The 57,671-nt window shown below is 39.4% G+C and carries 32 protein-coding genes (1 of these 32 running past the window's edge); 4 read left to right on the top strand and 28 right to left on the bottom strand.

Annotation, left to right across the window (positions count from 1 at the left end; all coding sequences use genetic code 11):
* The 7 genes from PT287_RS07990 to PT287_RS07960 form a co-directional block, all read right to left on the bottom strand.
* Positions 1 to 338 carry the 5' portion of a lysophospholipid acyltransferase family protein gene (locus PT287_RS07990; RefSeq protein ID WP_277134035.1) on the bottom strand. The gene continues 523 nt to the left of window position 1, outside the view, so the window shows 338 of its 861 coding nt (coding positions 1-338); the start codon lies at positions 336 to 338; the stop codon falls past the left edge of the window.
* On the bottom strand, positions 335 to 1,282 hold the full coding sequence (locus PT287_RS07985) for a glycosyltransferase family 8 protein (protein ID WP_277134033.1): 948 nt from the start codon (positions 1,280 to 1,282) through the stop codon (positions 335 to 337). Before PT287_RS07985 ends, PT287_RS07990 begins: the two co-directional genes overlap by 4 nt.
* Before the next feature lie 20 nt (positions 1,283 to 1,302).
* Entirely contained in the window at positions 1,303 to 2,142 is an 840-nt protein-coding gene (locus tag PT287_RS07980) for a glycosyltransferase (RefSeq protein WP_277134031.1), read from the bottom strand.
* A gap of 12 nt (positions 2,143 to 2,154) precedes the next feature.
* A complete protein-coding gene (locus PT287_RS07975; RefSeq protein WP_277134176.1) occupies positions 2,155 to 2,919 on the bottom strand; it encodes a 1-acyl-sn-glycerol-3-phosphate acyltransferase in 765 nt (254 codons plus the stop codon).
* A 597-nt stretch (positions 2,920 to 3,516) separates the two neighbouring features.
* Positions 3,517 to 5,421, bottom strand: a complete 1,905-nt coding sequence (locus PT287_RS07970) for a copper-translocating P-type ATPase (RefSeq protein ID WP_277134029.1) — start codon at positions 5,419 to 5,421, stop codon at positions 3,517 to 3,519.
* Between the two features lie 10 nt (positions 5,422 to 5,431).
* Entirely contained in the window at positions 5,432 to 5,803 is a 372-nt protein-coding gene (locus PT287_RS07965) for a cupredoxin domain-containing protein (protein WP_277134027.1), read from the bottom strand.
* A gap of 138 nt (positions 5,804 to 5,941) precedes the next feature.
* Positions 5,942 to 6,178 (bottom strand): hypothetical protein, encoded by a 237-nt coding sequence (locus tag PT287_RS07960; protein ID WP_277134026.1) that lies wholly within the window; start codon positions 6,176 to 6,178, stop codon positions 5,942 to 5,944.
* Between the two features lie 234 nt (positions 6,179 to 6,412).
* Between PT287_RS07960 and PT287_RS07955 the strand changes: the two genes are divergently transcribed.
* Positions 6,413 to 6,811, top strand: a complete 399-nt coding sequence (locus tag PT287_RS07955) for a YjdF family protein (protein WP_348635296.1) — start codon at positions 6,413 to 6,415, stop codon at positions 6,809 to 6,811.
* A 427-nt stretch (positions 6,812 to 7,238) separates the two neighbouring features.
* Positions 7,239 to 7,892, top strand: coding sequence for an NAD(P)H-binding protein (locus PT287_RS07950; protein WP_277134024.1), 654 nt, complete (start codon positions 7,239 to 7,241; stop codon positions 7,890 to 7,892).
* Positions 7,893 to 8,226: 334 nt separating this feature from the next.
* On the opposite strand, the gene PT287_RS07945 is transcribed toward PT287_RS07950, so the two are convergent.
* From PT287_RS07945 to PT287_RS07930, 4 genes are all read right to left on the bottom strand, one after another.
* Positions 8,227 to 15,843 (bottom strand): Rib/alpha-like domain-containing protein, encoded by a 7,617-nt coding sequence (locus PT287_RS07945; RefSeq protein WP_277134022.1) that lies wholly within the window; start codon positions 15,841 to 15,843, stop codon positions 8,227 to 8,229.
* A 350-nt stretch (positions 15,844 to 16,193) separates the two neighbouring features.
* The gene (locus tag PT287_RS07940) at positions 16,194 to 16,631 is read right to left on the bottom strand and encodes a threonine/serine exporter family protein (protein ID WP_277134021.1); all 438 of its coding nucleotides are present in this window, start codon (positions 16,629 to 16,631) and stop codon (positions 16,194 to 16,196) included.
* 18 nt (positions 16,632 to 16,649) lie between these two features.
* Positions 16,650 to 17,393, bottom strand: a complete 744-nt coding sequence (locus PT287_RS07935) for a threonine/serine exporter family protein (RefSeq protein WP_277134019.1) — start codon at positions 17,391 to 17,393, stop codon at positions 16,650 to 16,652.
* Positions 17,394 to 17,523: 130 nt separating this feature from the next.
* Positions 17,524 to 18,750: an ArgE/DapE family deacylase gene (locus tag PT287_RS07930; RefSeq protein ID WP_277134017.1), complete on the bottom strand. Its 1,227-nt coding sequence runs from the start codon at positions 18,748 to 18,750 to the stop codon at positions 17,524 to 17,526.
* 147 nt (positions 18,751 to 18,897) lie between these two features.
* On the opposite strand from PT287_RS07930, the gene PT287_RS07925 reads away from it, so the two are divergent.
* Both PT287_RS07925 and PT287_RS07920 read left to right on the top strand, forming a co-directional pair.
* The gene (locus PT287_RS07925; protein ID WP_277134015.1) at positions 18,898 to 20,223 is read left to right on the top strand and encodes an ABC transporter permease; all 1,326 of its coding nucleotides are present in this window, start codon (positions 18,898 to 18,900) and stop codon (positions 20,221 to 20,223) included.
* 11 nt (positions 20,224 to 20,234) lie between these two features.
* Positions 20,235 to 20,816, top strand: a complete 582-nt coding sequence (locus tag PT287_RS07920; RefSeq protein WP_277134014.1) for a TetR/AcrR family transcriptional regulator — start codon at positions 20,235 to 20,237, stop codon at positions 20,814 to 20,816.
* A gap of 48 nt (positions 20,817 to 20,864) precedes the next feature.
* Here the strand turns inward: PT287_RS07920 and PT287_RS07915 are convergent, their stop codons facing one another.
* From PT287_RS07915 to PT287_RS07835, 17 genes are all read right to left on the bottom strand, one after another.
* Positions 20,865 to 21,284 carry a MarR family winged helix-turn-helix transcriptional regulator gene (locus PT287_RS07915; protein ID WP_277134012.1) on the bottom strand — a complete coding sequence of 140 codons (420 nt, stop codon included), beginning with the start codon at positions 21,282 to 21,284 and terminating at the stop codon, positions 20,865 to 20,867.
* Between the two features lie 19 nt (positions 21,285 to 21,303).
* Positions 21,304 to 22,698, bottom strand: a complete 1,395-nt coding sequence (locus PT287_RS07910; protein ID WP_277134010.1) for a DHA2 family efflux MFS transporter permease subunit — start codon at positions 22,696 to 22,698, stop codon at positions 21,304 to 21,306.
* A gap of 195 nt (positions 22,699 to 22,893) precedes the next feature.
* Positions 22,894 to 24,078: an amidohydrolase family protein gene (locus PT287_RS07905; RefSeq protein ID WP_277134008.1), complete on the bottom strand. Its 1,185-nt coding sequence runs from the start codon at positions 24,076 to 24,078 to the stop codon at positions 22,894 to 22,896.
* Positions 24,079 to 24,128: 50 nt separating this feature from the next.
* Positions 24,129 to 25,892, bottom strand: coding sequence for an oligopeptide ABC transporter substrate-binding protein (locus PT287_RS07900; RefSeq protein ID WP_277134007.1), 1,764 nt, complete (start codon positions 25,890 to 25,892; stop codon positions 24,129 to 24,131).
* Between the two features lie 372 nt (positions 25,893 to 26,264).
* A complete protein-coding gene (locus tag PT287_RS07895; protein ID WP_277134005.1) occupies positions 26,265 to 38,300 on the bottom strand; it encodes an SLAP domain-containing protein in 12,036 nt (4,011 codons plus the stop codon).
* A 625-nt stretch (positions 38,301 to 38,925) separates the two neighbouring features.
* Complete coding sequence (locus tag PT287_RS07890; protein ID WP_277134003.1) at positions 38,926 to 42,552, bottom strand: pectate lyase-like adhesive domain-containing protein; 3,627 nt, start codon at positions 42,550 to 42,552, stop codon at positions 38,926 to 38,928.
* 654 nt (positions 42,553 to 43,206) lie between these two features.
* Positions 43,207 to 44,754, bottom strand: coding sequence for an accessory Sec system protein Asp2 (gene asp2 / locus PT287_RS07885; RefSeq protein ID WP_277134001.1), 1,548 nt, complete (start codon positions 44,752 to 44,754; stop codon positions 43,207 to 43,209).
* Complete coding sequence (asp1, locus tag PT287_RS07880) at positions 44,747 to 46,249, bottom strand: accessory Sec system glycosyltransferase Asp1 (protein ID WP_277133999.1); 1,503 nt, start codon at positions 46,247 to 46,249, stop codon at positions 44,747 to 44,749. The genes asp2 and asp1 overlap by 8 nt, the downstream gene beginning before the upstream one ends.
* A 15-nt stretch (positions 46,250 to 46,264) precedes the next feature.
* The gene (locus PT287_RS07875) at positions 46,265 to 47,476 is read right to left on the bottom strand and encodes a hypothetical protein (RefSeq protein ID WP_277133997.1); all 1,212 of its coding nucleotides are present in this window, start codon (positions 47,474 to 47,476) and stop codon (positions 46,265 to 46,267) included.
* A 23-nt stretch (positions 47,477 to 47,499) separates the two neighbouring features.
* Positions 47,500 to 49,842: a preprotein translocase subunit SecA gene (gene secA / locus PT287_RS07870; RefSeq protein WP_277133995.1), complete on the bottom strand. Its 2,343-nt coding sequence runs from the start codon at positions 49,840 to 49,842 to the stop codon at positions 47,500 to 47,502.
* A gap of 2 nt (positions 49,843 to 49,844) precedes the next feature.
* On the bottom strand, positions 49,845 to 50,021 hold the full coding sequence (locus PT287_RS07865) for a hypothetical protein (protein WP_277133993.1): 177 nt from the start codon (positions 50,019 to 50,021) through the stop codon (positions 49,845 to 49,847).
* Positions 50,022 to 50,041: 20 nt separating this feature from the next.
* Positions 50,042 to 50,893, bottom strand: coding sequence for a hypothetical protein (locus tag PT287_RS07860; RefSeq protein WP_277133991.1), 852 nt, complete (start codon positions 50,891 to 50,893; stop codon positions 50,042 to 50,044).
* Positions 50,874 to 52,328, bottom strand: coding sequence for a glycosyltransferase (locus PT287_RS07855; RefSeq protein ID WP_277133989.1), 1,455 nt, complete (start codon positions 52,326 to 52,328; stop codon positions 50,874 to 50,876). The genes PT287_RS07860 and PT287_RS07855 overlap by 20 nt, the downstream gene beginning before the upstream one ends.
* A 9-nt stretch (positions 52,329 to 52,337) precedes the next feature.
* Positions 52,338 to 53,102 carry an accessory Sec system protein Asp3 gene (locus tag PT287_RS07850; protein WP_277133987.1) on the bottom strand — a complete coding sequence of 255 codons (765 nt, stop codon included), beginning with the start codon at positions 53,100 to 53,102 and terminating at the stop codon, positions 52,338 to 52,340.
* Positions 53,102 to 53,863 (bottom strand): hypothetical protein, encoded by a 762-nt coding sequence (locus tag PT287_RS07845; RefSeq protein WP_277133985.1) that lies wholly within the window; start codon positions 53,861 to 53,863, stop codon positions 53,102 to 53,104. The genes PT287_RS07850 and PT287_RS07845 overlap by 1 nt, the downstream gene beginning before the upstream one ends.
* Positions 53,864 to 53,874: 11 nt before the next feature.
* Positions 53,875 to 54,582 carry a hypothetical protein gene (locus PT287_RS07840; RefSeq protein WP_277133983.1) on the bottom strand — a complete coding sequence of 236 codons (708 nt, stop codon included), beginning with the start codon at positions 54,580 to 54,582 and terminating at the stop codon, positions 53,875 to 53,877.
* 119 nt (positions 54,583 to 54,701) lie between these two features.
* Positions 54,702 to 57,671, bottom strand: a 2,970-nt coding sequence (locus PT287_RS07835; RefSeq protein WP_277133981.1) for an SLAP domain-containing protein, incomplete at its 5' end; no start/stop codon positions are given.

Genomic DNA, 57,671 nt, shown 5'->3' with positions numbered 1-57,671 from the left:
TTATTAGCCAGGTGCTTAATTGGTAGCGAATCAATCTGGTTAAAATGATTAGTGGTGATAATAGCACCACCGCGTGGCAAATTTAAGTTTTCAAGCCCAGTAAAGGTAGTTGAAGCGGTTAGAATACTGGTTAAAATATAAAAAAAGAGGTGCCCGACTTTATTATATAGTTTGCCTTTAAAGGTCTGTTGTGTTTGCCAAAAAGAATTAACCAATGTAGTCCGTTCTTGCAGGGATAAAACAGGATCACCAACTTCAACTTTGGCGTTAAAGTCACCTCGTTCTGTTGCCTGTTTGATATTAGCAATTACACGTTCACGATTGTCTCCAATAATCATAAAGTAACTGATCCTTGTTTTTTCACTTGTGCCCAATTTTGTGGGTCGTTAATGGTTTTATCTTCTTTGGCAAGCATGAAGTCAAGTTTATGACTATCACGCTCGCGTTCACGTTCGGTGTAGTTAGCAAATTCTGCTTTTAGTTCAGAATAAAACTTAGTCTCTTGCGCACTATCCCAAAAGTATTGTTCATATTGAATATTGGTAAAATGCCATGGCTTAAAGAAAAGGTTATAGTGGATTAAACTGGGGTTCTTTAGTGGCTCAGTATTTTCATTAGGCATGGCATCCCATCTAGGATCAAGATAAAAAATACGTCCATCACAAATTTCATTCAGATAATCTTGATCTGGCGCAATACAGTCGAAATGATATTTAGTTAATAGCGCTGTAAAGTGCTTAGTGAACTTTTCGTCCCGAAATGCTTGGCTGTTGAGGACTAGGACACCAGAATTAATGTATTTCTTGGGGTCAAGTGCTAAAACTTCTTTAATATAAGTAATCATTTTGGGGACGTATTGGATTGAAGAATCCATGCAAGCCGCAAATAAATTATTACCTAGTTTGGTTTCATACAGTTTGGCGATGTCGTCATTTAGAATAGTATCGGCATCAATATAAATTGCCTTATCATATTGCGGAAACAGGTCAGAAATGAATAAACGATAAAAAATTGACATGGTGAAAAAATCAGCTTTAAGGTAGTTCTCCGGTCGATTTTGAATGGTGGCGACAACGTCATTATCAATTGTGAAAAACTCAATATGAACGTTACTTGTACCAATGTCTCGTAAGTCCTGCTGGTGTGTGGCAGATAGGTCTTGATTAAGAAAGTAAACAGTATAATCTTTGTCTGGATTAACGTGCTTAACTAACGAATTAAGCGAAACTGCCGCATATTTGGTGTAGTCATCGCTGATCGAATAAAAAACGGGAATAGTCATAAATTACTCTCCAATAAAAATTAATCTTGTACTAAATTATCTTTTAGCTGTAAATAACGGTTAAGAATGTCATCGTATTCGTGCAATTTTAGTACCTGATGCACGCGCTCAACCTCCCACGGCTTAACTGTCTGGGTATGAAATAGTGGTAAAAAGCGAAAGCTGGTAGTGAAATGCTGGATGACAGTGTCAGGTTTTAATTTATATTGCTCATTATAACGCCGTGGCGCAATTTTTTTGCTTTGAGCAAAGTGATTAAGTGCTGACTGATCTGGCATAAAAACATTTTTGGTCTGCAAGAGGTGCCGAACTCGTGCAAAAAGTCGTGTGCGCCTAATTTCTGGCATATTTAGCAGCAGTACTCCTGAGTTTAGATAGTCAAAAGCCTTATGCTGGTGTAGATTATGGAAGAAAAAACGCCCCCAGTAGTCAAGCACCCCAATTAATTCGGTAGCTGTTAAGTCTTGCTGATAAAAATTAGTAAGGCCGCGCCGCACAATAACATCTGCATCGAGGTAGAGAATTCTTGCTGGTAATTGAGGAATTTCGTCCGCAAATAGCCGAAGCATGGCATAGGGTGTAAAATGTGTTCCCATATTAGCTAGCGGCGGCTCTTTAACAAATAACCCAGTGCAATCAATTAACTTAAGTGTATTTCGGGGATTTTTCTTAGTTAATAATGAACTAAGATAATCGGCAGCATGCTTAGAAAAGGGGTGGAACTTTTTCTTATAACTTTGCGTATACATCGTCAAAATATAAAGGTGAAGTTCTTGGGCACCAGCATTTTTTAATAAAGATAGGGTAGCAATTAGTATCCCATCTTCCGCATTGTGGTCGCCGCAAAAAAGAATATTCATTAAAGAAACTCCTTAATTTATTTTATGGTAAGTACAGTAAGCATAATCACTAGTTGCCGCCCGCTGTTGCATGGCAGCAGTAATCTGTGTGTGTAATTTATGTTGTGCCTGCTTGTTAGTTAAACTAGTGTCAGGATAAAAGGGACCATCAAGGTAAACCACAATTCGTGGGCGCTTGCCCCGTTTAGGCTGATGATAAGTCGTGGTCATAACTAGACTCGGTGCTTGCAAAGCGACAGGAAAGTGCATACTAGTAGCCGGAAACGGGCGAATTTTGGTGTAATACGGCCAAACATGGGCTTCGGGATAAATAACGACTGCCTTCTTAGCACTGATTACCTTGGTAATTGCCTTAACTAAGTGGTCAAATTGCTTAAAATCACGGCCAACAGGTAAACCGAAGTAAGGTAGGATGAATTTCCCTAAAATAGGAATGCCCCAGTTAGCTTGTGCGCCGATAGCGTAATAATCCCCTGCAGGAATGATCCTTAGTGGTAAAACGACATCGCCAAATGCCTGAGTATGATTGCCAAAGATGAAATAACCTTGCTGGTTAACTGCCTTCAATTTTTCTTTGCCAACTATCTGCACTTTAAGGATAAGTCGCAGATAGATTAAGCTGACTAAATGAGCTAGTGGTCGAATACTTGCTGACCATATTTTGCCAGTCAGGGTAGTTGGGAAGATTTGATAATCATCAGATAAGTGGTAATCTTGCTGGCTGCTGGCAACGACATCGTCAGTTAAGTTATGATAATAATATTTACGTTTAACTATAAAAGCCTTCCTTCAAAAATGTTATTAAGTAATTTTATCATGAATTGCCTAATAATAAAAAGCTACACTTTCAGCTCCAATTTTACTCCAGCCCACTGGCCTTGAACTCAGTCTTTCTCTTGAGTATTTAGAATGGCTTGCCAATTATAATTACTTAAAAGATATGTTTTAGCTTGATCAAGCCAAAAGAAGATTTCCCTGCACCATTAATTCCCGCATACATGTACAAATCTAAGCTCATCTTATAAATTCTTTCGTATTAATTACTTTTTGTTATCGTAATTGTAATGCTCTGTTATAAATAGTATTCCCCCAAAATTTTTATCTTCTGGATTAGTTGATTCTGCCATACGTTCTATTATTTCATCTTCATTTAATTTGACAATCCTTTTCCAAATCATTAGTTTCTTTAAAACTTTCTTTCATTGAAATATCCCCAAATTATAAATCAGCGTTTACGAACTAATTCTATCACAAGGTTCCCTTAAACTTAGTTTTTAACCTTAATAATTCGGCATTTATAATTACCACAATTTATCTAAAAAACTCAATCAAAAAAGGCACTCAACTACTACGTTAAATGTCGTTTTCACATAATTAAATTTTGGCTTTTCCTAATAAAACCGAACTAATGACTACGGATAATGAGCTAAAGGCCATCGCCAGCCCCGCTAATTCTGGACTAAGCACTAATCCAACACCGGCAAACAATCCTGCTGCAATTGGAATGCCCAGAACATTGTAAATGAACGCCCAAAACAAATTGAGTTTAATGCGGTTAAAAGTCTTGCGACTCAATCTTAATGCGCGAACTACATCCATTAGGTCGTTTTTTACCAAAACAATGCCACCTGCATCAATTGCGACGTCCGTGCCGGAACCCATTGCAATCCCAACATCAGCTTGGGTTAATGCGGGCGCATCATTAATCCCGTCACCAACAAAGGCAACCTTGTCAGTTTGCTGCAATTTTTGAATTGCGGCGGCTTTGCCTGTTGGTAAAACACCGGCAATTACTTCATCAATTCCTACCTGCTGAGCGATTGCATGCGCCACTTGTGCATTATCACCCGTCAACATGACAGTCTTTAATCCTGCTGCCTTCAGTTGCGCAATTGCCTTGCTGCTATTCTTCTTAGGTACATCTTGAATAGCAACTAGGCCAATAATTTTGCCAGCTAAGCCAACGACTACAACTGTTTTTGCTTCTTGCTCAAATGTCGCAATCTGTTTTGTCAATTCATCCGAGATTGTGCCAGCAACCGCACTTGCTGGGCTACCAACAAATGCTTCTTTACCATCAATTGTGCCAGTTACACCCTGACCTTCAATTGCACGAAAGTTGCTGACTTTTTGCAAATGAACATGTGACTTTTTAGCAGCTTGCAAAACCGCTGAAGCTAGTGGGTGCTCTGATAACTTTTCCAAGCTAGCCGCAACTGCTAAAACCAGTTCATCACCAACAACATCAGTTACTTGAGGATGCCCTGCTGTAATTGTCCCCGTCTTATCAAAGACAATTGTATTCAAGCTATTTGCGGCTTCCAGCACCTCACCATTTTTAATTAAAATACCCTTTTTGGCACCTAAACCTGTCCCCACCATTAAAGCCGTTGGCGTAGCTAAGCCAAGCGCACACGGACAAGCAATGACTAATACTGACACCGCAAAAACTAAGGCCATTCCTGCACTTTTACCAAGCAAAAGAAACCAGACTAAAAAGGTAGCAATTGCGATAATTAAAACCGTGGGGACAAAAATATCGGCAACACGGTCAGTTAAGTTTTGGATTGGTGCATGACTATTTTGGGCCTTTTTCACGATTGCCACAATTTGCGCCAGCATCGTATCACGGCCAACTTTTTGTGCTTTAAATTCGAAAGTACCATTCTGGTTAATCGTCGCACCAACAACTTGATCGCCGGGCTTTTTACCCGCTGGCATACTTTCGCCCGTGACCATTGACTCATCAACACTTGAAATACCAGAAACAACGACACCATCAACCGGTATCTTTTGCCCCGGTTTAACTTGGATTAAATCGCCTGCCACCACTTCCGCGATTGGCACACTGACAAACTTGCCAGCACGTTTAACCAGTGCATCCTTTGCTTGCAAATTAGCTAGCTTACCAATGGCATCTGACGCATTGCTGCGCATTTTTGCTTCCAAAACTTGCCCGAGCAGTACAAAAGTAATTACAAACGCTGCACTTTCAAAGAAAACTGGCAAGTGCTTGAACATGGCATAAATGCTGTAAACATAAGCAGTTAATGTCCCCAATGAAACGAGCGTGTCCATGTTGGCGTGGTGCTTTTTAAATGATGCCCATGCGCTACTAATAAATGGTCCTGCCGAAATTAACATCACAAAGGTTGTCAAAATTAACATTGCCCATTCTCCGCCAGGGAGCATCCAGCCAGTAAATGGATGAAGCACCATTTCTGCTAGCATTGGCATCGATAAAACTAGTGCTGTCCAAAAACGCGTCGTAATCTTCATTTAGTAGCTCCTACTTAACAATCACTTGACCATGGAACATATTCATACTGCATGCCCAGTCATAAACCCCAGGCTTAGTTGTATCAATCTTTACTTCCTTAACCTGACCCTGAGGCAACTTTTGATCAATGCCCAAGTCAGAAAAAATAACATGATCAAGACAAGTTGATGCATCCGTGCGCTTGAACTTTAAAGTTGCAGGTATACCTTTTTTTAGGACAACACGTTCAGGAGAATAGCCTCCCTTAACCTCGATGTCCACATTTTGCTGATCATTGTTAACCACGGCTTGTTCCGCCTGCACTTGATGTTGACCAAAGAACCACCATGCAATAAACCCTATTAAAACAATACCAACTAGAAAAATAATAATTTTAGTCATGTTCTTTACCTCGTTAAGTTCATTTCAACGTCTACATTTGTAAACTATAATTAGTATATATCCTGGATTTACATTTGTAAACATTAACGCTTTTTGGGTAAAAAAATACTCGCTAAATTTAATTAGCGAGTTAAATCTTTAGTCTGCGTCAACGTGATTAAGCCACATTGCCAGCGAACGATCGGCTGGTTGACTGCCGACTTCAGCCAAAATATGCTTGAGCTGCGTGCGACTAGTAGGCACATTAGTCAAAACCAAATTCAAATATTCAGCAAGTGACAAGCCTAACTTATCAATTCCTAATTGCGCATTAGTAAGTGCACTGCTGTCCAAACTTATTGAAGTTAATTGCTCATTCATTTTAATTTCTTCCACCCTAATCCTTTCCCTCCAAGTTTATACTGCAAGTAGACATTCTAAGCAAAAAATGGTGTTAGTGCAAGGCTTTTGCGCTTCTCTGGAGCAGCTTATGCTATACTAATATCAGAAAGTAAAAACACAGTTCGGCTGGTAGTCCGGACGTGAGCGCACGCGATCATCAGTAACCTGCCTCCTTGGTTGTCCATCTTTCTTAAATTTTAAGGAGGATGACATTATAGTTCGTTAACTATCATCTTTGAAGCGCCATTTTATCAAGCTATCTTTGAGCGCCGTGTCGGCACAAGTTATGAAGCTGCTAAAGTCAATCTGGGGACTTCTGAACCCAAGACTACCCGAATCTATTCGCTGATTATTAATCATTGGAATGAAATCAAATTTTTTCGGCAAGATAGTCCTGAATTAGAGGTTAAAACTAAAAGAATTAATCCTAAAAGACGTCAACGCTTAGCTAAAAAAGCAATTAAAACCGATGGTCTTGGCACTAAAGCTCAAATTGCTTTACAAAAACAACTGGAGCAATTTAAACTATCTAAGAAAACAGCTCAGAGTCGGCAAAAAGCCCGAGTTGCTCAAGAGAAGTTTAAATTACGGCAAAAGAAGAAACGCGAAAAACATAAAGGTCATTAATTAGTTAAAAAGTTGCAAAACGGTTAATTTTGCAGCTTTTTTCTTACCATTATTAAATGTTATTTTTCTTGACCAGTTACTTAATCTCTAGTAAAGTATAGTCAATTATTAATAGTAAAAGGGCAAGAGTTTAATGGCAGACAATCAGTGTGGGATTTGTTGGCGAATCGAGTTCATTAATCAGCACCAGAACCCCTATTTTGTCAAGTAACTGTCAACAGGATATGTGGTCTTAGGCGATTAGTATGTTCACTAGCACCTGTTCCCAAGACACGCCCAAGCTTGAACCTGTTTGGTGGGTTGATCCTGAGGTGATGTATAGCTCAGAAGCGCAACCAAATTCTGAGCAATTACAGGTGTTAAAGAAATCATTACAAACCTCATTAGATGAAGTTTTAAGTAAATATTAACAAGATAGAGGAAAATTATGAAAGCATTTGTAATTGGAGCAACTGGTATGGCAGGCTCCGCTTTTGTCAAAGAAGCAGCTAAAAACAATTTCGAAATTATTGCTAATGGTCGTTCAACCGACAAATTGGCTAAGTTAAAGACGGAAGTGCCCAGCATCCAAACTGTCGCTCAAGATGCCTTCACGCTAACCAAAAATGATTTTGCTAGCTGTGATGTGATTGTTGATGCTTTTTCAACGGCTCCAGCACAAGCATATCGCCACATTGACTTAGCTGCTTACTTAATTTATTTATTCAGAGAAACTAATAGTCCGCGATTGGCCTTTATTCTTGGTGCCGGCAGCTTAATCACCGGTGCTGACCATCACCGCGTTTTACAAGATATTGAACAAGATAAGTCGACTAAACCTTGGCGCAACACCCCGAAGAACCAATACTTTGAGTACCAATTCCTGCAAAACGTCGATAATGTTAATTGGTTCGGTATTTCGCCAGCTAATCTATTTGTCCCTGGAGAAAAAGCCACTAAAATTCTTACTGGCAAAGATGAGCTGCTGTATAACGAGCAGGGCGAATCAGTTACTACTGCCGGAACAATGGCTACGGCTTTGGTTCAAGAGATTTTAACTCCGAAGTACCATCAGGATCGCTTCACTGTTGCTAATGGCTAGGCTAAGTTTATTTTAACCAAATTTAAAAGTGCTCCACAATTGTTAGACAATTAGGGGCACTTTTTGAATGTTTATAGTTATTTTTTTAAAAAGCAAAGAGCCCAACGTGTTCAATAACAGGTCATTAACAACAAGCTTAAAAACATTAATCCAAGATTGTTCCAAAGTTTGGCATATTTATCGTTAAACATCTCGTCACCTTTAACTTTCCTTCGTACCTTTTACTTAATATATTAGAAATGCCTATTCTCGTCCATATAAAATTAATATAAAAAATACAAACAAAAAACTGCTTGATTTTCATCAAACAGTTTTTTCATTTACACTAATTTATCTAAAAATTAGCGGTTTTAACATAAGTCTTGTTACCAACAATGTAGTATGAAGCACCGTGCAACTTGACCGGATTACCATAAACGGTAACCCTCTTGCCACGCTTCAAGATCTTCTTGTTAACGCGACTGCCATATCTGTTATAGACATACGCATTGTGCTTCAAGCTTACCTTGGTGCCCGTGATATTTTCAACTGCAATGTAGTAACCCTTATCAGTCTTATAGAAGTTTCTACCAGCAATACTTTGCACCGCCTGGTCAATCTTAACCCGCGTGCCAGCATTCAGAATAATGCCATTAGCTCGCTTGCCGTTTTCATCGTACAAGTAAGAGTTGTGCATTACCCGATCCTTAGTTGGATCAGCAGCAATTGCTTGGACTGATGTCAGATCACGCTTCGGCTTCTTAAAGTTTGTGGCTCTTAAGAAGTAACCATTATCAAGCTTGTAGTACTTCTTACCCCGAATATTAATTGGTTCACCGTAAGTCTTGACCGTCTTGCCGCGCTTGAATACCTTCTTAGTAACCCGCTTGCCATATTGGTTATAAACATAGGCATTGTGAGTCAACTTTTGCTTAGTACTCAAGACATTGCCAGTTGCTAAGTAGTGGTTATCATCCAAGATATAGAAGTCTCTACCGTCAATTGTCTTGATACCATATACTGGAACAACCGAACCTGTCTTATAGACTAATTCGTTAATCCGTTGACCTGCCTCGTTGTAGAGGTATGCATTGTGGTGCAAAGTTACGGTTTCACCCTTCTTAGTACCAATAGTGACTGAAACTGGAACAACTACCTTTGTGCCACCAGGCAAGGTTACCAATACCGAAGCAGAAAGAGTCTTACCAGCAACTGATGTATCTGGTGCTTCTTGCCACTTGTAGGTGGTACCTGCTGGCAAACTTGCCGAGTTACCGATTGCTTGTTCGGCATATTCAGTATCATTACTCAAGTCTTTACCTTGTGGAATCGTGACGCTGCCACCAATTGGTTGCGAATCATTACTTGATGATGAACCGTTATTGTTGCTAGAGCCATTATTCGTAACGTTTAGTGGTACCTTTACGACTTGCTTAGTGCCGTCACCATAATTAATAACTACATAAGCATCCTTCTGCCCATGGTTACTTGTATCAAGTGTACCTGTACCATCTGACTTACTTGCCCAGCTAAACTTAGCGTTTGGATATTCACGCAATAAGTCTGCAACATTCATTTCTTGACCTAGCGCAGCTTTAGCCTGCTCTGCTGTTGGTTGTTCACCTGGAGCTACAACAGTATTCGACGTTACACCAGCAACATCAAGATGTTGTACCCCCAGAATATTGGCTTTAACGCTTACCGGATCACTAATTGAGCCGTCTTTATAGTGGACTCTAACTTGGACATCTTGTTTGTCACCTGGCTTGTTTGGTGCGGCAGCAGCCCATGTCAAGTAACCAACTTGATCCCAATTAACACCTTTAATAATTTTCTTCATTTCCTCTAGATCGGTAAAACCAGCTGGACTTTTAGCCACCGGATTACCCGTAGCAGAATCATGAATTAAGTGTGTCAAGATTGGACTTATTGCATTTTCATCTGCAGCAACTGGATGGTTATTTTCGGCATTAGTACTATCATCAACCTTTAGGTCAATTGGTACAATTTGCTTAGTGCCATCACCGAAATCAATTACAACATAAGCAGTCTTGGTTCCTGCTTCACTAGTATCAACAGTGCCAGTACCGTCACTATTTTCTGCTAGTGAATACTTAGCATTCGGATATTGGGCATCAATCGCCTTCACATCATCCAAGTTCAATGCATTTTTAGCCTCAGCCTCGCCTGGAGTACTGTTTACACAAACCGTTGTTGGCAAATTATCTTTCTTGCGCGCACCTAAGACGTTAACATTAAGCTTAAATGGGGCACTGGTTGAACTATCCTTATAGTGTGCAACTACTTCAATTTGCTGGTTATTACCAACTGTTGTTGGCTGGGCATCGTTCCAACTCAAATGATCAATTAGCGTACTAGAATCATCAACGCCGCCAATTGCGACATTAGCCTTAATCCAATCTGGGTCAGTAAACTCGGGTACCTTCACTTCGTTATGCAGCCCATCGGCAACGTGAGTCGTAATTGGCACCGCTTCACTAGCATCAAGAACTCCATCATTTGTATCAGCCTGACTCTTCACGGTCAAATCGACTGGCACTACCTGCTTAGTCCCGTCACCATAGTCGACCACAACGTATGCGGCAGGATTGCCAGCCTTGCTGGTATCAATCGTACCAGTACCGTCATTATTAGCTGCCCAAGTGAATTTAGCATTTGGATATTGCGCTAAAATTTTTGCATTCTCAGCTTGATCAAGTGCTGCCTTCGCTTGCTCACCAGTTAACTCATTACCCGCTGTTACGGTTGTCGGTGTGTCTGCTTTTTTGGCACTTAAGACATTAACATTAATGTTAAATGGATCGCTGACCGACTGGTCCTTATAGTGTGCAATTACTGCAATCTGCTGGTTATCACCAACAGTTGTTGGTGCTTTATCAGCCCAAGTCAAGTAATCAACTATATCGCTGACATTAGCTACATCAGGAATTTGCATAAAGTCGTCCATCTTAGACGTATCAGTAAATTCTGGTGGCATAATCACACCTTGATCAGTCATGTGGGTAGTGACTGATCCGCTCGTAGCTTCTGGATGATAAGTAGCTCCAGCAGTCGGCTGTTCATTAACAGTCAAATCAACTTTAACTGTCTGCTGCTTGCCATCACCATAATCAATTAAGACATAAGCATCAGGAGTACCTGGCTTACTAATATCTACCGTACCAGTACCGTCGGATTTGCCAACCCATGAATAGAGCACATCGGGATATTGAGCATCAATTGCCTTCACGTCATCAATGTTCAATGCGTCTTTAGCACGCGTCTCGTCTAATTTATCACTATTGACAGTAATTGCTGTTGGTGTATCTGACTTTTGGGCACCGATAACTTTGACATTGATGTCCATCGTCTTGACCGTGCCATCTTTAAAGGTAATTTTAACTTTACCAGTCTCTTGGTCAATTGCCGTAATCACACTTGGTTGACCGTTAGTTGCCCATTCAACTTTAGTAACATTAGTATCTGTTCCTGTTAAAAATGAACTCGGATCCGCGAACTCAGCTGGTGTTTGACTGTGGTCAGTGCCAACATTAACTACATGCAAAACCACATCTTTACTTTGCGTAATGCTAGATTCTGACGTTTGTCTTGGTACTGTTAAAACAGAGGATACATCCTTTTCAGTGCCATCATGGAACTTAATATGAATAGTTTCAATGTAAGTACCTGGATTTTCAACCTTACCATCTTTAATATTAACTGGACTTGCAAATTCAGCAGTTGCATCTTTTGGCAAATCATTAACCATTTCTGCGGCAGTGATTGCCGAGCCGGTCTTCTTGGTAACTGTCTTACCAGTAACCGAGTCAGCGTGCTTTTCACCGTCTGAAATTACCCGGATATAGCCTGTCACAATTTTAGTTGAACCATCATCAAAAGTCAGCTTAACTTGCGACTGTTTCAAACCTGCAGTCTTGGTGGCATTTTTACCAAAGTCAGGATCAACCCATTCCGCTTTCGGATTACCATTTAATTCCGTAAAGTTATCAATCACACTAGCAGCGTCGACCGTACTATTGACATTAGTGCGCACTGTTTTAACATGTGGATTATTTTTCTCGGCCTCGGTTGAGGTTTCAGTTGTCGGGGCATCAACGATAATTTGCGTTGGGACCTCATCAGTTGAGCCATCAGCATAGGTCACTTTAATCATTGTTTGCGTAACACCGGCATTAGCACTTGAAGGTGTCGTTTCATATTCAAAATTAGTAGCATTAGTTAAATCAGCACTATTAATTACGGCATCCTTAGCGTTAGGAATTGCCTCCCCAACATTTAAGCAAACATTCTTAGCCCGTGGCCGTGATGCTGAATGGGCATCGCTAACAACGTCCACGACTACCGGCACATTATTGCTAGTACCATCTGGATAAGTGACCTTAACTACTGCTGCCTGAACACCTAATTTATTCAAATCATTGACTACTGGCGCGGTTTGCCAACTATAAGTTGTACCTTGCGGCATACTGTCTGCATTACTAATTGCGGCTTTAGCATCATCGTACGATGCAGTCTTACCAGCACCGTAAGCAATATCAGTTCTTTGACCTTGTGGGTCATTCTCCTGTGTTGGGTTAGCATCACCCACAATTACTGGGGCAATAACGTAGTCACTAGAGCCATCTGAATAAGTAACTTTAACCGTACCGACTGCAGAACCTTCATGCGATAAGTCAGGTTCATTAGCCCATTCATACGTAGTATCACTTGGAAAGTCAGCGTTATTTGCAATTGAAGCCTTGGCATCAGGGACGGTACCGTTTAAGTCAGCTGTCTGCGTTTGTGCCTTAGGATACTTAATTGAAGCAGTATCATAAACATTAACTAAAACGGGAATGCAGTCAGTCGAATCATCAGAATAAGTTACAGCAACCCAAGCCTGCTTATCACCGGTTGTTGAAGTGTCAACTGGGCTTTCCCACTCAAATTTTGCATCTGCTGGGAAATCTTCTGGCTTATGAATAGCATCTTTAGCAGCTGACGCATCTAAAGTGGTACCTTTGGCTACCGCAACTCCTTGAGAATCTTGTCCTGAACCTGCCAAACTTGCATGGTACAGATGATTTTCTTGTTTATTAATTGTGACATCAACAGGAATAATTTGCTTACCGTCAACATTTTCAGGGGTATGTTCTGCACCCTTCTTATAGTAAGTTAAAACAACATAACCTGGCACCGTCTTACTTGGAACTTGATCCGTGTAAGAAACGTAGCCATTGTCCATTGGTGTGCCCTGATCATCTTTTGCCCAAGAATAATCGACGTCGTAACCAGCATTATTTAAATTAGTAGTTAAACTTGTAGCGTCTTTTAGCGCATCCTTAGCCTGGTCAATTGACGGAACAACTCCATTTGGTGTTGTGGTTGTCTTAGTATCATCTTTTTCACCGCCAAGAACATTTACATGCACATCATCAATTTCCTTAGTTGAACCGTCACTAAAGGTTAAACGCAGCTTTCCAGTCTTTTCACCAGGTGTGCCATTAATAATGCTTGCAACATCAGTCTCATCATCCCAGTTAACACTAGTAACATTAGTTAAGTCACCAGCTAGGTATGAACTCCACTTAGTTTTATCGGTAAAATCAGGTACAAGCGGATCATTTTCGCTAGGAATATCAGCAGCATGGACCACAACTGGACCGGTTCCAGCAGTAATTCCAGATGAATTGGCCTGTGTATCGCCCATTGCCACTTTAGCATCTACCAACTGCGTACCATCAGCTTGGCCATCACGATGATATGTTACCAAGACTTTAACTTCATTAGTTGCTCCTGGAGTCAAGTCACTGACCTCTAACGGTCCTGAACCATCTGCCTTATACCATTCATAAGTTGGATCTAAGTTGCTAGCATCCCCGTCAAAAGCCACGGCATCCTCAGCTTGAGCGGCAGTTGGCAGCTCGCCGTGTGCAACCTGCTGCACATCACCAGAAGATATAGCAGTAACCACATCTAAAGTTACCGGAATATCATCTGTTGTGCCATCGCCATAAGTTACCCGAATGACGGCATTGCCCAACTGATTATCTTCTGGACCAACTGGATTAATGCTTTCAGCTAAATTACCAGCATCATCTTTAATGAGACCGCCGCTAGTTAAATTGCCTTGACTATCCATTGCTTGGTTTGGCAGCCAATTAACGCCCGTAATCGTCTTGTTTTCTGAATTAATACTGTCATCAAGCTCTAGCAAATCAGCAATCGTAGTCGCAGTATTATTACTGCCATCAACAGCATTTAACTTATCTTGGGCACCACCAACTGCGCTAGTTTGACCTTGGTGGATCGAGATTTTATTACTAGAAATATTGTAGCGACCAGCATCAGTCTTCTTCCAGCCATCATAAAGGTCTGTCCCTAAAGCAAATCCAGCCGAACCATTAAAGCCGCCTTGACTTTGAATAACCGTTTGGAAATCTTCTTTAGTGCTTAAATCTTGAAAAGTCTTGTCAGCCTTACCTTCAACCGAAATGTTTTCTGGTAAAGTTGGGTTAGCCAAGATTTTCATTTGGGCATCTGTCAAATTAGGATCAATAATGTTGGCGTTATCTGAGTCTTGGATAATCCACTTGTAATGATCAGTGATCATCCCCATCTTAGCCCCCGAAATATCGGTCATCGGGAAGTTAAAGTTATTGACATCACCGCCGCTGCTAATTAATTCAAATAATTTTGGTGTATCGGCAACCAGATTTAATTGATTATCTTCTCCTGGATTAACGCCATTATCAGAAGCATTATTCTTAATAATTGTGGTAGAGCCTTCATATAACTTCAAGTCTAACGGCGGAATGCCCTCATCAACGCGATAAAGGAAGTTAACCGTGGGATCGATTGTCAGATTAAACGTTGAATTAGCCCCAACTTCAATTCGACCATCATCAATTGTTCCTGTTCCCCGCAACGCACTATTAGTGTTGGCAATTTCAGCATTAACAGTTGCGTTATCTTGAATGATAAAAATATCGCAGATAAAACTGGTTGAAGTTCCAACAGTCGGTGCAAAATTAATTTTGACGTTTGAACCATCATTAGCAGTTGGTTCCGCATAATCACTAAAGATATTGCCATCTGTGTTGTAATTCAAAGTAACGTTATTTATAAAATTAATTAAGGCATCGTAACTGACATTATCACTTTCAACATTATTTAATGTGACCGCCTTACTATTGTCATAACCATAAAAGTTAAATAATGCCGGATCATCATTTGGCTTCATTCCCATTAACTTTAAGTCGTTAAAAGTTATCCCAAATTGATAGTAATCATCCTGAATAATATTTGAGCCAATATTTAATGTATGATTAGCCCCATTAATCACTTTATCAGTTGTAATCGTATATTTTTGATTATTATCTGTTGCTGTAATATCAGCCGTCAGATTAATCGTTGTAATATTTTCATCAAGCAAAGCAGTCTTAAAGTCTTCCCAAGTGGCCGCATCTGTGTCGTCACCTTGAGCAGCTGGCTTTATTTTAGTTGGAGTTGTAACAACTGGTTTAGCTGTTGACGCGTCAGACTGTACCGGTTGTGCAGCCGTATCAGTAGTTGTTGGCTCCTTGTTAGCTGTTGCTTGAGCAGTCGAAGCATCAGTTTCAGCTGGTTTAGCTGTCGGCGCTGTCTGTGCTGACTCAGTCGGTTTTTGCTCATTTTCTTTAGTATCACTGCTCTTTAAAAACGAACTCAAGCCTGAATAAGTAGCTAAGTTTGGCTTAGTATCCTGCTTGTCTTCCGAAGTAGTAGTAATATCTTTGTTTGTTTGAACTTCAGTTTCAGACTTCGAAGAAATCACATCTGCTTTAGTAGTTTGGCTGCTCATCGCCATAAAGCTAAAACCAAGTAATACAGAAGCTGTTCCCACAGTTAATTTCCGTATTGAGAAGCGATCCTTTTTGGCCTGCATCTCCGTTTTTCTTAGTCTTTCTTTGAAATTATTTTTTCCCAGCATATTTCTACCCTCTTATTTATTAGAAAATTTAGTTTCTATCTGATAGTGCTTACAAAACTAATGGTAGACCCTAAATCAGCTTTATACAAACACTATGCTTATACATAACAAAATTAGATATCAATGAAATTGCCCTTACTCCAGCTCTCGCATGTAATTAGCTAGATAAAAAATAACATTCAAAAGATTCCTTGAGGCTCTAAGTACGGAACCAAAAATAAGCATTACTTCCAACTGAAATAATGCTTATTTTTAATAATTAACAATTACTTGTACAAATTACAAAAATTAATATTTTCTATTAAAAATTATAAATAATATACAACTAGCTATTTTGTAAACAAAATTATTTAGCGCTTTTTTTGATGCATTAGTTCTACAACTACTTGAGAAAAAACGTAACCCAAAGCAATTGCCCCAGCAACCATCCCAACATGAATTGTTTTTTGCACGGCAACCATTGGCGAGTGACCAATCATCGCTGCCAAGGCCTGATAACCGCTAGCCCCGGGGACGAGCGGCACTAACCCACTAACAAACATCGTACTAGGCATCTTCTTTTTAACAGCAAAAATAATTCCTAAACTGCCAACGACAAAGGCAGCGATAAAATTCGCTAAAATTGCCCCCAGACCAAATTCATAGATAAACCAATACACGAGCCAGCCCACACAGCCAATTGCACCTGAAATGTTAAGCGCCTTTTTGGGTAAATTGATAAAAAGATCAAACATTACCGTTCCTAAATAGCTGAAAAGAACTTGAATTATAAAATGATAAAAAGTCATTATTGTTTGTCCTTTCCGCTACATGTAATGCAGCACAACACCGATGCCAAACGCCAAAGCACTCAACGTGATTAAACATTCCATCATGCGTTCAAGCCCTGAGAGTAAGTTACCTTCAAAAATGTCACGCACCGAAATAATCATTGGAATCCCCGGCACCGGCGGCATGATTGCCCCAATAATAATATTCTGCACGTTAAAACCTAAATGAAAATGAACGCCAATTACTGTACACAAGCCAATTGCTAACGCACCAAAAAATTCACTAATAAAACGAATGCGCACACGCGACGACAAAAACAGCGTCACATAATAACCCAAAGCACCAGCAACAAATGCTAACGGGAAATCCCGCCAATCATACGTTTGCGTAAAAATAAACATAAAAAAGGCACCTTCAAATCCCGCAGCAAGTGTCTGAACCCAAATAGGAAATTGTGGCTTTTCATTTTGAACTTTAATTAACCCCGCTTCAAGCTCATCTAATGTAATTTGATCAGCAGTATACTGCCGTGAAAGCCGGTTTACCCCGTTAATCCGCAACATGTTAATGCCACGCTTTTCAATTTGAATAAACCGCGTATACGACGCGTTTTTCAAACTAACTAGCACACCTGTCAGGCTAGTAAAGGCTTCAGCATTACTACTAGCGGCATGATCAATAATTCGTTTAGTAGTATCTTCCACACGCCACATTTCTGAGCCAGATTCGATTAAAATTTTTGCGGCTAAAACGCCAACGTCAATCGCCTTATTTTCCATTTTCATCACCATATAGCAGTGTAACAGACCACTACTGTTTTTACAGCATAATCCGACCCAAACGATTAACTTTCTTAAGATTTAGACAAAAAAAGCAGTCCAAGCAACTGCCTGTACTGTTTAATAATCATTATTTACCGTAATTAGTAAAAATCTGCTTGTAAATATCCACGAAATCCAAATACATTTGTTCAGAAACATATTCATTATCTTGGTGCGGTGTATCACTACCCGGCCCATACATTAAGTATGCAAAGCCAGTTGGGTGGTTAATCAAGAATTTGGAACCATCAGTCCCGCCAGACACACCTTCAGTTAAAAAGCCACCTTCATGGTATTCAGTATTAGCCATTTGGGCTTCTTTTTGCATCAAGGCTAACTGCTCTTTTGGCACTTCCTGCTTAGCCACATAAGATTGACCAGCAGCTTGGACAACCTGCAATAATTTAGAATCACGGTCACCAATAATTGGAATAATATCCATGTCAACACTCATCTTGATGTGACCATTAGTTGAATTATTGTAATTATCAATTACTGCTTGAAACTCTTGCAAGATCTTCGGGTTAGCTAATTCTGGAATTGTCCGCAAGTTAAGTTCAGCTTCGGCATGATTAGGAATGGCATTCACTTGGTTTCCACCTTTAATCGTATCAATGTTAAAGACGGTTTCACCCAAGACGTCATTCTTAACACCAGCAGTTAATTCCTTAATCCGCTTCTTAATCGCATCTAAGACATTAAGTAAATGTTCAACAGCATTATTACCCAAGAATGGCATTGAACTGTGAGCAGTTTTACCTTCTGAAGAAATTGTGAGATCCAATTCACCCTTATTAGCAAAAACCGTTCTAAACAAACCAGATGGCTCACCAATCAGTAGAGCATCAGCATCAGCAATGTAGCCTTGCTTTTGCAATTCCTCAGCACCTGGTTGACCAACTTCTTCACCCGCAGTTGCCAAAAGTCGAATGGTCCCAGGAATTTCTGCACCGCTCGCTTTTAATTCCACCATGGCAATCACCATTGCGGCAAGACCGGCCTTCATATCAGTTGTCCCACGGCCATATAGCTTGTCACCTTTTTTAGTAACCTTGAATGGATCAGTCTGCCAATTATCTTTATTAACGTCAACCGTGTCCATGTGGCCAGAAACAACCAAAATTGGCTTACCTGTTCCCAATTCAGCTACCAAGTTAGCCCGATTAGCATCATCTTTTAATGGTAAAATCTTATTTTTAATCCTTGCTTGATCAAGCAATTTCTTTAGATACTTGGCAACTGGTAACTCATCCCCGTTAACGGAATGCAAAGCTACTAAGTCTTGCAAAATTTGCATCTTTTGTTCTTGTTCCATGATAAATACCTCCTGTAAGTTTATTACTTAATTATAACTTACTTTTTTATTAAAGCATATTTAACCAATTTTGCAAGCAAGTACTTGCACGCTGACAAAAATCATGTTACTATCAACAAATACAATTTAGAAAGAGAGATTTTTATAATGAAATTCAAAAAATTTATTACTAGTCGCGGACCACTACTTGCGACTTTAGTTACCCTACTCTATGGTATTTTGGTCTTTGCCATTTACTTTTTTGGCTATCACGCCATGCCAACTAACGTTGATAAATTGCCAATCACGATTGTTAATCAAGATACACACAGTAAGACAATCGCTCGCCAATTAAAAAAGAGTTTACCTTTTGATACGATTAATGAAACTAAAAATTTAAGCCAAGCAAAAACTGATCTCGACCAGAGAACTACCTACCTAATTATTGATATTCCTCGAGATTTTGCTAAAAAAGCCAGTCAAAATCGTTCGGCTCAACTGCATTTCTACATCAATGATTCTAACCAGTCAACGGTCACCGCTGCGATGAAATCAACGGCTCAATCTGTTGCTGCTTCGTTAAACAAAAAAATTAGTACCCAAAAGGCAGTAATGCAAATCGCTGCACCAAAATTAAAAACGCTCAAGCGTAACTTGCTCAAGCAAGAGCAGCAAGCACAACTTGAAATAGCCCAAGCTAAACAACAAATTGCCACTAGTCCAGCTGCTATGCAACCAAAGCTTACTACTCGACTAAAGCAAAAAGTCGCGAGTCAAAAGCTAGCAACCCGTAAAAAAGCCCAACAACAAGAAAAACAAATTATTGCTCAAGCGAAAGCTCAGGCCAAACCAACTAAAGAAGCTGTAAGTGAGCAACTACACCGCCAACATGCATTACCAACAGGAATTAATTATGCTATGGCACCATTTTTCGCTATTTTAGCACTCTATCTCGGCACCATGATGGCCTCATTAACCCTATATGGTACCTACGCCAAATTCGCTAAAGAAATTGGCCGTTTCAAATCATTCATTAACTTGGAAATCACCTACATTTTAGTGGCAGCATTTTCAACTCTAATTACATCCTTTATTACCATGAAATTTGTCAATGTGCCAACCGCTAACTTTATGAACTTGTGGCTTGTACATTTTCTCTTAGTCTGTGCCAGTTTTAACTTTACCGGAATTTTCTATTTCTTACTAGGACAGATCGGCGCAGTTATCAATGTTATTATTACAATGTTACAAATTGTCGCTGGTGCTGGCATGATGCCAGTAGTCACGATGAACCCATTCTTTAAAGCAATCCACTATATTATCCCGCTTTATTACGGCATTCTAGGTGATTATACCAACTTTTATGGTGGACCAAGCATTACAACTGCCATCCTTGGTCTTGCAGCAATTTATATAATCACTTTACTAATAAGTCTAATAATTGTTACAATAATGAAAAAACAACCAATGTTAAAGTTTGAAGAAATTAGTTAGAAGCGATCAGCATGAGTAAGAGTGACGTTGACCAAAAAATTATTGCAGCATTCGCCAAATTAGCCGGAATATACGGTTATAAGGGTACGACTACTCGTAAAATTGCCCAAGAGGCAGGGATTAATGAAAGCACGATTTTTCGTCACTTTACCGACAAAAAAGGTATTTTAAGGTCATTAATTATGCAATATACCAATGAAATTACCAAAGTTAGTCACGACTTTACTTTGACCGGCAATTCCGAAAAAGATATTCAACATGTTGTCAGTATTTACCAATATTTCATTGAGCAACATAAGGGTATTTTCTTAATTGCTTTACGTGAAAATCGACAATTTCCTGAACTAATGGAAGCAATTGGACAGCTAATCACACTGCAACGTAACTTATATACCAAATTATTTGAAAAGATGCACCAACACGGTGAGATTGCGGATAATATCAACATTGCGGTTGAAGTCAATAATTTTTTACTGCTTAACTTTGGTCACAGCGTCTTTAAATTAGCTTACTCAGGACCCAATTTTCAAATTTCTGATCAAGATTATTTGACTAAAAACATCAAAGTTTTTACTAGTCATTTAAGAAATTAGCAATCAAAAAGGCACACAGCGTTTCGGCTGTGTGCCTTTTTTACATAATTATAATTCTTGATCTAGCTTAAGCAAAGCTTGTGTTACCTCAGCACACAATTTTTTACCTAAAATGCGTTCAACACTTGCTTCTGAACGTTTAACATAAGCAGCCGCATCTCGCTTAATTCCAATTGCCTTTGTGGTTAACATAATTTCCTTTAGGCGACTATCATGCGCGTCGGCTTTTTTAGCAATTAAATCTTTTTGCTCCAGCAACTTCAAAATATTAGTTGCCGTCGACTTACGAATATTAAATTCATGCTCAATATCTCTTTGATAAACCTTCTGTTCTTTAGGTACCGCACTTAAAAACTGAATAATCACCATTTGCGTACCTGTTAGACCAATCGTCCGCGCATAACGATCAACATTGCGATTAAAGGTATTTTGTGCTCGCTGCAAAGCTAAACCAAAATTTCTCTTCATTAGTTAATTCTCACTTAAATTATCCTTTTTTTGTTGCTTTATGTAATAAGTATACGCCAATCACAACCAAAATTAATAAGAAAATCAACCCAATTTGAGCACCATCAATCAGCTTGCCAGCCGTCCCTGTTTTTGAACTTATTTGCTGAACAAATTGCATGATTGCCGAAACAATTGACGTCCCAACGGCTCCAGAAAATTGCTGTACCATGTTGAACAAACCATTACCATCAGCGTTTTCTTCCTTAGTAAGCAGGTTCAAAGATGAGGTCATTGTATCACCCATGATTAATCCTGTCCCTGTCATAATTACTAAGTAAGAAATCAAAACGTTAACACCCGTAAAATGTTGGGCGAACAGACAAAACATAATACTGCCCAATAGTTCAAAACAAGCACCTGTCATAATTGGCTTTCTGGGGCCATAATTATCAAGCATCCGTCCACTGACTGGTGATGCAATTGCACCAATAGCGCCACCCGGCAAAAGTAGCAACCCTGCAACCATTGCTGAAACACCATTTACAATTTGCAAGTAATTCGGCAAAATAAACGACAGTCCAACTGTATTAACTTGGAAAATAAAGTAGGCAATAATGCCAGCAGTAAATTTGCTGTTCTTCAGTAAGCGAATATTTAGCAGCGGCTCTTTTACCTTGAGTGAATGCTTAATAAAGATGGCTAGGGCAATCAAACCGATAACTAGTGGCACAGCAAATTCTAGCGGCCGTACTAAAATTCCTGATAAATTACTGAAAGCTAAGATTAAGCCAACAAAAGTCAAGGCAATTTCAATAAAACCAGTCCAATCAAGCTTGGTGTGACTTAAAGGATATGGATCCTTGGTGATGCACAGAACACCCATAATAAAGGAAATAATCATTACCGGAATAATCAAAGTGAAAATGTAACGCCAGCTAAGAGTGTTAACAACCAGACCACCAAATGTTGGCCCTAAAGCTGGAGCTACTGCCGTAATCATTGTGCCAATTCCCATTAGGAGACCGACTTTATCAAGCGGCGTTCTTTCCAAAATAATGTTAAACATGAGTGGTAGTGCAATCCCAGCGCCGGCACCCTGCACAATCCGACCAACTACTAAAAAGATAAAGCCCATCGACTTTGTGGTCAATGAATCAATCAGTAACCCGATAATAAATAAGATTGCGGCTGTCACGAATAATTTTTTAGAACTAAAATTCTTCTTTAAATAAGCTGACAGCGGCATAATAATTGCAGCAATCAAAAGATAACCTGTCGTCATCCACTGCACCGTTGCCATATTTACGTTAAACTCTCTCATTAAAACAGGAAAGGTAATGTTACCTGCCGTTTCAATTAACACACCTGAAAAGGACATCAGGCCTGCTGCAAGAATTGATAAGATTAATTTTGCGTCTAATTTTCTTTGCATCTAATTCCTCCTAAATAAAATAGTTAGCTTGCTAACTATTACAAATAGCTATGTTATAACAATTTTTCATCAAATGCAAAGGGTTCTATAAAAGTAATCGTTTCCAATCTTTATAAGCAGACTTTGGCAAGTAAATCGGCCAAATTAAAAGCAGCAACAAGCATCTAAACTTGTTGCTACCTAAAATTTTAATAATTAATATGCTCGTTGTCCCTTCTTATAGACTGCCTTATCCTTTTGAGCCACAGCCTTAACATCAGTCAACGGATTTTCATCCAAAACCAGAAAGTCAGCATACTTGCCGATTGCTAAAGTACCATACTCATCATCAATCTTCATCAATTGTGCTGAATGCACACTGGTTTGTAAGGCTTCATAATTAGTGAAGCCTTGTTCTGTTAGCAATTGCAATTCAGTTGGCGTTTGGAAGTAATCATTAAATGGTGTTCCCGCGTCAGTACCCAAAGTAATCTTAACGCCGCGATTTTTAGCGTGCGTAATATTCTTACGCAAATCGTCTAGGGCATCACTAGCCTTCTTTACTTCCCAATCCGGCATTATTCCTACCGCATAAGTAGGAAAGGCCCAATCGGCAACCACAGTAGCTGTCAAATAGGTCCCTTGCTTAAGCATCATGTCAATTTGGTCATCATCAACATAAAAACCGTGCTCAATTGAATCTACTCCAGCCTTAATTGCATTGCCAATCCCAGCATTGCCCTCTGCGTGAGCCGCAACGATCAAGCCCTTATGATGGGCCTCCTCGACTGCCGCACGCATTTCGGCAACACTTAATTGCGGATCATCCATAAAATCATTCTTGGTCATTACACCACCCGTGGCCATAACTTTAATATTCTTAGCGCCCTTCTTCAAACCTTGACGGACAGCCTTGCGCATCTCATCAGGAGAGTCTACCAGATGAGCAAAATGCGGTGAGTCACCATGACCACCCGTCATCGAATAAGCCATCCCCGACGGCATAATTTCTGGGGTCTTAGTAATTTTACCCTCTTCAATCATCCGCGATAATGTAATATCAATATCATAAGTTGACCCACATTCACGAATATACGTTACGCCAGATTTAAGAAAATCATGCAGGTGCTGCACTGCACGGACAGTTGTCTCGACAACATTGGCAGTTGGATCACCATCATATGCAGTTGAACTATTGTTAATGTGTGTATGGCAATTAATCAACCCTGGCATCACGAACTTACCTTCTAGGTCCACTACATTGTCACCAGCAGGTGCAACGCCAGCTCCCATTGCCGTAATCTTACCTGTTTCGTCATCGACAACGAAGTAACTATTACTTGTAACTTTTTCTTCTTCACCATCATAAAGATTCATGTTTTGATATACAGTTTGTGTCATTTTAAATTTTCTCCTTCTTGCTTTTCCAATTGTTAAAAATCGTTATGTCCTTATTTTATGAAGCCGACCTTGTACCATAATTGATGGTCATTATTATTCTCTGCTGGCTTAAGCGAATACCCGGTCACCTTGTCATTAACAGCGAAAACAGAGTACGAATTAAACTCTGGGATTGCATATGCTTCATCATTCATATATTCTTGCCATTCATGGAACTTTTGTACCCGATATTTATGGTTAAAGGCCTTCTGTGAATCAATTGCTGCCAGCAGCTCATTATTCTTTTTGGTAACAAAACGCGTGTAATTTTTGGGTGAATTATCAGAATAAAGACTACTAGGCGATGCCTCACTGTCCAGATGCCAGCCAATCTCACACATATCAAAATCATGACTGTCGCCTTCAAGCTTAGTTACATAAGAATTAAATTCAGTCAGGCGATTCCCGATTAATTTAACATTTAAGCCAATCTTATGCCACTGTTGGAGATAATTTTGCTGAATGGGATTCTGAGTCGGATCAGTTTCTCTTGCCATATACCGAATAGTTAATGGCTTACCATTAGGCTGCACACGCCATTTACCTTTTTTCTTATAGCCAGCCTTATCCAGTAACTCGTTGGCTTTTTTTAAGTTATAAGTATAGCCACGAGCGTTTTTATCAAACACATCGCCAAACTGTGCGGGAATTAACGTCGGAACTCGAAAGCTTAAACCATGAGTATAATGCTGGTAGACCTCATCAGTATTCATTGCGTAGCCAATTGCCTGTCTTAAAGCCTTATTGTTCATTTTGGCATGAGGATCCATAACATTTTTATTCTTTTGTGCATCCCATTTACCAACCTTAAAGCCGATAAAATTGTAGCCTAGTGGAACTTTAGCAACAAAATTGACACCCTTAGTGTTTTTAACTTGTTCCCATTGCGAATTAATTACTTGTGCAACATCATAAACCTTGCTCTTAATAGCCTGAGAAGCAGAATTAGTAGCTAAAACTGAAATTTCAATTTTGTCCAGTTTTGGTCGACCTCGCCAATAGTATTTATTCGGTACCCAAGTAACTGACTGACCACGAACGATTTTCTTTAACTTAAACGGCCCAAAATATAACGGGGATTTTCTAATCTTGTCAGATGACTGTAATTTATCAAACGGTACATCCTTTAGATAATGGTATGGTTCAGCTGTTTCCCAGAAAAAGTTGTTGCCTGAATATTCCATTCCCGGCTTCAATTCGTCAAAATGAATTATTACCCGACGCCCCTTTTCACCATCAGGCATTTCAATCCCAGTAATTGTCTTAGCTTGGCCTTCATGATAAGCTTTCATGCCCTTAATATTTTCAAAGGAATTGGAATAATTCTGCGATTGTGTACCCTTGTTAGCCAAAATCTCGTATGCGTACTCAATATCCTTAGCTACCACCTGCTTGCCATCAGACCACTTAACGCCCTTCTTGATATTAATTATTGCCGTATTGTTTTTCCTATCTAAGCGAATCGTGGCAGGACCTTTATCATTAAACTTGTAATGATTATCAGTATCAAACAAGCTTTCATTACCAGGACTGGCAATATCATTGTCAACGGCAGTATTTTTAATTTCGTTAGAAAAAATCCCGGTAAAGGGTGTATCTGTCTCCTCCGCAATTTTAAGCGTTCCACCCTGCTTCACTTTTTTAACCGGTGTTTTAATTGGAAACTTTTCACTAACCTTCGTGTTATTGTTATTACCGCCGCAAGCAGTCAACCCAATCGCTGCTGTACCAATAACTGCGGCTGACTGCATTAACTTCTTAAATTGAAAATTCATTCTTGTACCTCTCATTACCAATAAAAAAAGCCTCATTCAACTTAATGAATAAGGTTTTCATCTTGTAGTTCAACCCCATTCATTAGAACGCGAATAAGGGCTTAACTACAATCAATTACCAGTTTTTAGTAATTATCTAGGTCAAGTCCTTTACGTTCAACAACAAGACTAATGATTTTAATGGGGAAATAGCTCTAATAGTAATTTGCTTAATAATATTTGCGTTTTCCATTAGAGCCATCTCCTTTTTATTAATTTATATTTAACATATTAACAACATTTTAATGTATAGTCAACTCATATTTCAATATTTGCACCAAAAAAGCATCCCCAGTCATTGAGGATGCTTTCTTAGTTTAACTTACCTTGATACTATTTCTTAAAATTACCAACCAAGATGTAGCGACCATGACGTGTATGGTAGTACTTCTTGCCCTTAATTATTTTGGTACTGTAAATCTTAATCTTTTGGCCCTTGCCCAGCTTTTTATCACTGAGGCGATGGCCGTTCTTGTCATAAACATAGGCATTATGCTTTAAGCGTAATTCACTACCTTTGAAGTTGCCGGCTGCAATATATCTGCCGTGCTTCGTGTTGTAGAACTTGCGACCATTGATATAAATTGTCTCGTAGGCCTTCATCTTCTTGCCACGCTTTAAGACAGTCTTGCCAATCCGCTTACCCTTTGAATTATAAACATAGGCATTGTGACGCAATTTGCCTTCAAAGCCGACAAAGTTGCGCGCAACTACATAATGGTCATCACCGATGTAATAATAGTAACGGCCGTTGATTAATTGCTTATCACCGTAGGTCTTAACCTGCGTGTCGATTGCAATAACAAGATTGCTTATGCGATTGCCATTCTCATCGTAAACATAAGCATTGTGACGCAGTTTCTTAATTATCGCGTTAGTATCTGCGGCACCCGAGGTTGATGTAGAAGCAGAGTTTGAAGCAGATGGCGTATTAGATGGTACATAGTTACCACCGCCACCATTGTTATCCCAGTCATTAGCAATCGACTTGCTCTGGCTAATTGAAGTGCTCTCACTCTGACTGGCAACAATTGAGGTTGACTTACTGTTACTCATACTTACGCTAGTTGCACTAGAACTATCGCTGATTGAAGCACTAGCACTAATGCTAGTGCTAACAACTACCGAAGTACTCTCACTTTGACTAGTTGAAGTGCTGTGACTTGCCGAACTATTGCTACCACTAATCGAGGTACTGAGACTCTCACTTGCACTACTTACAAGCGAATTGCTGCGACTCATACTTGCACTTGCTGAACTATTGCTATCACTAATTGAAGTGCTGAAGCTTTCACTGGCACTATCAGCCTTTGACTTGCTCTGGCTTTCACTGGTTGACCGACTCATACTTGCCAAGTAGTTGCTGGTACTAATTGAAATACTAAAGCTTTCACTCTCACTAACAACAACTGAATCACTAAGGCTAAGTGATCTACTGTAACTCTCACTTGCACGATCAGCTACAAACTGACTGTCTCTTTGACTAACTGATGTACTCAAACTTGTTGAATATGAACTGTTATTGACTGAATTACTGTAGCTTTCGCTGCTGCTATCAGCCCTTGACTTACTTTGGCTTTCGCTAGTTGATCTACTCATACTTGCCAAGTAATCACTCGTACTAATTGAGTTGCTAAAACTCTTGCTCTGGCTGGCAACTACTGAGTTACTATCACTGATTGAGACGCTATAGCTGCGGCTAATACTTTCAGCGTTAGACTGACTATCACTTTGACTGCTTGCAGTACTAATCGATGCAGATTGATCGCTAGTACTAATTGAAGTGCTAAAGCTCTTGCTTTGACTGACAGCTACTGAGTCACTATTACTAATCGCTTCGCTATAACTGCGGCTCATACTATCTGCCAATACTTTACTATCGCTTTGACTAATCGAAGTACTTAAACTAGCTGAATAATTACTGTCATTAATTGAAGTACTATAACTTTCGCTAGCACTAGCAGCCAGAGATTGACTGTCTCTTTGGCTTGCTGACATGCTTAAGCTGGCTGAGTAAGAACTATTATTGACAGAATTACTATAACTATCACTCAAGCTGTCTGCCTTAGACTTACTTTGACTCTCGCTTGTTGAGCGACTAACACTTGCTAAGTAATCACTAGCGCTAATTGAGTTGCTGAAGCTTTCGCTTAAGCTAGTAGCTCGCGAATTACTTAAACTAAGAGATCTACTATTGCTTAAGCTAACATTAACAGCTGTTGAATTGCTGTCACTAACTGAAGCACGATAACTCTGGCTAGCACTTACAGTTATTGAGTCACTGCCACTCAGTGACATACTGTAACTTTGACTACTACTATTAGCTAACGATTGACTATCACGTTGACTAGCAGAAGTACTATAACTTGCCAAATTATTACTATCACTCAATGACTTGCTGTAGCTCTCACTAGTACTATTTGCCAGTGACTGACTATCGCGTTGGCTAGCTGACACGCTTAAACTTGCTGAGTAAGAACTGTTATTAACCGAATTGCTATAACTATCACTCAAGCTGTCTGCTTTTGACTTACTGTTGCTCTCACTTGTTGAACGACTGACACTTGCTAAGTAATCACTAGCACTAATTGAATTACTGAAGCTGTCACTCAAACTTGAAGCTACTGAGTTACTCTGGCTTAAGGACTTACTGTAACTTTGACTGTTACTGTTAGCTAATGATTGACTAGCAGAAGTACTTAAACTAGCTGAATAATTACTGTCTTTAATTGAAGTACTATAGCTGTCACTTGCACTAGCAGCTAGTGACTGACTATCGCGTTGGCTAGCTGACACGCTTAAACTTGCTGAATAAGAGCTGTTATTAATCGAATTGCTATAACTATCACTCAAGCTGTCTGCTTTTGACTTACTTTGACTTTCACTTGTTGAGCGACTGACACTTGCTAAGTAATCACTAGCACTAATTGAATTACTGAAGCTGTCACTCAAACTTGAAGCTACTGAGTCACTTTGGTTTAATGACTTACTTTGACTATCACTAGTACTATTAACTGCTGAATTACTATTACTTAACGAAACATCATAACTCTGACTATTGCTATCAGCAAGCGACTTACTATTACTCTGGCTCGTAGAAGTACTTTGGCTTGCCAGACTATTGCTATCACTTAAGAAGTTACTGTAACTCTCACTAGTACTATTTGCTAGTGACTGACTGTCGCGTTGACTAGCCGAAGCACTCAAACTCGTTGAATAAGAACTATTATTGATCGAATTGCTGTAACTTTCGCTTAAGCTGTTAGCCTTGGACTTACTGTTGCTCTCACTTGTTGAACGACTAGTACTTGCTAAGTAATCACTAGTGCTAATTGAATTGCTAAAGCTCTCGCTTAAACTTATATCCTGTGATTTACTTTGACTTTCACTCGTTGAGCGACTAGTACTTGCTAAATAATCACTAGCACTGACAGAGTTACTGTAACTATCGCTCAAGCTATCTGCCTTAGACTTACTTTGACTCTCGCTTGTTGAACGACTGACACTTGCTAAGTAATCACTAGCGCTAATGGAGTTACTGAAACTTTCACTCAAACTAGACACTACTGAATTACTCTGGCTCAATGACTTACTATTACTCTCACTAGTTGAAGCATTAGCATTACCTGAAGCACTAATTGCCGAAGCAAATGAACTTTGCAAACTCTTAGACATGCTGTCACTCTGACTGGTAGCTGCTGAGTTACTTTGACTTAATGATGTATTATAACTTTGGCTAATGCTATCAGCAGTCGAATCACTTTGACTCAATGATTTACTGTAACTTTGACTAGCACTATCAGCAAGTGACTGACTGTCGCGTTGACTGGTCGAAACACTTAAACTCGTCGAGTAAGAACTGTTATTAATAGAATTGCTGTTACTATCACTCAAGCTGTCTGCTTTAGACTTACTATTACTTTCACTCGTTGAGCGGCTGGTACTTGCTTGGTAATCACTAGCGCTAATTGAATTGCTAAAGCTGTCACTCAAACTTGAAGCTACTGAATTACTCTGACTTAATGATTTACTGTAACTTTGACTAGCGCTATCAGCAATCGATTGACTATCACGTTGACTATTTGCCATGCTCTGGCTTGCAAAATTATTACTATTAACTAATGAATTGCTATTGCTCTCACTAGCACTATCAGCAAGTGACTGACTGTCGCGTTGACTGGCTGAAGCACTTAAACTCGTTGAGTAAGAACTGTTGTTAACAGAATTGCTATAACTATCACTCAAGCTATCTGCTTTAGACTTACTGTTGCTTTCACTTGTTGAGCGGCTGGTACTTGCTTGGTAGTCACTAGTGCTAATTGAATTGCTAAAACTCTCACTCAAACTTGAAACTACTGAGTTACTCTGACTTAAAGATTTGCTATTACTCTCACTAGTTGAAGCATTAGCATTACCTGAAGCACTAATTGCCGAGGCAAACGAACTTTGCAAGCTCTTAGACGTGCTGTCGCTCTGACTAACAGCAGCTGAGTTACTTTGATTTAATGAAGTACTGTAACTTTGACTAACACTAACATTAACTGAATTACTCTGACTTAGTGACCTACTGTAACTTTGGCTGGCACTATCAACAAGTGACTGACTAACGCTTTGACTCGCAGAAGCACTTTGACTTGCTGAGTAAGAATTACTATTAACCAAATTACTATAACTATCACTAATTGACTGGCTATCACGTTGACTAGCTGATGCACTCAGGCTAGCAGAATATGAACTGTTATTAACAGAATTGCTGTAACTATCACTTAAGCTATCTGTCTTAGACTTACTATTACTCTCGCTCGTTGAGCGACTGATACTTGCTTGGTAATCACTAGCGCTAATGGAATTACTAAAGCTGTCGCTCAAACTTGAAATTACTGAATTACTCTGACTCAATGACTTGCTATTACTCTCACTAGCACTATCAGCAAGTGACTGACTGTCGCGTTGACTGGCTGAAGCACTTAAACTCGTCGAGTAAGAACTGTTATTAACAGAATTGCTATAACTATCACTCAAGCTGTCTGCTTTTGACTTACTGTTGCTTTCACTTGTTGAGCGACTGATACTTGCTTGGTAATCACTAGCGCTAATTGAATTACTAAAGCTGTCACTCAAACTTGAAGCTACCGAGTTGCTTTGGCTTAATGACTTACTATTACTCTCACTAGCTGAAGCATTGGCATTACCTGAAGCACTAATTGCCGAAGCAAACGAATTTTGTAAACTCTTAGATGTGCTGTCACTCTGACTAGTAGCTGCTGAGTCACTTTGGCTCTCACTCGTTGAACGGCTGGTACTTGCTTGGTAATCACTAGCGCTGATTGAATTACTGAAACTCTCACTCAAACTTGAAACTACTGAATTGCTCTGGCTCAACGACTTACTGTTACTCTGACTAGTACTATCAGCGATTGATTTACTATCACTTTGACTGTTTGCCACACTCTGGCTAGCCGAACTGCTACTACTACTTAGTGACCTACTAGTACTCTCACTAGTACTGCTTGATAGTGACTGGCTGTCGCGTTGACTAGCTGAAGCACTTAAACTCGTCGAGTAAGAACTGTTGTTAACAGAATTGCTGTAACTATCACTTAAGCTATCTGCTTTAGACTTACTATTGCTTTCACTTGTTGAGCGGCTGGTGCTTGTTTGGTAGTCACTAGTACTAATGGAGTTACTGAAACTTTCACTCAAACTTGAAACTACTGAATTGCTCTGGCTCAACGACTTACTGTTACTCAGGCTAGCTGAGGCATTTGCGTTGCCTGAAGCACTAATTGCCGAAGCAAATGAACTCTGCAAGCTCTTAGACATGCTGTCGCTCTGACTAGTAGCAGCTGAATTGCTTTGACTTAGTGATGTACTATAACTTTGACTAGTACTTTCAATCACCGAGTTACTTTGACTCAAAGACTTGCTGTAACTTTGGCTAGTGCTATCCGCAATTGATTTACTATCACTTTGACTTACGGAAGCACTTTGACTAGCTGAATTATTACTATTACTTAACGAAGTACTGTAGCTTTGGCTAGCATTATCTGCTGCCAATTTACTGTCTCTTTCACTGGTTGAGCGACTAACACTGGCCGTAAAATCACTATTGCTAATCGAAGCACTAAAGCTATTACTAAAGCTATCTGCCTGTGACTTGCTCTGACTTTCGCTGGTTGAGCGGCTGGCACTAGCCAAATAATCGCTATTACTGATCGAAGCACTATAACTATTACTTTGACTATCAGCCTTAGACTTGCTTTGACTAGCACTGGTTGAAGTACTTGTGCTTGTCAAGTAATCACTAGTACTAATGGAGTTACTGAAGCTGTCACTTAAACTAGCAACTTGCGAATTACTTGCACTGTTACTTTCACTTGTCGAAGCATTAGCATTACCTGAAGCGCTAATTGCCGAGGCAAACGAACTTTGTAAGCTCTTAGACGTGCTGTCACTTTGACTAACAGCTGCTGAATTACTTTGACTTAGTGAGGTACTATAACTTTGACTAGCACTAACATTAGTCGAATTGCTCTGACTTAATGATTGACTGTAACTTCGGCTGGCACTATCAGCAACTGACTGACTATCACGTTGACTTCTAGAAACACTTTGGCTAGCCGAACTGCTACTACTACTTAGTGACCTGCTAGTGCTCTCACTGGTACTGCTCGATAGTGACTGACTGTCGCGTTGACTAGCTGAAGCACTTAAACTCGTCGAGTAAGAACTGTTGTTAACAGAATTGCTATAACTATCACTCAAGCTGTCTGCTTGTGACTTGCTTTGGCTCTCGCTTGTTGAACGGCTGGTACTTGCTTGGTAGTCACTAGCGCTAATTGAATTGCTAAAGCTTTCACTCAAACTTGAAGCTACTGAATTGCTCTGGCTCAACGACTTACTGTTACTCTGGCTAGTCGAAGCATTGGCATTACCTGAAGCACTAATTGCCGAAGCAAACGAACTCTGTAAACTCCTAGACGTGCTTTCACTTAAACTGTCTGCCTGTGACCTACTATTGCTTTCACTAGTTGAGCGACTGGTGCTTGCCTGGTAATCACTAGTACTAATTGAATTACTGAAGCTATCACTCAAACTTGAAGCTACCGAATTACTCTGACTTAGTGATTGACTATAACTTCGACTGGCACTATCAGCAACTGATTTACTATCACTTTGACTAATTGAATTGCTTTGACTTGCTGAATAAGAACTGCTATTGACAGAATTGCTGTAACTTTCACTAGTACTGCTTGCTAGCGACTGACTGTCACGCTGACTAGCTGAAGCACTTAAACTCGTCGAATAAGAGCTGTTATTAACAGAATTGCTGTAACTTTCACTCAAGCTGTCAGCTTTAGACTTACTATTACTCTCGCTCGTTGAACGGCTGGTGCTTGCTTGGTAGTCACTAGCACTAATTGAATTGCTGAAGCTTTCACTCTGACTAGCAGCTTTTGAGTTACTCAAGCTATTGCTCAAACTTTCTGATGCAGTAGAGTTGCCTGACGCACTAATTGCTGATGCAAATGAATCTTGCAAACTCTTGGAAATACTATCACTTTGGTTAACTGCTGCAGAATTACTCTCGCTTAACGATGTACTGAAACTTTGACTGGTACTATCGGCTATCGATTTACTATCGCTTTGGCTCCTCGAGGTACTTTGGCTTGCGGAACTATTACTATTACTGATTGAAGCGCTGAAACTTTCACTAGCACTAATTACTGTTGATTGACTGTCTCTTTGACTTGCAGAAGCACTTAGACTAACTGAATAAGAGCTATTGTTAACAGAATTGCTGTAACTTTCACTCAAGCTGTCAGCTTTAGACTTACTATTACTCTGGCTTGTCGACTGGCTAGTGCTTGCCACATAATCACTAGCACTAATAGATTTACTGTAACTTTCACTCGTGCTAACTACCACAGAATTACTATTACTTAATGATGTGCTATAACTTCGACTGGCACTCTCAGCTGCAGAGTTGCTAGCACTAATTGAATCACTATAACTTTCACTCTGACTAATCGCCTCTGAATTGCTTAAACTATTACTCAAACTTGCTGATGAGTTTGAATTGCCTGAGGCGCTAATTGCTGATGAATATGAACTTTGTAAACTCGTAGAAATGCTCTGACTGGCACTTTCTGCAGCCGACTTGCTCTCGCTTTGACTGGTCGAAATACTCAGACTTGCGGAACTGTTACTCGTGCTGATTGAAGTACTGAAGCTCTTACTCTGGCTGTCTGCAACGGATTTACTATCACTTTGACTTGTAGAAGTACTTGTGCTTGCAGAACTGTTACTACCACTAATTGAGGTACTAAAACTCTCACTTGCACTATCAACAACTGAATTACTCTTGCTAATTGATGTGCTAAAGCTTTCACTCTGGCTGTCTGCAACGGATTTACTATCACTTTCGCTTATTGAGGTACTCGAACTAGCTGAGCTGTTGCTTGTACTTAATGATGCACTGTTGCTGGCGCTCAAACTATCAGCTTCTGACTTGCTTTCACTTTGACTTGTAGAAGTACTTGTGCTTGCAGAAATATTACTGTTACTGATTGAAGTACTAAAGCTCTCACTTACACTAGCAATAATAGAATTACTCTTGCTAATTGATGCGCTAAAGCTTTCACTCGCACTGGCTGCAGCTGACTTACTGTCACTTTCGCTTATTGAGGTACTCGAACTAGCTGAGCTGTTGCTTGTACTTAATGATGCGCTAGTGCTGACACTCAAGCTATCAGCTTCTGACTTGCTCTCACTTTGACTTGTAGAAGTACTTACACTTGCAGAACTATTACTATCGCTAATTGAAGCGCTGAAACTCTCACTCGCACTGGCAACATTTGAATTACTCTTGCTAATTGATGTGCTAAAGCTTTCACTCGCACTGTCTGCAGCTGACTTACTGTCACTTTCGCTTATTGAGGTACTCGAACTAGCTGAGCTGTTGCTTGTACTTAATGATGCGCTAGTGCTGACACTCAAGCTATCAGCTTCTGACTTGCTCTCACTTTGACTTGTAGAAGTACTTACACTTGCAGAACTATTACTATCGCTAATTGAAGCGCTGAAACTCTCACTCGCACTGGCAACATTTGAATTACTCTTGCTAATTGACGTGCTAAAGCTTTCACTCGCACTGGCTGCAGCTGACTTACTGTCACTTTGACTCGTAGAAGTGCTCAGACTTGCAGAACTGTTACTACCACTAATCGAGGTACTAAAACTCTCACTTACACTGACAATTGCTGAGTTACTTTTACTTAGTGATGCACTATAGCTCAAACTATCCTTAGCATTCGAATTACCAGAAGCATTAATCGCCGACTCAATTGAATTTTGTACACTTGTTGAAATACTTTCACTCAAACTAGCAGCAGTTGATTTGCTGGTAGAATTACTTAAACTAGCAGAACTATTACTCTTACTAATTGAGGTACTAAAACTCTCGCTTGCACTGGAAACAATTGAGTTACTCTGATTAATTGAAGTGCTAAAGCTATTACTCTGGCTATCTGCAATAAATTTACTGTCACTTTGGCTGGTCGAAATACTCAGACTTGCGGAACTGTTACTATCGCTAATTGAGGTACTGATGCTAGCACTCAAGCTGTCAGCCTCTGATTTACTCGTGCTTTGACTAGCTGAAGTACTCAAACTAGCAGAACTATTACTATCACTAATTGAAATACTAAAACTCTCGCTTGCACTGGCAACATTTGAATTACTTTTGCTTAGTGATGCACTATAACTCAAGCTATCCTGGGCATTTGAATTACCAGAGGCATTAATTGCCGATGAAAACGAATTTTGTAAACTCTCAGAAGTACTGTCACTTTGGCTGATTGCTGTCGAATTGCTCGTGCTAATTGAGGCACTATTGCTAGCACTCAAGCTGTCAGCCTCTGATTTACTCGTGCTTTGGCTAGCTGAAATACTCAAACTAGCAGAACTGTTACTATCAATAATTGAGGTACTAAAGCTCTCGCTTGCACTGACAACAATTGAGTTACTTTCACTAATCGAAGCGCTGTTACTAGCACTCAAGCTATCTGCTTCTGATTTACTCGTGCTTTGACTAGCTGAAGTACTCAAACTAGCAGAATTATTACTATCGCTAATCGAGGTACTAAAGCTCTCACTTGCACTGGCAACAATTGAGTTACTTTCACTAATTGAAGCACTGAAGCTCTCACTCTTACTATCAGCAATTACTTTACTATCGCTATCACTGAGCGACCTGCTGATACTTGCACTATCAACCGTTGACTGACTCTTGCTTTGACTTAATGAAAGCGAACTAGCTGAACTTGATTGACTCATTTGCGAATTATCAACCAGCAAACTTTCAATCTCTGAGTGTGTTGCGGCATCGGATAAACTGCCAGCTTCAGATAATGAATTCTGCACACTAGCTGAAAGCTGCTGTCCTTGCGATGTTAATGAGGAATTGAGTCGGCTGGCTTCCGAAGTCATGCTAGGATTCATACTGTCACTATTGTTACTTGCTGACTCACTTGCCGAAGCAATATAGCGTGAGGCTGATAATGATGCCGAATTATAATTGACTTCACTCTGGTTTAATGCAGAAGCCGCTGCACTTGAAGCCTGCGAGCTTGCTGCTAGGCTCTGTGAATTAACATTAGAAATTGCATCCAACTTACTTTGAGAAGCTGACAAACTTGCACTGACTGATGAAGAATTTTGCGCTGAGGTGCTTGCTTCATAATTCGAATTTTCATTTGAAACCGCTGCATGCATTGAAGAATTACTCTTACTTAGATTTAAGTAGCGTGAAACCGTTGAAGAATAATTCTTACTGGTAACTTCCGATGCACTCAAACTAGCAATAATACTATCTGACAAACTTTCAGAAGCATTAAGCGAAACATGGCTCAAACTCATCAATTGCGAGTCTTTCAGTGAATTGCTGACACTAATTGACTTGCTCATTCTAGTAATATCAGCCTTCATACTAATAATCGCTGAAGTTGCTGCCGAGTTCGATAAACTCATATCAGCAGATTGTCTTTGCCATAAACTCAATGAAAACGAATTAAGCTGTGAAGTAACTAGCGACGTATCATTGCTATCTTTAGCACTTGCCAGCGATGCAGCATTGCTTTCATCCGTTACTTTCCTACTTGTGGAAGCAAACCAAGTGCTCGTAGATTCACTATTAGCAGTACTTACTGAATTAGCATTGCTACTGTCACTTGCTCTTGATGCCGAATTACTTTCAGCCTGACTAATTACCTTACTTTGAGAATCTGAATCATCAAAACTTCTATTCCTGTAAGCCGACAAACTAAGACTTTGACTGCTAAGCAAGCTAAGATTGCTTGAAGCATATATGCTATTGGCAAAACTTTGGGCATGATCACTAGCTACACTAGCTGAACGAGATTGACTGTTAGCGATATAAGACTGCAGCATCGCACTGTCACTATTAGCAACAGAAATATTATTGGAAGCAATGGCCGAATTATTAGAAGCGTTATCAGAGCCGCCACCGATGATTAAACTATTAAAAGTATCATCATCGTCGCCATTCACTTTTGAATCTTGCGTAGATGCTAAGCTGCTGGCATACGAATTAGCAAGCGATGCAGCTTGTGAGCCTTTTTCATGTAAACTTGCTGAGCCAGAAGAATCACGATTGTTACTGGCCAAACTCTTAGATTCTGACTGTGATACATAATCAGTTAACGATGAATGATTGGCACTGGTATTGTTAAAATCATTGGCAATCGAGTTAGCTTCTGAATTAGCATCAAAATTATCTTGCAAGTTAACCAATGAATTTTGCGCTAAAGTCGTCTCTTTAATTGCCTGCGATTGTTGCAATTGCGGTTTAACATAGCTCGCCTGACTGGTCGCACTTGTTGAAGCTGATTCAGTGGTTGATACTGAACTGGCAGTAGACTGTGATTTAACTACTGTTGAACTCCGCGGTTCTTTTTGACTATCAACAGATGACTTTATGTCTGCGCTAGCTGATTGTTTAGGTATCGCCTTAGATTGTGTTTGACTAAGCGCTTCTGCCGTACTAGTTGAATTACCTTGTGCAGTCTGCTCATAATCGGCTGCACTTAGTTGCTGGGCGCTCTGAGAAGCAGGAATTACTGCTGAATTAGCATTAACAAGTAAATGTTCATAATTTGTTGTTTTAACCTTCGGCACATTAGTTGCCGCATGAGCCACTTGCGGCGAATTCAATAAGCCGCCTAAAATACCGCCAATTCCGGCTGTACTCGCAGCTAACAAATTTCGCTCAAGCGACCTCATCTTTTCTATTTTCTTCTTTTTTGTTAACTCTTTCTCTAACTTTTTGTTTTGATCTGAATTTACCATCTTATACACCTAACTTAATAATCGATAACTCAGATTTCATGACGGTTACCCGTTACTTGGCGCTAAACTCAATTAACTCCACTAGACCTGAGAAAGCAATTTACATTGCTATCTTGAATAACAATAAAATTACGCTTACTACCAATAACTAATAGCAGCTCTTTTCTAACACACACTTTTTATACTATACAAGCCGCAAGACTAGCGACTTAGTTGTAACTATTATAATAATTATTTCTATAAATTCAATGGTACTTTTTACACAATAATTATCGATAATAATAACCAAATTGCATTTAGCAATTTGTATATGGTGGTTATTTATTTGATTGAATTTAAGGGCAAAGCAATAAACATACGATTCTAATTAAATAACCTTATTGCTTATAATTAATAAAAATAATCAGCAATAATTTAAAAAAGTAGTAAAAGTATCATTACTTTTATTAAACTTAACGATATCTTAAGATTTTCTCCTTTCAGCTATCTGTAAATATAATATACAGTTAAATATATTTATAAATTATATATAAGTAGTCATAAATATTAGAAACTATATATTGTATTAAATAAAAAGTATCCTAAGTTACTCTTTAAAATAACTTAGGATACTTTATTCTAATAATTATTGATTATTCTCTGCGGTTGCCGCAGCCACAATTGCATCTGCTTTAGTTGCAAAATTTTGATAGCTATTAGCTAAGTCAGTTGCTGCGCTAATTGCCGCAGCTGCCTTAGACAGTTCACCATTTAATTCAGCACGATAAGCTGCTTGTCGGGTAATTGTTAACTTAGTCAGCTTCATTAAAGCTGCTCTGGAACTAAGCCACTTATTTTTAACGTTTTCCAACACTTCTTGTTGCAGAACTCCGCTTAGTTGCTGCGTTACAAGAGTATTGATCTTACTTTTAGCATCTTGATATGCCATATTCAGTTTATCAAGGTCTGCAGCTAAGACCACACCGTGACTAACCATATCGGCCATACTATCAATCTGATCTTTCAGCTGCTGAGCATTGGTCAGTTCAGAATGCTGGTCAAGCTCAGCCTTTGCCCTACTTGCTTGATCTTTTAGCAAGCTATTAAGCCAAGACTTGCAAACATTCAATACTTGTTCAGCGTAAAAATCGCGAGCTTGATTAGTTGGTGTATAATCATCCCGATTTTCAACCCTATTAGAGCCAAACTTGCTGTCAATATAACCATTCCCGCCAGCTACTTGAGCATCAATCTGCGCTTTCGTAGCTGCATCAGTAATGTTCAGTGTATTAACACAATTTTGGCCATAAGCTTTCAACTCAGACTTGGCTGCTTCATGATTAAAGATATCAAGCGCATTCCCTCGATAGTAATTAACTGTATCAAAGTCGGTTGCCTTATCGATATAGTAAACTGCATCATCATGTGCCGTCTTTATCTTAGTCAAGAATGGTTGCTGGTCGTCAATACTTAATCCTGATGCTTTAATTCGAGCATTTGCGGCTTCCAAACCACTATCCAGCTCTTTCTCTGTAGTCAGCTTCATCTGATCCAAGCCCATAATGTTGCCAATATAGACTGTTGCTGATTTACCTGCGATTTCGGGGTCAAAACCAATAAAGTTAGCCTCTGGCGTTAAGTCAACTGCAGCACCACTGTGAATCCCCGGCGTGTCAACTGGGAAAGTAATGCTAAACTTGCCATCTGGATTAGCCATTGCACTGTATACGTGGCCCAAATCACCATTAACATCATTGGTTAAATTATATGGATCTGAGACTTGACCGTCAGTATAGATATTCGGCAAGCCCCTAATTTGCGCCTTTACGTAAGGATACATCCCACAAGTCATCAGTTTACTGAAGGCATTTTCTGGCTGCACCGGGCCATCCGTCTCGGCGTTGAAATTGTCTACCTTACCTGTAATTGTAATTGAGCCATCCGCATTTTGGTGATATGATGCCTGTCCCAGTACGCCGTTGTCATCTTCAATATCCAAGAATCCACCTTGGTTAGGTGATACCATCGTGATATTGTTGTAACCCGGATTTCCCTGGTCAGAAAACGCATTACTAATTACTTGACTAAAAATAGTATCAAGCATGATATTTTTAGTTTGCGAATCTTGCAAGTATGACACAATATCGTCTGTCTTAAAGGCTTTCTGCAAAATTTGCACAATTGCCGCATTATTTGGATCAGCGACTAAGCCCTTAATAGCTTTGATTGCATCATCTGAAATAGTCTGATTTCCATTTAAAACCGAAATCTTATTAACGCCAATTGTTTGCAGGTTGCCGACGGACTTTTTCTGTACATTTAAGATATGAAATGGTGGCAGCGTAATTGGGTTAAGCTTATCAAAGTTAAATACCTGCCGCACATTCTTAATGTCGATTTCGCTATCACCAATAATACTTGTACCAGGAACTTTATTATTAGAAGCATTTAACACCAACTTTTGCGGGTTATTAACCGTCAAAGCATCACTGCTAGCAACATCAACCAAGATTATTTTCTTATTACCAGCACCATAACTAGGATTATCAGGATGATTCGGATCATTCTGCAGCTCAATATCCAGCGTTCCGTTGTTTAAGTCAGCTTTACCAGTGATATAAATTAACGTACCTGAATAGTCCTGCATATTTTTGCCAAAGACATTCAATGCAGCACCAGGGCCAATAGTTAAACTCCCCTGGTCATAAATTAATGTGCCTGCTTTCGTTGAACCGCCCGCACTTTGACTAATATCACCGTTAGTATTGATGTTAATCGTACCATTGTCAATCAGCTTAGCTTTATTTCCGCTTTGACTAGTCATCATAATGGCTGCGGCTCTGCGTTTATCCAAGCCTCCAGTATAATCATCCGTGCCCACATTAATCGTTAATTGAGCTCGCTTATTGACTGTTACGGTACCAATACCATTAATAATTGCAATTCCACTAGCTTTGTTACTATGTTGAGCATTATCGCCATTATTACCATCATCTTTACGTGGATTCAGGGTAACATCTGCACCACTGTCAATTAGAATGTTATTCGTCCGACTTCTTCCGTTAGGACCACCATTATCGTCAACTCCATTGTCAAGCTCGAGCACATTACCGTCACTTGTCGAACCCACGAACTTACAATCCTTAGTAAAAATCAAATTTTGTCCTGGCTGATACAACTCAAATAATTGCTGGCCACCACCATCACAACTATAACTCTTACCATCAATCGGACTGACATACGACTGAACAGCGTCCCCATTAACCGTACCTTTAATATAAATATCGGAGTACTGACCACTATAAGTAACTTGCGAACCAACAAAATTAACGTTATCAAGTGTTAACTTACATGGCGTCGATGTGCCATCAACCGAATTATCAAGACCATAATAACTTTGCGAATAAATATCTAGATTACGATAAGTTAAATCAGTAGTTCCCCGATTGGCAGTATCAGTCAAGCTATCATCTGGCCGTGGACCAGAATAATGCAAGTCAAGGATGAAGCGTTGGTTCTTTGTCGGATCCGACTGGATTAATAATTGTCGTTCAGGAAATTTAAGGTTAGTTTTACCACCTGTGACATTGGACGCAATATTATTTTCAAGATCGATCTCACTAACATTTGCATCTTGAATCGCACTAACAAACTCTTGCCAAGTTGTTACCTGACGAGCCAATCCTGCTAGTTGTGGCTCAGCAGTTGTCTTAGCTTGTACTATTACTGGCTGATCGACGGTCTGACTGGCCTTGTCCGCACTTACTGATGGCTGCTTAGTTGAAGTTGATGGCGTTACCGATTGGTTATCTGTCACAACTGGTGCCGAATTTTGTTCAGTTGCAGCAGGTACAGTAGATGACGCTGTCGCCGTTTCAGTTGACGTTGCATCAGCTGCTTTGACTTGGTTTGTAGTGTCCTGTGTAGTTTCTGGCTGCTTTACTGTAGTTTTAGTCTGATCTACACTGCTGGACTTAGCTGATTTAGCTGACTTTTTATCACTAAAAAATCCCTTCAGCCCCTTATAAGTAGAAAGATTTTCCTTCTTAGTCGGCTCAGCCGACTTTTGCGGATTATTAGTTGTTTCTTCCTTATCCTGTGTCGGAGCCGCAATTGTATCAGCCTTTACCGCTTGATTGCTCAGCCCTAAAAAAGTCACTCCTAATAACACCGATACCGCGCCAACACTTAACTTTCTAATGGAAAAGCGTTCACGTTTTGCTTGTGACTCGTCTTGCCTAATTCTTTTAGCAAAATTATTCTTACCTACCATAATTTTCCTTTCCGTATATCGCCTTCAGCAACATACTTCGCACTTTATACATAAGCGAATTTTAAAGTATTTAATCTTCAATGTAAATATATTCACAAATACTAAACTGACTTTTAAAATAACAATTATGTAAAATTACGACAAATTTATAATAGGTAAATTTTTTATCATGTCTAAGCTCTATTATCTAAGCAAAAAATTAATAACAAGCTTTCCTCCTTTCGACCTTTTTTAAAATCAACTCTTCCTTAAATCATGAAAATAAATTGTATACTATTCTGATATTAAAAAGTGTCTGTACCCTTTATCCTGTTGATGGGTAGTATTCTTTAACAGGATATTTTTATACAAAAAAAGGCCATAGCTTCGGCTCAAACTTTCCAATACCACTCAGGAAAGATTAGAGTTTTTCTATGTCCTCTATTGATAATTATTCTACTAAACTTTTACTTGCTATTAAAGATCCTAACCTGACTTTTTCTCATTTTATGATGCTTCTGATCATCTTTCCAAAATCTTGGTTGCAGAACTAGCTCTACCTTTAAACGCAATCGTCAAAATGTTCTTAATGCTGCTATTTCTAAATATTCCAATGACTGTGTTGAAGGTACTGATCATAGAATTGAACAAAGAGCTATTTTATTTAGTTAAATCTTAAACTTTTTGACCATATTTCGTCCTAATAACATGAAACAACTGCTGCTTAAACCAAGTTGAACTACTAAGATTGTCATCATTATGCCGACCATAATAGCCTTTAGAAACAATATGTTGGTCAGGATAATTGGTCTGCAAGAAGTTCTGCAAATTAAGATAAGCCTGACCATCATAATCATCATTTCTCATGTAGCCAAGATAAAAATTAGTATTACTAAAATCGCCATCTTTTAGTCGTTGCCACATCACATCATTCATCCGCTGGCACGCCTCATGATCGTCACTGCCCTGCATTGCTAGCACCATATCAGTTGAACAATGGAAGTCATTGGGTCGATTAATCCGTAAGTTTTCTGCGATTGTTCCTAATCCCAGTAATATTTTGGCAATCACAATTGCACCCGGATTAAGAACAGCACCATAATATAGCGATGCATATGTTCCCATTGACATACCAGACAAAACAAGTTCTTTAGTTGTGAAGTGCAATTTGGCTAGGCTATCCTTAATTATCGTTAATATTTTATTTTCAATCTCCTGATCGCCTAGATAAAAGGTGCCGCCCTCAACTCGCATGTCTGAAATTAACAAGTATGGCACACCCTTAGCGTGTAACATCCCTCGAGCTTCAAATGCCTCAGCTGTATGATAACCGGCAAAATAAACTGTAAGTGGCGGCTTCATATTCCCCGGATTAAATAAGTAAGCGATTTCGCCATTGAGAAATCCGCGATCAATCAGTGACTTACCACCAAGCTCCATTAAGCCATACTTACCGCGCGACCGTCGTTGATGCAACGTACCAACCTTTACTGTGCCATAGCCACGTATATAATAATAAATTGTGTAATAATAGCTACTGCCAATATCACTAACTGTAATTCTGCCGTGATCAGCCTTTAGTTGCGCACCACTTTTAGTAAAAGTGCCAATTAAATGGTTATCCATTGCAAAACACTTAATTTCGATTTTCAATTCTGCAGATAATTCTGTTTGAAACTCTATTATATAATCAGTTGCATATCGCTCAGTAACGTACGTACTGCGCGCCGTTCTACCTAAATACTGCCAATCTGAAGAATTGCTGGTAACACTTAAATAAGTGTTACCACAATAACTAACACTATTTTGCATTGGCAAACTAATCGTAATCTCAGCAGGATATAAACGGTACCCAATATCCTTATCAAAAAAGTACCGATTAACATCAGTTGCTAAATCTGCTTGGTCAATACTATAAGCCCCGCGCAAATCTAAAATTTGTTTAATATCTTCAGGCACTGAGATATCCTGACTATATAAAATACGGTGTGCTGGCAGCTGCATCAATAGTTCTGCGTTCATTAACCAAGGTGAAGTTTTATCAAGATAAAAATACGCAAATAAATAATCATGATTGAATATGCGATTCTTAAAAACTGGTGATAATTTATGATTAGCCATATTAGTCGGATCAGACCACATATAAGTACATTCAGTTAGCTCATTTGCCAAAGTCGTTAACGGCTGTATTCCGCTATGTAACAAATATGTTTTTCTAGCCATTTTTTAGCACCTTTTTCCATTGAACTAAAACAGTTCTAAGCGACATTTTTTGAATTAATCGAACATTCTCAACTACCGCAACGTTCCACTTATCTAAATTAACCAAAAACCAGTCTATTGGAGCCTTAATTGCTAGATCTGGCTTAAGTAAAAAGCCATTTTTTCCTTCTTTAACTAAATCGTTGCTTTGACGAACAATTTGCGGAATTCCTGTTTTAACTGCCTCAAGCTGTAAGTCAAAATTCGTCAGTAAATCAGTATCCACATAAACATGCGCTTGATTAATAAGCTGCAATTCTTGCTCATACTTCAAATTATTAGGGCAAGAAAAGCGGTTGAGTGCTGCAATCTGGTCAACATCAAGCTCATCATCATCTAAATCAGCAAGCGCGGCTTCATCATCCAACTCGCCAACTTTTTCCTTAAATTCAGTAATAAATTTGGACGAAATCTCTTTAAAAACCGCAATTTGCTGATCATTAGCATCAGCAATTACCTTTATATCCTCATGTTCTTTTAGTAAATCAAGCAGTTGGTAAAAACAATTTTTCAACTCATCATCACTAATACTGCCAACATGCCAATACACTAATTGAGTTTCTAATTCCATACTTGTCCCCAATGCAAAATCACTAAAATAAGGTGGGATTACCTGCTGCAACGGTACAAACTTGACTCCACATTGTTTAATTCGCCAAGCAAAAATCTCAGCAAGCGTTTTGCTTTGAAACAAGTACATATCGCGCTGCACAAGATTGCTAAAGTCATTACTAGTAATTTGGAATTCATTGGTAAAATAATAACACACTTGTGTTTGTAACAAAAAGCGGCGTAAAGCAAAGCTATCCTCACTTGGCTCAACTAATATTCGCTGCGCGCCAGCTAAGTGCGGCAACACAAACTCATACTCTACTTCAGCTAAGTTACTATAATTTGCTTTTTGGAAACGAAACTGTTGCCGCGGTGGAATTGTCACTGTCAAATCCTCATGCTGCATCATTACTAGATCACTCGTTGCATTAAACCACAGCTTTTGCGTTAACTGACCTTGCTGATTAAACACGCTACGACTACTGCGAAATCCTCGGGTATCATAGCGATCACGTATATGACCATTATCTTCAAAATAATCTACTGTCTGTAATTCACCTTTAGTACCCAAAATAACCTGCATTACGTGTTGATCACCATCAAAAACATCCACGCAGGTCGATTCCACATACACAACTACCTTTAGGTTATATTTATCAGGAATATTTAAATCAGCTATTGTCAAACTCGCACCAGCAGTATTGATCGCCCTAATCTCATCAAATAAATAAATTACTGGCGTCTTAACTCTAGCTAAACTAGCAATATAAGCATCTGCATCATCATTTAATAGTAATAATTGATTATCAAAATTTTCTTCTTGCAATCGTGCAGACAAACTTAATAACGTATTTTCTTGATAAAATTCGTTATTAGTATGTAAATCAGGAATTATCGTTAACATTTTTTATCATCAACTCTATTTCAAATCAATCACGTATTGTTTTTCAGAATTTAGGGTTTGGAATTCCTGCTCAATCATATCTAAAATCATAATTAAAATGAACAGGTTACCAATAAATGGTGTTAAGTTAGCCAATTGTGGCCACCATAATCCCAATATTAACGGCCAAATACTGAGAACAATTAAAATTGAGCTACTAGCCCATGTTAACCGCGTAAATTTATGCATAATAAACTTTTCTGTCTGCATCCCCGGAACAATTCTGTAAAAATAACTTCCGCTTTCCTTAAAACTTCTAGCTTTAACGCTGGGCTGTAAGGTAATTAAGCCAAAAACAAAGTTCAATAGAATAATAACCACCGCATAGAAAACTATTCCCGCAGGCTGCCTAATTGAAACCATGTTTAAAACCAACTCTCTAACTGCTAACGGGCTATTCTGAGCTAATAAAGGTAGTAACATAAACATTGACGTTGAAAACATAAACGGCATCGCACCAGCAGTTAATAATTTAATCGGAAAATACGAATTGGCATATTCACTAGTTAGTTGCGGATCACGCAGTGGTATTCGTTCTTCTGCTCTAATTAAAGCTAATCCGTAAAAAACGATTACTATTGTAGTTAAAGCTACAATTCCTAAATTAATTAACGTAAAGTTAAACCGCTTTGTACCCCAACCTCGAATTAATAACGACGGCAATGATAACACCAGTTGCGGCACCATTAATATGGCAGAATTACCAATTCCACGCTCTGAAATAATATTAGCAAGATAAATTGAGATCATACCACCAGTTACTAGTATTAAAATTGCTAAATAAAAACTAATATCATAATCACCAAAATAAACTGGTAATAAAGCTTTTCTAAAATTAGTAACATATAACATTCCTTGCAAACCAGCCACAATTAGACTAAAGACGTTGGTCACGATTCCCCATGTATGTTGTGAAACCTGACGCAGGCTTTTTAAATCAAGCGAATTAACTGCCTGAACCATAATATTAGTGGTCATATACGGGCCAATCCCGAGCATTAATAGTGATGGCCTTGTAGTTTGTGCCCCAGTATACATCCCTAAAACACCAATTAATGTATTAACCTTTAGGTATCTAGCAGCAGCGCTCTGCTTAACAAACGGAATAATTATGAACTGACCCAAAATATAAACTGTTACTAACAATAATGTCCAAAGTATTCGCTTACGCAAAACTTTCTTATTCATCACAAGCAGTCCCTTTCTCTATTCTAGGCAAAATAAATCTGCATCCCTTTAACGCTACTACCACTAACTTCGGAACAAAGGACATTACGCATAATATTACGAATAATATCATCCTTCATTCGATTAAAACTGGCTAACGCTTCTTTTTGATACTCAAATAATGGATTAGTCTGACCCGTTGACCTTTGCGCCGTTACCGAACGCAAAGCTTCAAGATTATCTACTTCATCAACCCACGCATCATCAATCGCCTTGACAATTGCTAGTTGCAGATAATATTGCCAAGCATCTTCATTAGCAATTTTGCGTTTTTTAGTTTGCAGCACGCTCAAGGCAGTTCTACTCAAAAAGCGTTCACGTTCACCATCAGAAGCTGACTCTAATTGCGCTTCATTTTTAAATTCAGACGTTATATTATCACAAACAAAATCATTAATCGTTGCCAAATCAATATCTACTTGACTAAGAAAGTTCTTAATTGCTTTTTGCATACTGTGAATCACAACTTGGTCGAGTTCTTGGTTCATCTTAATAATCTGACCACGCGCCTTGTACACAGCTTCCCGCTGCAGACGCGCAATCTCACCATATTCCAAAACCATAAACCGTGAAGATTGTTCCTCATACTTAACACTCTTTTGTAAGCGTGTAAAAAAGCGCTGATAACGACTACTATGCTTAATTTCTTGCTGTTCATCATGCTCATGACGAGCAATCTTTTTGGCAATCCTTTTGGAAGGAAAACGACCCACTAATTGATCCTGCAGCGACGTATAAAAGATCGTGGTTCCTTCTTGACCTTGACGACCAGAACGACCACGTAATTGATCATCAATCCGCTTCAAAGGCATCTTTTCTGTCCCTAAAACCAGTAACCCACCAGCTTGCTTAGCTTCTGGAGAGAGCACAATATCAGTCCCCCGGCCAGCTAATGAAGTCGAGACTGTAATCATTCCTGCTTGGCCAGCAATCTTAATCATTGTTGCTTCTTGCGACACCGACCACGCATTCAGTAAACTATGTGGAATATGAGCCTGCAGTAACATTTCCGAATATAAATTTGACAGCGTTAAAGAACCCGCTTCAATTAGAACAGGTCTACCTTGGTTGTAGCTTTTCTTAACTAATTCCAAAGATGCCATTAACTTACCTTTAGCAGTATAAAAGACCTTATCAGGCTCATCTTTTCTAACGCTCGGCTTATTGGTCGGCACCTCAATTACACTTAAGCGGTAAACTTGCATCAATTCTTGCTTATCATCCTTAGCCGTCCCCGTCATTCCTGATAATTGCGGAAATAACCGAAACAAATTCTGATAAGTAATTGTTGCAATAACCTGATCTTGCTGGCTAGTCTCCAAGCCTTCTTTGGTTTCAATCGCTTGCTGAATACCAGACTGCATCTGCATTCCCTGCATTTTACGACCACTATTTTTGTCTAACAAGACAACTTCATCATCTTCGACAATATAATCACGGTCACGCACCTGCAGCTTATTAGCCTGCAAGGCAAAAACAAGGTGACAGTATAAATCAGCATATTCCTTACTTAAAATATTCTTTACTTTAAAGAATTTTTCTGCGTTTTTAATACCATCCGGCAAAAACCACGCATTTTTACGATCCTGACTCAACTTGTAATCAAGATTTTCCTGACAAATTTTAATAAACTTATCAGCTAATTCAGGAAAATTAGATTTGCCTTTTGGTCGCCCCGAAATAACTAACGGCGTAGTTGCAGAATCAAGCAGAACGGCATCAACCTCATCAATCAAGGCAAATCTAAACACGGGCATAAATTGCTGTGTAACCGAACTAACTAAATTATTAGTTAAATAATCAAAACCAAATGTACCACCATCTGTATAAACAATGTCATTGGCGTAGACTTTTTTCTTATCTGCAATTTCGTCATCATTCTCTTTGCTTTCCTCATTATAGCCTACACTTAGACCTAACCAACGATAGACTCGTCCCATATTAAGTGCATCACGCTTAGCTAAATAACCATTCGCAGTAATTAGAAAGTTACCATTACCACTCAAGCCATGCAAATACATTGGCATAGTTGCGGTTAGGGTCTTACCTTCACCGGTCTTCATTTCGATAACGTTGTGATATTGCATGGCAACAGCACCAAAAATTTGTACTTTATAAGGTGATAAACCTAAGACTCGTTTGTCAGCTTCACAAACTACCGCGTAGGCTTCAACTAATAAAGAGTTAAGCGATGCACCATCCTGAATTCGCTTACGAAATTCTGCAGTCTTAGCTTGTAAGTCCCCATCGCTTAATTGTTCATATTCAGCTTTTAATTTTATGATCTGGTCTGTTTTGTGCCAGTATCGATGATTTCTAATATGCATGATTATTTCAAATTAAATAGTGGTAACAACATGCCAGCTAAAATACTGGCACCAACCAAAATATTCATCAACGCTACCATCAATTCGGCTTTCGTTTTGCGTCGTTCCTTCATTGAAGGCAATTCTTTCTTCTCATGCGCAAAATCTTCTTCAATTTTTTTCGATAAAGCGTTTTTCATTAGCACACCTCAAAAAACTATTAAACAATTTCGGCTTTCTTTAATGGCACTGTTGCATGACGCAGCTTCTTATATGAAGTCTTGTTCATCTTGACAGTATCAATATAAGAAATTGTGTCTTTTAAAATATTAGCTAAATTACCACGCACTTTGCCCGTATTATCCATTGGGTCTTCTGATAGATAAAACTGATTATGTGATTTAGTATTTTGTAGCGAAGACAATTCAACACCCAAAAAGTTAATATTAACTGTATCATCCTTAGTCAGCCATTTACTTAACTGGTCAACATAAAAGTCAAGTAAATTATTATATCGCGCAATTACCTCATGCTTTTTAGGATCTTCAACCGTAACAAAATTAAGATTACCTTCATAATAAAAGTAGCGGACAACTGGTTGTCCCTGCATATCAACAAATTCAATCTCTTCTAATTTGCCATTGGCATAATAAAGGTGACTATATACTTTACCATCTGAAGCATATTCTTCGATATAGTCATAGCTGCCATCTGGATTCAAATAACGAATATCCTGGGCAGCCCGCCGAGTATTAGGAAACATGTATTCTCGCGCAATAAAAATTCCTTGATCATCAACAAAAAGACTGCCATCTTTTTGCATTTGTACATAGTCCATGCTGGGAATATTAATTTCGTTAAAATACCGATAGCTCTTAGGGTCATAGGTACGACCAGTAAGATGATCAATTAAGGTTGTGCCGTTAATCCCATTTGCCTGCAAAAAGTTCCGCATATTAGGCATTGAGGTTAAACAAAGCAATTGACCATTACTTTGTTTTAGTCTTGCTTTAACTTCTTTTAAAACGTTACCGCCTAAATTATTAACTTCATTAATTAGTTCGTAATCCATTGACTAACTTCTCCCACTCTTTTGCAATTGCACTGTTACGATATTTATCAATTCCAACTTGCGTATTACGACGCAGTTTCAAATAATCGGCATTAAGTAACCGTGTGATTCCTTTTTTTATTTGCGCAACATCATACTTTTCATCGTCACGCTTAAAGTCTTCAATGAAGCCATTTTCACCATCGCGAATCAATTGTGTTGCCCCAAAGCGCGCATTAAACGTTACAACTGGTAAAGCCGCGTTTAATGCTTCAATATATGTCAAACCAAAACCTTCAGAAAATGAAGTTGAAACAAACGCATCATGACGCGGATATACCAGCTCCAAATGCTGCGATAAGCCCCGTACATGAACATAACTTTCAGCGTGATTTTCCTTCACAATTTCCTCAAGGTGCTTCTTTTCTTCACCAACACCATAAATATCAAAACTGACATTCTTACCTTCATTATGTAATTCAATGACGGCTTTTTCGGCAATATCAACGTGCTTTTCCTTGGCTAGTCGCGATGCGGTAATTAATTTCAAACCATCAGGCTTGCGATCTTTAATCTTCTTCGGCTTATCACTAATGCCCCCAACCGGAATCGCCCAAATTTTGTCAGCTTCATCAGGGAAATCAATTAACAAATCTTGACGCTGTTGCTCAGTCGAAACAACAATACGGTCAACATGTTTAATATGGTCAAGTAGGTATTCATAATAATTATTCCAAAATGGCTTAGCAGGATCATTACGATCAGCTAAGTGGTCGGCATGGATCAAGTAAATAATCTTAGCATCAGGCATTGGCTCATGCATCAACGCCTCGTCAGCCCAATCGCCACGATCAATATAGAAGTTACTCTTACCACCGAAGAAGCGATCTAATTGCTCAAAAAAGTAACGGTATAAGCGCACAATATTGGCAAAGTAGAGATGTTCTCCATGCGCATTATACAAATGAATATTTTGCAGACGCCCTTCCTCGTGCTCATTATTGATTGTTTCATAAGAAGCCTTTAGTTCACCTGTTTTAGTACTAAAAATCTGCGTCTGATAAGCACGCACCATTAAGATCTTACTTTCAGGCTTCTGCTTATTTTTCTCTTTAACAAAATGATGTACGATATGCAACCCAGAATCCGTATAAAATTCATTCATGCGCATGGTATTTGTTGCATCTGACAAAACTCGCACCTTTTTAGCAGGGAAAGTTTCAGTTAAACCATGCTTTAAATAGTCATCTCCTAAAACAAAGTACTCCCACATATTGATGACATTCTCATTCTTGAGACGCCACTTGGACATTGCCTTGTGCAGTTCTGGCACTTCTGCTAAAAAGATAAAGCGGTAAGGAATACCTGCCTCTTCAAATCGTTTGGCACGGTAAAACTCAGAGTGTTCAATTCCCGAATTACCCATACCCATTGCTTGGTTAACAAAAAAATCCATTTTTTCTCCTTATTTTTCACTAATAAATTGGCGAATTGTCTTGACCAATGCTGCCGTTGACTGATTATTCTCAATTTGTAAAATATAGCCACGATCTCTAAACTTATTAATATATTTTGCAAGTTGCACTAGCTGTTCAGCGGTAAATTGCACCTGACCATCAACTTGAACAGGAACAAAAACAAATAAATGATCTTCATGTGCCGCGTAAGTAATCGTCTGTATTGCTGAAGTATACGTACGAACACGAACATGTAACTTATTGGCGCTATTAGCTCCATTATAATGAACTAAAATAGTACGAGCTAAACAAATATCATTAACACTAAACGTATATTGATCAATAATCCCGTTTTTAGCAAGCAATATATGTTGAAAATGCAATTGCAAATTGCCCAAGCTTATTAAATCAAACTGATATGCTGTTTCTTTAGACTCCAAACTAAATTTAGCTTCTTTAGTTGTAAAAATTTTATAATCAAGTTGCTCTTTACCGTTGAAAGTTGTTAATGCCAACGCCAAAGAGTCATCTGGCTCTTCCTGACTAAATATTTTGAATTGATAGTCAACATTATTTAGCAATTCTGGCAAAATAATATCTGACGCAGTATTATCATTATGCCATGAGATTAATGATCGACCTGGGGAAATAATCGCATTGCTGTATAACAAATCTTCATCTTCAAAGTGAACTTTAGCACCATACATATAAATATATTTCATGCTTTGAGGTCTGAAAAAGAAGTGCACAGTTAATAATTCATCTTCACTCATTACTTAATCAAATCCTTTAACATTAATACCGGACTAGGCTGTTTTTCTTCAGCCATTATTTGCTGGTTATGCTTAATAAGCAACTGTGATAATAGTAACAAAATATTCCTACGCAATCCAGTAATATACTGATTTTTGTTATCTGCAAGCTGAAATTGTAGCTCGTCAGAAAAGATCTCTACCGTTGCTGGCGGCAAGCCACTAAACGAAAAGCAAACATGCTTAATCCGGCTATCGTGGGCAAGCTTCTGCCAAGCAGAATTAATTAACTCCCAGTCATTTTGACCACTAAGACCAACTACCTCGCCTCGCTTAAGTATCATATACTTATTAATCTCTACTCGATTAGCTGCCAAATATTTATCAGCAATTAACATCAAACGCTGGCGACTGAGCTCAGCTGCCGGCTGCACAGCTGGATACATATTCAACGTTAAATAAGCAACATAACGTGTGTGCTCCTTAGTTAAAGAAACTAAGCTAATATACTTCCCAGCCTCAACTACAGGCGGTGCATACTTTTCGATAACTTTTTTATCTGCTTCATCAGTAAACAAGATACACTGATTGCCTTGATCCCAATGCCAGTGCCGACTAGACGGATAAAACTCAATATGTGAGGGAAAACCAATTGTATGATCGGGATTAAGCCGAATCATTAAAACAGCACTACTACCAAAATAAATCATTATTTCTGGATTACCAGTTTTATAGACGAAGTCATGTCCTGCACAAAGTTCAATTACTTCTTCTTCAGTCATTTAATCCTTCCTTACTTATGCTTAAACCAAGATTTTACTGATTGCTCATTATACATAAACCGTGTTGCTACCTTACGTCCATGACAAATCCGCCCATCAAAAAAGGTATAAGCAATATAATTAACAATTGCCATTTCAAAAAAGCCAAAATGAGTGTCACCATGACCTAAATATTCTTGAACAGTATCATCAGTATAAAGCTTCATAAAAATACTCAAAAATTCAAGTAAAGTTGCACGCGTTCCAGCAAGAACACCAGCATTTAATAACTGCAGATACTTATTTTTTTGTGTGAAATCTGCTAGGTAATCTGGCTTACCATCATCGTTGATAATATAAGTGTTCAAATCATTATTTTCATCACCAATATATAAGATATTATCCTCAATCTCATTAAACGGATAATTCAGCATTTCAACATCGCCAATGTCAACCAGCGCTGCCTGATCAATCTCACGATGTGCTAATAAATACTCATAAGCAAATTCCCATCTTGTAAAAAACCACTTCAACCCTTGATAAGGATAGTGCGCAAATGGTTGATACTGCGTCACCTTAACTAAAGGTGGTAATTTTTGTTTATTTTCAAAATTAACGACAATATCCGTCTCAATGCCGAACTTACTAACAGAGGCCACTAATCTTTGCGAAATACCCACAAGATCAACTGGTTTATTAATGTCTTTGGCTAAATATTCACCAATAACTACATTTTTCATGACAATTCCATTTTCCAATTTTCAAATAAAAAGCATTCCCAATAAAGTATATTTGGAATGCTCTTTTAACGTCATTCAGCTTACATAAGATTATAACCTTATTTTATCACTAAATTAACTTATTTTTTATTAAATTTTGATGCTAAGACATATCTGCCATAACGAATATTATAACACTTTCTGCCCTTTATTGTCTTAGTACTATATGTCTTAATTTTCTTGCCTTTCTTCAACACTTCTGTACCAATTCTGTAACCCTTACTGTTATAAACATAAGCATTATGCTTTAACTTACGTTCAGAACCAATCACATTACCAGCTGCTAAGTAGTGACCATCTCGTAAATGATAGAACTTGCGACCATTAACGGTAATTGTTTCGTAGGCTTTAACCCACTTGCCCTTCTTCAAGACAGTCTTACCAACGCGCTTACCACGTTCATCATAGAGATATGCATTGTGGTGCAGCTTACCTTCAAAGCCAATGAAGTTACCTGCCGCCATATAGCGATTATCACCGATCGAGTAGAAAGCACGGTCATTAATCATGACCTTTTCTCCATAGGTCTTAACTAGAGAATCTCTAGCAATATCAAGCTTGCCGATCCGTTTACCCTGCTTATCATAAATGTAAGCGTTATGATGCAATCTTCTAATAGTGTAATCATCCGTACCTGTATTACCAGCTGTACTGCCGGTTACAGTACCAACTGAGCTATTACCGCCAGTTGGATTAGATATTGGTGGTACGTAAGTACCGCCGCCATTATCTGACGAACCACCAGAAATTGAAGTGCTGCTTGCATTTGAACCGCTAGTATTTGAAGAGCTACCGCTAGGAATTGAATTACTATCTGAAGCTGAACTGCCATTATCCGGCTTATTAATACCGTGATGGTGCATATTGCTATTAGAAGCATTACTTGCAGCAACACTCATACTTGCTGAAGCCGAGTCACTGCTACTATCGCTAGCACTAACGCTAGTTGAAGCTGAAGCACTCATACTTGTACTAGTTGAACCAGACTTACTTGCACTGTTACTAATCGCCGAATACGCACTGGCAACTTGAGAAGCTGAAGCACTCGCACTCATTAACTTAGAAGTTGTTCTAGAAGTCTTTAGTGAACACTTAGCACTCATCGCCGAACTCATTTCATAAGCGGACAAACTTTCGGATGCAGTAGCTGCTGAAGCACTAGAGCTCATTTCAAATGCTGATGCACTCGCATTGTCACTAGCACTGGCTGCTGAAGCACTCATATCATGGCTCATGCTGTTGGCTGAGGCACTTGCACTTGCTGCACTGGCACTCATGTCATGGCTCGCACTGGCTGCCGAAGCACTCATATCATGGCTCATGCTGTTGGCTGAGGCACTTGCACTTGCTGCCGACGCACTCATGTCATGGCTCGCACTGGCTGCCGAAGCACTCATATCATGGCTGGTACTCTCTGCCGAGGCACTCATATCGTGACTGGTACTTGCTGCCGACGCACTCATGTCATGGCTGGCACTGGCAGCACTGGCACTCATGTCATGGCTCGCACTCTCTGCCGAGGCACTCATGTCATGGCTCATACTGTTGGCTGAGGCACTAGCTTTGTCACTTGCACTTGCTGCCGACGCACTCATGTCATGACTCGCACTCGCGGCACTGGCACTCATATCATGACTCATACTGTTGGCTGAGGCACTTGCACTTGCTGCTGAAGCACTCATGTCATGGCTGGTACTCTCTGCCGAGGCACTCATATCATGACTGGTACTCTCTGCCGAGGCACTCATATCGTGACTGGTACTTTCTGCCGAGGCACTCATGTCATGGCTCGCACTCTCTGCCGAGGCACTCATGTCATGGCTGGCACTTGCGGCGGCAGCACTCATATCGTGACTGGTACTCTCTGCCGAGGCACTCATGTCATGACTGGCACTTGCGGCAGCAGCACTCATGTCATGGCTTGCACTTGCTGCCGACGCACTCATTTCATGACTCATACTGTTGGCTGAAGCACTGGCTTTGTCACTTGCACTGGCTGCACTGGCACTCATGTCATGGCTAGTACTCTCTGCCGAGGCACTCATATCATGGCTCGCACTCGCTGCACTGGCACTCATATCATGGCTCGCACTTGCGGCACTAGCACTCATGTCATGACTCATACTGTTTGCTGAAGCACTGGCTTTGTCACTTGCACTCGCTGCACTGGCACTCATGTCATGACTCATACTATTTGCTGAAGCACTGGCTTTGTCACTTGCACTTGCGGCAGCAGCACTCATGTCATGGCTGGTACTCTCTGCCGACGCACTCATGTCATGACTCATACTGTTTGCCGATGCACTAGCATCTTGACTGGCACTTGCGGCACTAGCACTGGCATCTTGGCTCGCACTGGCGGCACTAGCACTCATATCATGACTCATACTGTCTGCTGAAGCACTGGCTTTGTCACTAGCACTTGCGGCAGCAGCACTCATGTCATGGCTGGTACTCTCTGCAGATGCACTCATGTCATGGCTCGCACTCGCTGCACTGGCACTCATGTCATGACTCATACTGTTGGCTGAGGCACTGGCACTCGCAGCAGTAGCACTCATATCATGACTGGTACTCTCTGCCGAAGCACTCATATCATGACTGGCACTCTCTGCCGAGGCACTCATATCATGACTCATACTGTCTGCTGAAGCACTGGCTTTGTCACTTGCACTCGCTGCACTGGCACTCATGTCATGGCTAGTACTCTCTGCCGAGGCACTCATATCATGGCTCGCACTTGCGGCACTAGCACTCATATCGTGACTGGTACTCTCTGCCGAAGCACTCATGTCATGGCTTGCACTCGCTGCACTAGCACTCATATCATGACTCATACTGTCTGCTGAAGCACTCATATCATGGCTCGCACTTGCGGCACTGGCACTCATATCGTGACTGGTACTCTCTGCCGAAGCACTCATGTCATGGCTTGCACTCGCTGCACTAGCACTCATATCATGACTCATACTGTCTGCTGAAGCACTCATATCATGGCTCGCACTTGCGGCACTGGCACTCATATCGTGACTGGTACTCTCTGCCGAAGC

It is taken from the genome of Lactobacillus sp. ESL0679, assembly GCF_029433515.1.
Taxonomy (GTDB): domain Bacteria; phylum Bacillota; class Bacilli; order Lactobacillales; family Lactobacillaceae; genus Lactobacillus.
The sequence above is the reverse complement of the archived record's forward strand: the minus strand, read 5'-3'. Positions and strand labels throughout refer to the sequence as shown.

Bases quoted from the DNA above. Each gene is read 5' to 3' on its own strand.
- PT287_RS07985 (WP_277134033.1), bottom strand. From the start codon at position 1,282: ATGACTATTCCCGTTTTTTATTCGATCAGCGATGACTACACCAAATAT.
- PT287_RS07980 (WP_277134031.1), bottom strand. From the start codon at position 2,142: ATGAATATTCTTTTTTGCGGCGACCACAATGCGGAAGATGGGATACTA.
- PT287_RS07970 (WP_277134029.1), bottom strand. From the start codon at position 5,421: ATGAAGATTACGACGCGTTTTTGGACAGCACTAGTTTTATCGATGCCA.
- PT287_RS07965 (WP_277134027.1), bottom strand. From the start codon at position 5,803: ATGACTAAAATTATTATTTTTCTAGTTGGTATTGTTTTAATAGGGTTT.
- PT287_RS07950 (WP_277134024.1), top strand. From the start codon at position 7,239: ATGAAAGCATTTGTAATTGGAGCAACTGGTATGGCAGGCTCCGCTTTT.
- PT287_RS07945 (WP_277134022.1), bottom strand. From the start codon at position 15,843: ATGCTGGGAAAAAATAATTTCAAAGAAAGACTAAGAAAAACGGAGATG.
- PT287_RS07940 (WP_277134021.1), bottom strand. From the start codon at position 16,631: ATGACTTTTTATCATTTTATAATTCAAGTTCTTTTCAGCTATTTAGGA.
- PT287_RS07935 (WP_277134019.1), bottom strand. From the start codon at position 17,393: ATGGAAAATAAGGCGATTGACGTTGGCGTTTTAGCCGCAAAAATTTTA.
- PT287_RS07930 (WP_277134017.1), bottom strand. From the start codon at position 18,750: ATGGAACAAGAACAAAAGATGCAAATTTTGCAAGACTTAGTAGCTTTG.
- PT287_RS07925 (WP_277134015.1), top strand. From the start codon at position 18,898: ATGAAATTCAAAAAATTTATTACTAGTCGCGGACCACTACTTGCGACT.
- PT287_RS07920 (WP_277134014.1), top strand. From the start codon at position 20,235: ATGAGTAAGAGTGACGTTGACCAAAAAATTATTGCAGCATTCGCCAAA.
- PT287_RS07915 (WP_277134012.1), bottom strand. From the start codon at position 21,284: ATGAAGAGAAATTTTGGTTTAGCTTTGCAGCGAGCACAAAATACCTTT.
- PT287_RS07910 (WP_277134010.1), bottom strand. From the start codon at position 22,698: ATGCAAAGAAAATTAGACGCAAAATTAATCTTATCAATTCTTGCAGCA.
- PT287_RS07905 (WP_277134008.1), bottom strand. From the start codon at position 24,078: ATGACACAAACTGTATATCAAAACATGAATCTTTATGATGGTGAAGAA.
- PT287_RS07900 (WP_277134007.1), bottom strand. From the start codon at position 25,892: ATGAATTTTCAATTTAAGAAGTTAATGCAGTCAGCCGCAGTTATTGGT.
- PT287_RS07895 (WP_277134005.1), bottom strand. From the start codon at position 38,300: ATGGTAAATTCAGATCAAAACAAAAAGTTAGAGAAAGAGTTAACAAAA.
- PT287_RS07890 (WP_277134003.1), bottom strand. From the start codon at position 42,552: ATGGTAGGTAAGAATAATTTTGCTAAAAGAATTAGGCAAGACGAGTCA.
- asp2 (WP_277134001.1), bottom strand. From the start codon at position 44,754: ATGGCTAGAAAAACATATTTGTTACATAGCGGAATACAGCCGTTAACG.
- asp1 (WP_277133999.1), bottom strand. From the start codon at position 46,249: ATGTTAACGATAATTCCTGATTTACATACTAATAACGAATTTTATCAA.
- PT287_RS07875 (WP_277133997.1), bottom strand. From the start codon at position 47,476: ATGAATAAGAAAGTTTTGCGTAAGCGAATACTTTGGACATTATTGTTA.
- secA (WP_277133995.1), bottom strand. From the start codon at position 49,842: ATGCATATTAGAAATCATCGATACTGGCACAAAACAGACCAGATCATA.
- PT287_RS07865 (WP_277133993.1), bottom strand. From the start codon at position 50,021: ATGAAAAACGCTTTATCGAAAAAAATTGAAGAAGATTTTGCGCATGAG.
- PT287_RS07860 (WP_277133991.1), bottom strand. From the start codon at position 50,893: ATGGATTACGAACTAATTAATGAAGTTAATAATTTAGGCGGTAACGTT.
- PT287_RS07855 (WP_277133989.1), bottom strand. From the start codon at position 52,328: ATGGATTTTTTTGTTAACCAAGCAATGGGTATGGGTAATTCGGGAATT.
- PT287_RS07850 (WP_277133987.1), bottom strand. From the start codon at position 53,102: ATGAGTGAAGATGAATTATTAACTGTGCACTTCTTTTTCAGACCTCAA.
- PT287_RS07845 (WP_277133985.1), bottom strand. From the start codon at position 53,863: ATGACTGAAGAAGAAGTAATTGAACTTTGTGCAGGACATGACTTCGTC.
- PT287_RS07840 (WP_277133983.1), bottom strand. From the start codon at position 54,582: ATGAAAAATGTAGTTATTGGTGAATATTTAGCCAAAGACATTAATAAA.